44 protein-coding genes and 1 pseudogene (2 of these 45 cut by a window edge) are annotated in these 57,671 nt (G+C 73.2%); 34 read left to right on the forward strand and 11 right to left on the reverse strand.

Translation table 11 applies throughout. The features are described 5' to 3' along the window. The 6 genes from MNY62_RS06490 to MNY62_RS06520 form a co-directional block, all read left to right on the forward strand. Nucleotides 1–1,177, forward strand: the 3' portion of a protein-coding gene (locus MNY62_RS06490) for a sigma-54-dependent Fis family transcriptional regulator (RefSeq protein WP_242343298.1). Its footprint begins 749 nt before the window's first position; only the last 1,177 of its 1,926 coding nucleotides appear in the window; its start codon lies off the left edge, out of view; the stop codon is at nucleotides 1,175–1,177. Nucleotides 1,178–1,492: 315 nt separating this feature from the next. Next, a complete protein-coding gene (fdnG, locus tag MNY62_RS06500) occupies nucleotides 1,493–4,567 on the forward strand; it encodes a formate dehydrogenase-N subunit alpha (protein WP_279426303.1) in 3,075 nt (1,024 codons plus the stop codon). A 29-nt stretch (nucleotides 4,568–4,596) separates the two neighbouring features. After that, a complete protein-coding gene (locus MNY62_RS06505) occupies nucleotides 4,597–6,813 on the forward strand; it encodes a 4Fe-4S dicluster domain-containing protein (protein WP_242343301.1) in 2,217 nt (738 codons plus the stop codon). Between the two features lie 84 nt (nucleotides 6,814–6,897). Further along, complete coding sequence (locus MNY62_RS06510) at nucleotides 6,898–7,740, forward strand: formate dehydrogenase accessory protein FdhE (RefSeq protein ID WP_242343302.1); 843 nt, start codon at nucleotides 6,898–6,900, stop codon at nucleotides 7,738–7,740. A gap of 251 nt (nucleotides 7,741–7,991) precedes the next feature. After that, nucleotides 7,992–8,804, forward strand: coding sequence for a WecB/TagA/CpsF family glycosyltransferase (locus MNY62_RS06515; protein ID WP_242343303.1), 813 nt, complete (start codon nucleotides 7,992–7,994; stop codon nucleotides 8,802–8,804). 131 nt (nucleotides 8,805–8,935) lie between these two features. After that, nucleotides 8,936–10,129 (forward strand): PQQ-dependent sugar dehydrogenase, encoded by a 1,194-nt coding sequence (locus MNY62_RS06520; protein WP_242343304.1) that lies wholly within the window; start codon nucleotides 8,936–8,938, stop codon nucleotides 10,127–10,129. A gap of 15 nt (nucleotides 10,130–10,144) precedes the next feature. On the opposite strand, the gene MNY62_RS06525 is transcribed toward MNY62_RS06520, so the two are convergent. Continuing rightward, nucleotides 10,145–10,411, reverse strand: coding sequence for a hypothetical protein (locus MNY62_RS06525; protein WP_242343305.1), 267 nt, complete (start codon nucleotides 10,409–10,411; stop codon nucleotides 10,145–10,147). Between the two features lie 207 nt (nucleotides 10,412–10,618). Beyond that, nucleotides 10,619–13,066 (reverse strand): immune inhibitor A domain-containing protein, encoded by a 2,448-nt coding sequence (locus tag MNY62_RS06530; protein WP_242343306.1) that lies wholly within the window; start codon nucleotides 13,064–13,066, stop codon nucleotides 10,619–10,621. A gap of 239 nt (nucleotides 13,067–13,305) precedes the next feature. On the opposite strand from MNY62_RS06530, the gene draG reads away from it, so the two are divergent. Then, a complete protein-coding gene (gene draG / locus MNY62_RS06535; protein ID WP_242343307.1) occupies nucleotides 13,306–14,229 on the forward strand; it encodes an ADP-ribosyl-[dinitrogen reductase] hydrolase in 924 nt (307 codons plus the stop codon). On the opposite strand, the gene MNY62_RS06540 is transcribed toward draG, so the two are convergent. After that, a complete protein-coding gene (locus MNY62_RS06540) occupies nucleotides 14,222–15,010 on the reverse strand; it encodes an NAD(+)--dinitrogen-reductase ADP-D-ribosyltransferase (RefSeq protein WP_242343308.1) in 789 nt (262 codons plus the stop codon). The two genes, draG and MNY62_RS06540, sit on opposite strands and share 8 nt — an antisense overlap. A gap of 115 nt (nucleotides 15,011–15,125) precedes the next feature. On the opposite strand from MNY62_RS06540, the gene MNY62_RS06545 reads away from it, so the two are divergent. The 12 genes from MNY62_RS06545 (at nucleotide 15,126) to yedF (ending at nucleotide 28,078) form a co-directional block, all read left to right on the forward strand. Next, entirely contained in the window at nucleotides 15,126–16,697 is a 1,572-nt protein-coding gene (locus MNY62_RS06545) for a sigma 54-interacting transcriptional regulator (RefSeq protein WP_242343309.1), read from the forward strand. A 24-nt stretch (nucleotides 16,698–16,721) separates the two neighbouring features. Next, nucleotides 16,722–17,186, forward strand: a complete 465-nt coding sequence (locus MNY62_RS06550) for a GNAT family N-acetyltransferase (protein WP_242343310.1) — start codon at nucleotides 16,722–16,724, stop codon at nucleotides 17,184–17,186. Nucleotides 17,187–17,420: 234 nt separating this feature from the next. Beyond that, entirely contained in the window at nucleotides 17,421–18,287 is an 867-nt protein-coding gene (gene nifH / locus MNY62_RS06555; RefSeq protein WP_242343311.1) for a nitrogenase iron protein, read from the forward strand. Nucleotides 18,288–18,314: 27 nt separating this feature from the next. Further along, entirely contained in the window at nucleotides 18,315–19,760 is a 1,446-nt protein-coding gene (gene nifD, locus MNY62_RS06560) for a nitrogenase molybdenum-iron protein alpha chain (protein ID WP_242343312.1), read from the forward strand. A 93-nt stretch (nucleotides 19,761–19,853) separates the two neighbouring features. After that, entirely contained in the window at nucleotides 19,854–21,323 is a 1,470-nt protein-coding gene (nifK, locus tag MNY62_RS06565) for a nitrogenase molybdenum-iron protein subunit beta (protein ID WP_242343313.1), read from the forward strand. Nucleotides 21,324–21,366: 43 nt separating this feature from the next. Beyond that, nucleotides 21,367–24,120 (forward strand): bifunctional nitrogenase iron-molybdenum cofactor biosynthesis protein NifEN, encoded by a 2,754-nt coding sequence (locus tag MNY62_RS06570; protein WP_242343314.1) that lies wholly within the window; start codon nucleotides 21,367–21,369, stop codon nucleotides 24,118–24,120. A gap of 14 nt (nucleotides 24,121–24,134) precedes the next feature. Continuing rightward, complete coding sequence (gene nifX / locus MNY62_RS06575) at nucleotides 24,135–24,527, forward strand: nitrogen fixation protein NifX (RefSeq protein WP_242343315.1); 393 nt, start codon at nucleotides 24,135–24,137, stop codon at nucleotides 24,525–24,527. Between the two features lie 40 nt (nucleotides 24,528–24,567). Then, a complete protein-coding gene (gene fdxB, locus MNY62_RS06580) occupies nucleotides 24,568–24,831 on the forward strand; it encodes a ferredoxin III, nif-specific (RefSeq protein ID WP_242343316.1) in 264 nt (87 codons plus the stop codon). 8 nt (nucleotides 24,832–24,839) lie between these two features. Beyond that, complete coding sequence (nifB, locus tag MNY62_RS06585; protein ID WP_242343317.1) at nucleotides 24,840–26,330, forward strand: nitrogenase cofactor biosynthesis protein NifB; 1,491 nt, start codon at nucleotides 24,840–24,842, stop codon at nucleotides 26,328–26,330. Further along, nucleotides 26,327–26,668 (forward strand): nitrogenase-stabilizing/protective protein NifW, encoded by a 342-nt coding sequence (locus MNY62_RS06590; protein WP_242343318.1) that lies wholly within the window; start codon nucleotides 26,327–26,329, stop codon nucleotides 26,666–26,668. Before nifB ends, MNY62_RS06590 begins: the two co-directional genes overlap by 4 nt. Nucleotides 26,669–26,683: 15 nt before the next feature. Continuing rightward, nucleotides 26,684–27,637 carry a hypothetical protein gene (locus MNY62_RS06595; protein WP_242343319.1) on the forward strand — a complete coding sequence of 318 codons (954 nt, stop codon included), beginning with the start codon at nucleotides 26,684–26,686 and terminating at the stop codon, nucleotides 27,635–27,637. Nucleotides 27,638–27,721: 84 nt separating this feature from the next. Beyond that, nucleotides 27,722–28,078, forward strand: a complete 357-nt coding sequence (gene yedF / locus MNY62_RS06600; RefSeq protein WP_242343320.1) for a sulfurtransferase-like selenium metabolism protein YedF — start codon at nucleotides 27,722–27,724, stop codon at nucleotides 28,076–28,078. Between the two features lie 180 nt (nucleotides 28,079–28,258). Here the strand turns inward: yedF and MNY62_RS06605 are convergent, their stop codons facing one another. The 6 genes from MNY62_RS06605 to MNY62_RS06630 all read right to left on the reverse strand — a co-directional run bounded on the left by MNY62_RS06605 (nucleotide 28,259) and on the right by MNY62_RS06630 (nucleotide 34,189). Beyond that, nucleotides 28,259–29,110, reverse strand: a complete 852-nt coding sequence (locus MNY62_RS06605) for a putative selenate ABC transporter substrate-binding protein (RefSeq protein ID WP_242343321.1) — start codon at nucleotides 29,108–29,110, stop codon at nucleotides 28,259–28,261. Nucleotides 29,111–29,333: 223 nt separating this feature from the next. Next, on the reverse strand, nucleotides 29,334–31,052 hold the full coding sequence (locus MNY62_RS06610; protein WP_242343322.1) for a PhnE/PtxC family ABC transporter permease: 1,719 nt from the start codon (nucleotides 31,050–31,052) through the stop codon (nucleotides 29,334–29,336). Then, nucleotides 31,049–32,536, reverse strand: a complete 1,488-nt coding sequence (locus tag MNY62_RS06615) for a LysR substrate-binding domain-containing protein (protein ID WP_332842105.1) — start codon at nucleotides 32,534–32,536, stop codon at nucleotides 31,049–31,051. Before MNY62_RS06615 ends, MNY62_RS06610 begins: the two co-directional genes overlap by 4 nt. Nucleotides 32,537–32,653: 117 nt before the next feature. Beyond that, complete coding sequence (locus MNY62_RS06620) at nucleotides 32,654–33,583, reverse strand: aldo/keto reductase (protein ID WP_242343323.1); 930 nt, start codon at nucleotides 33,581–33,583, stop codon at nucleotides 32,654–32,656. Nucleotides 33,584–33,601: 18 nt separating this feature from the next. Continuing rightward, nucleotides 33,602–33,946, reverse strand: coding sequence for a hypothetical protein (locus tag MNY62_RS06625; protein ID WP_242343324.1), 345 nt, complete (start codon nucleotides 33,944–33,946; stop codon nucleotides 33,602–33,604). A 93-nt stretch (nucleotides 33,947–34,039) separates the two neighbouring features. After that, a complete protein-coding gene (locus MNY62_RS06630) occupies nucleotides 34,040–34,189 on the reverse strand; it encodes a hypothetical protein (protein WP_242343325.1) in 150 nt (49 codons plus the stop codon). Nucleotides 34,190–34,302: 113 nt separating this feature from the next. Here MNY62_RS06630 and MNY62_RS06635 point away from each other — a divergent pair, with 113 nt between their 5' ends. From MNY62_RS06635 to MNY62_RS06645, 3 genes are all read left to right on the forward strand, one after another. After that, nucleotides 34,303–36,894, forward strand: a complete 2,592-nt coding sequence (locus MNY62_RS06635; RefSeq protein ID WP_242343326.1) for an ATP-binding protein — start codon at nucleotides 34,303–34,305, stop codon at nucleotides 36,892–36,894. A gap of 581 nt (nucleotides 36,895–37,475) precedes the next feature. After that, nucleotides 37,476–37,934 (forward strand): hypothetical protein, encoded by a 459-nt coding sequence (locus MNY62_RS06640; protein WP_242343327.1) that lies wholly within the window; start codon nucleotides 37,476–37,478, stop codon nucleotides 37,932–37,934. Between the two features lie 240 nt (nucleotides 37,935–38,174). Next, nucleotides 38,175–39,269 (forward strand): hypothetical protein, encoded by a 1,095-nt coding sequence (locus MNY62_RS06645; protein WP_242343328.1) that lies wholly within the window; start codon nucleotides 38,175–38,177, stop codon nucleotides 39,267–39,269. Between the two features lie 299 nt (nucleotides 39,270–39,568). On the opposite strand, the pseudogene MNY62_RS25690 reads toward MNY62_RS06645, so the two are convergent. Next, nucleotides 39,569–39,909, reverse strand: a pseudogene (locus tag MNY62_RS25690) (recombinase family protein). Nucleotides 39,910–40,166: 257 nt separating this feature from the next. On the opposite strand from MNY62_RS25690, the gene MNY62_RS06650 reads away from it, so the two are divergent. Then, nucleotides 40,167–41,519: a trypsin-like peptidase domain-containing protein gene (locus tag MNY62_RS06650; RefSeq protein WP_242343329.1), complete on the forward strand. Its 1,353-nt coding sequence runs from the start codon at nucleotides 40,167–40,169 to the stop codon at nucleotides 41,517–41,519. Between the two features lie 103 nt (nucleotides 41,520–41,622). Further along, complete coding sequence (locus MNY62_RS06655; protein WP_242343330.1) at nucleotides 41,623–42,624, forward strand: hypothetical protein; 1,002 nt, start codon at nucleotides 41,623–41,625, stop codon at nucleotides 42,622–42,624. A gap of 42 nt (nucleotides 42,625–42,666) precedes the next feature. Here the strand turns inward: MNY62_RS06655 and MNY62_RS06660 are convergent, their stop codons facing one another. Then, nucleotides 42,667–43,395, reverse strand: coding sequence for a DUF72 domain-containing protein (locus MNY62_RS06660; protein WP_242343331.1), 729 nt, complete (start codon nucleotides 43,393–43,395; stop codon nucleotides 42,667–42,669). Nucleotides 43,396–43,665: 270 nt separating this feature from the next. Here MNY62_RS06660 and MNY62_RS06665 point away from each other — a divergent pair, with 270 nt between their 5' ends. The 10 genes from MNY62_RS06665 to MNY62_RS06710 all read left to right on the forward strand — a co-directional run. Next, on the forward strand, nucleotides 43,666–44,520 hold the full coding sequence (locus MNY62_RS06665; RefSeq protein ID WP_242343332.1) for a DUF2760 domain-containing protein: 855 nt from the start codon (nucleotides 43,666–43,668) through the stop codon (nucleotides 44,518–44,520). Then, entirely contained in the window at nucleotides 44,517–46,379 is a 1,863-nt protein-coding gene (locus tag MNY62_RS06670) for an Hsp70 family protein (protein WP_242343333.1), read from the forward strand. The genes MNY62_RS06665 and MNY62_RS06670 overlap by 4 nt, the downstream gene beginning before the upstream one ends. Before the next feature lie 4 nt (nucleotides 46,380–46,383). Beyond that, nucleotides 46,384–49,191: an Hsp70 family protein gene (locus MNY62_RS06675; RefSeq protein ID WP_242343334.1), complete on the forward strand. Its 2,808-nt coding sequence runs from the start codon at nucleotides 46,384–46,386 to the stop codon at nucleotides 49,189–49,191. Nucleotides 49,192–49,324: 133 nt separating this feature from the next. Further along, the gene (locus tag MNY62_RS06680) at nucleotides 49,325–51,499 is read left to right on the forward strand and encodes a bifunctional alpha,alpha-trehalose-phosphate synthase (UDP-forming)/trehalose-phosphatase (RefSeq protein ID WP_242343335.1); all 2,175 of its coding nucleotides are present in this window, start codon (nucleotides 49,325–49,327) and stop codon (nucleotides 51,497–51,499) included. Between the two features lie 26 nt (nucleotides 51,500–51,525). Then, complete coding sequence (locus MNY62_RS06685) at nucleotides 51,526–51,684, forward strand: hypothetical protein (protein WP_242343336.1); 159 nt, start codon at nucleotides 51,526–51,528, stop codon at nucleotides 51,682–51,684. A gap of 155 nt (nucleotides 51,685–51,839) precedes the next feature. Continuing rightward, the gene (locus MNY62_RS06690; RefSeq protein WP_242343337.1) at nucleotides 51,840–52,943 is read left to right on the forward strand and encodes a YihY/virulence factor BrkB family protein; all 1,104 of its coding nucleotides are present in this window, start codon (nucleotides 51,840–51,842) and stop codon (nucleotides 52,941–52,943) included. Between the two features lie 64 nt (nucleotides 52,944–53,007). Further along, nucleotides 53,008–53,964: a YbgA family protein gene (locus MNY62_RS06695; RefSeq protein WP_242343338.1), complete on the forward strand. Its 957-nt coding sequence runs from the start codon at nucleotides 53,008–53,010 to the stop codon at nucleotides 53,962–53,964. A 4-nt stretch (nucleotides 53,965–53,968) separates the two neighbouring features. Further along, entirely contained in the window at nucleotides 53,969–55,438 is a 1,470-nt protein-coding gene (locus MNY62_RS06700) for a cryptochrome/DNA photolyase family protein (protein WP_242343339.1), read from the forward strand. A gap of 72 nt (nucleotides 55,439–55,510) precedes the next feature. Beyond that, nucleotides 55,511–56,554 (forward strand): NAD(P)H-binding protein, encoded by a 1,044-nt coding sequence (locus tag MNY62_RS06705; protein ID WP_242343340.1) that lies wholly within the window; start codon nucleotides 55,511–55,513, stop codon nucleotides 56,552–56,554. Between the two features lie 4 nt (nucleotides 56,555–56,558). Further along, nucleotides 56,559–57,671, forward strand: the 5' portion of a protein-coding gene (locus MNY62_RS06710) for a sensor histidine kinase (protein ID WP_242343341.1). The gene runs 555 nt beyond the window's last position; the window shows 1,113 of its 1,668 coding nt (coding positions 1–1,113); the start codon lies at nucleotides 56,559–56,561; its stop codon lies beyond the right edge, outside the window.

Below are 57,671 nucleotides of genomic sequence, written 5' to 3' on the forward strand. Positions count from 1 at the left end.
GGACGAGGAGCTCACGGTGGAGTGGCCGGGGACGGGGGACGAGCGCCGCAGGGTGACCTGCTCCGTGGTCGCGCACGAGCGGCGGCCGGTGGGCGCGGTCCTGCACGTCCCCGCGCCCTCGGGGCCGCGCGCGGCGCGCGCGGCGGCGCGCCAGCGGCTCACGACGCGCTACGGCCTCGAGGCGATCCTCGGGGAGTCGCTCCGGCTGCGGACGGCGCTCGATCTCGCCGAGGTCGCGGCCCGGAACGATCTGCCGGTGGTCCTGCACGGCGAGTCCGGCACGGGGAAGGAGCTCTTCGCGCACGGGATCCACGCCGGCGGCGACCGGGCCGGCGCGCCGTTCGTGGTGCTGAACTGCGGCGCCATCCCGGCCGCGCTCGTCGAGGCGGAGCTGTTCGGCTACGAGCCCGGGACCTTCACCGGCGCGCAGCGGGAGGGCAAGGCGGGCAAGTTCGAGGAGGCCGACGGCGGGACGCTCTTCCTCGACGAGGTCAGCGAGCTCCCGCTCCAGGCGCAGACGGCGCTCCTGCGCGTGGTCCAGGAGGCCGAGGTGGTCCGCCTGGGCGGGAGCGCTCCCCGGCACGTGGACGTGCGGGTGGTGGCCGCGACGAACCGGCGGCTCTACGACCAGGTGGAGGCCGGCCGCTTCCGCCAGGACCTCTACTTCCGCCTGAACGTGCTCCACGTGGACATCCCGCCGCTGCGGGATCGGAGCGAGGACGTGCCGCTCCTCGCCCGCGCGTTCCTGCGCGAGGCGGAGGAGCGGATGGGCCGCGATGCGCTCGAGCTGTCGGACGCCGCGAAGGCGCTGCTCCTCGCCCACCCGTGGCCGGGGAACGTCCGCGAGCTCAAGAACGTGATCATGCGCGCGGCCGCGGTGGTCGTGGGGTCGCGCATCGAGCCCGCCGACCTGCGGCTCGCGCCGGCGCGCGGGGTCGCACCGCTCCGCGTGGACGCGGCGCCGCCGCGCCCGTACGTGGAGGTCCGCTCGTCCGAGCCGCCCGCCGATGCAGCGGCCGTGGCCGACGCCGCCGCCGAGCCGGAGGGGCCGGAGCGGGACGAGCTCGTCGCCGCGCTGGACGCGTGCGGCTGGAACATCGCGCGGACGGCGACGTCGCTCGGCGTCTCGCGGATGACGCTCTACCGCCGCCTGCGGAAGTTCGGCATCACCAGGTAGCCCCCCCCGTCCGCGATCACCGCCCGTCGATGCCGCATCGACGGTGTGTCACGCGCCGTCGCGTGACATGTCACACGCGCATCGTGACACCTGTGACGCTCGCGCTGGGATTTCCCGCGCAAGCCTGTCGCTCGCTCGGCCTCCGGAGCGCGGCGGCGCATCCGTTTCGCGTCTCTTCCCTGGCAGGTGTCTTGCTCTGGCGCCTTCGCGACGCACGAAGGCCAAAAAAGACCTGAGCAGTCAGGTACATGCGGCGGTCGTCGCGAAGGCTTCGAAGTGAGCGGCAGTCGACAGAAGTCACCGGAAAGGGAAGCGATGAGCATCAGCAGAAGAAACTGGCTCAAGTTGACGGCCGGCGGCGGCGCCGGCCTCGCGCTCGCCGAGCTCGGCTTCAGCGCGGCGAAGGTCCAGGCGGCGACGGGGCACCTGAAGCTCACGGGCGCGAAGCAGTTCACGACCGCCTGTAACTTCTGCTCCTGCGGCTGCGGCATGGTCTGCAACGTGGTGGACGGCAAGCTCGTCAACCTCGAGGGCGATCCGGACCACGTCATCAACCAGGGCGCGCTGTGCTCGAAGGGCGCGGCGATGCAGGCGACCCACGAGTCCGACCGGCGCGTGAAGGCGCCGATGTACCGGGCGCCGGGCTCGGACCGCTGGCAGGAGATCAGCTGGGACGAGGCGCTCGAGAAGCTCGCGCGCAAGGTGAAGGACGTCCGCGACTCGACCTGGATCGCCACCGAGAAGGACGGCGACGTCGAGTATCCGGTCAACCGCACCGACGCGATCGGCTTCCTCGGCGGCGCGCAGAACACCAACGAGGAGTGCTACCTCTGGAACAAGATGGGGAGGCTCTTCGGGACGAACTTCGTCGAGCACCAGGCCCGACTTTGACACAGCCCCACGGTCCCCAGTCTGGGGGCCACGTTCGGCCGTGGCGCGATGACGAACCACTGGGCGGATCTGCAGAACGCCAAGGTGTTCCTCATCGAGGGCAGCAACGCCGCCGAGAACCACGTGATGTCGATGAAGTGGATCCGGAAGGCGCAGGCGAAGGGCGCGAAGATCATCCACGTCGACCCGCGCTTCAACCGCACCTCGTCGATCGCGGACATCTACGCGCGCATCCGCCCCGGCGCTGACATCGCGTTCCTGGGCGCGGTCATCCACCACGTCCTCGAGAACGCGCTCTACGACGTCGAGTACGTGAAGCTGCACACGAACGCGCTCCTCCTCGCGAAGGACGAGTTCGGCCTCGACGACGGCGTCTTCACCGGCTACCACGAGGACAAGCACAAGTACGACACCGCCTCGTGGGCGTACGACCTCGACGCCGCGACGCAGAAGCCGAAGAAGGCGGCGAGCCTCGACGACCCGCGCTGCGTGTTCTCGAAGCTGAAGCGGCACTTCGCGCGCTACACGCCCGAGGTCGCCGAGGAGATCTCGGGCGTCCCGGCGGAGCAGATCAAGCTCATCGCCGAGACGTTCGCGAACAACCGGCCGGGCACGATCCTGTACGCGCTCGGGATGACGCAGCACACGGTCGGCATCCAGAACATCCGCTGCTACGGCATCCTCCAGCTGCTCCTCGGCAACATCGGCAAGGCCGGCGGCGGCGTGAACGCGCTGCGCGGCGAGCCGAACGTCCAGGGCGCCTGCGACATGTCCGTCCTGAACGGCTACATGTTCGGCTACATCAACGCCCCGAACCACAACCACCCGACGCTCGAGGCGTGGACGAAGGACAACGGCACGTTCCGCCGGAAGTTCACCGTCAACGGCCTCAAGGCGTGGTTCGGCGACAACGCCACCGCCGAGAACGACTTCGGCTGGAGGTGGCTCCCGAAGAAGAACGGCGCGAAGGACTACACCGTCTTCGGGATGATCGACGACGCGTACGCCGGGAAGCTGAAGCTCCTCTGGGCCGTCGGGCAGAACCCGATGGTCACGAACCCGAACCTGAACTACGTGCACGAGGCGCTGTCGAAGCTCGACATGCTCGTCGTGCAGGAGCTCTGGGACACGGAGACGGCGAGCTTCTGGCAGCGGCCGGGCGCCGACCCGAAGTCGATCCAGACCGAGGTGCTCCTCCTCCCCGCCGCGTACTTCATGGAGAAGGAGGGCACGATCAGCGGCTCCGGCCGCCTCGTGCAGTGGCGCTACGCGGCGGTGAAGCCGCCCGGCCAGGCGAAGGCGGACCTCGAGATCATCGACACGGTCTTCCGCAAGGTCCGGGGCCTCTACGCCGGCTCGACCGATCCGAAGGACGAGCCGCTCACGAAGGCGGTCTGGAACTACCCCGCCCAGAACACGGCCGAGGCGGTGCTCCAGGAGATCAGCGGCCGCGTGCTCGCCGAGGTGACGCTGCCCGACGGCAAGGTGCTGCAGCCCGGCGCCTTCGTCGCCGGCATCGGCCAGCTCCAGGCGGACGGCTCGACGTCCTCGGGCGCCTGGATCTACGCGGGCGTCTTCGGCGGCGGGAAGAACCTCTCGAAGCGCCGCGACGCGAAGACCGATCCCTCGGGCCTCGGGATGTTCCCCGGCTTCGCCTGGACCTGGCCCGGCAACATGAAGATCCTCTACAACCGCGCGTCCTGCGACGCGGACGGCAGGCCCTGGGCCGGCACGACCCCGCTCGTCTGGTGGGACGCGACCGAGAAGAAGTGGAAGGGCGTCGACACGCCGGACGTGCCGGACGCCACGAAGGGCCCGGACACGCCGGAGGGCCAGCGCGCGTTCCGCATGAACGGCGAGGGCATCGGCCGGCTCATGGCGGCGGTCTACAAGGATCCTGACGCGAAGGAGAAGGAGAAGGGGCTGCCGCGCGACGGCTCGTACGTGCCGAAGGACGGCCCGTTCCCCGAGTTCTACGAGCCCATCGAGAGCCCGGTCGCGAACGTGCTGCACCCGAAGGCGCAGCACAACCCGTGCGTGAAGTACCCGCGCGTCCCGGGCAAGCAGCCCGTCGGCACGGCGAAGGACTTCCCGTACGTCCTCATGACGTCCTCCATCGCGGAGCACTGGTGCGCCGGGTCCACGACCCGCAACGTGCCGTGGCTCAACGAGCTGCAGCCGGAGTGCGTCGTGGAGCTGCCGACCCAGCTCGCGGAGAAGCTGCGGGTGAAGGGCGGCGACAAGGTGCGGGTCTCGTCGGCGCGCGGTGAGATGCTCGTGAAGGCCGTCGTCACGAAGCGCATGCAGGTCATGAGGATCGCCGGCCAGGACGTGCCCGTCGTGTGGATGCCCTACAACTGGGGCTTCAAGGGGCTCTCCACCGGTCCGTCGACCAACGTGCTGACCATCGACGCCGTCGACCCGGGCGCCGGCACGCAGGAGACCAAGGCCTGCCTCGTCAACGTGGTGCGCGTGGAGGAGGCGGTGGCGCAGCGCTAGCCGGCTGCGACGCCTCGAAAGGAACGACCATGAGCAACGCCACGTTGATCGACACGACGAAGTGCATCGGGTGCCGCTCCTGCCAGGTCACCTGCAAGCAGTGGAACGACATGCCGGCGGAGCAGACGCAGCTCCAGCCTTCCGCAGGCATGCAGAACCCGCTCACGCTCTCGGCGAAGACCCTGTGCGTCATCACCGCGCACGAGGTCGACGCCCCGAGCGCGCCGGGCGGGATGCAGTACGTCTTCGCGAAGCGCCAGTGCATGCACTGTGACGAGCCGGCCTGCGCGTCGGCCTGCCCGGTGACGGCCATCCACAAGACGAAGGAAGGGCCGGTCGTCTACGACGAGTCGAAGTGCATCGGCTGCCGCTACTGCATGTGGGCCTGCCCGTGGAGCGTGCCCATGGCGGAGTGGGACTCGCTCGCGCCGAAGATCCACAAGTGCGACATGTGCCACGACCGGGCGCTCCAGCCCGCGCCGGCGCTCCGCAACGGCGAGGCGCTCACCGGCGAGGACCAGAAGCGCTTCGCGGCGGCCATCGCGCTGCCGGCCTGCGTGAAGCAGTGCCCGGCGGGCGCGCTGAAGTTCGGCGATCGCGAGGAGCTCCTCCGCGAGGCCCGCGAGCGGATGGCGGCGAGCCCGGGGAAGTACGTCGACCACGTCTACGGCGAGAGGGAGGCCGGCGGCACGAACATGCTGTACCTCGCGAGCGTGCCGTTCGCGGAGCTCGGGTTCCCGCAGGTCGGGACCGACGCCCTCCCGAGGCGGAGCGCGGTCGCGCTCGGTGCGGTGCCGCCCGCCGTCATCGGCGTGGGCGCCGCGCTCGGCGGGGCCTACGCGCTGCACAAGCGCCGCGAGGAGGTCGCGAAGGTGGAGCCGAGGTCGATCAAGAAGGCCGCGAGGCCGGACGCGCACGACCACCACGTCGAGTTCGCGCCCGTCACGTCGAAGCTCTGGACGCCCGCGAACATCCTGCTCGCGGCGCTCATGGCCTTCGGCGGCGTCTCCTTCGTGGCCCGGTTCGCCCTCGGCCTCGGCCGCTCGACGAACCTGTCCGACACCTGGGCGTGGGGCCTCTGGATCGTCTTCGACCTCGTCTGGATCGCGGTGGCGGCGGGCGCGTTCGCCACGGCCGGCCTCATCTACGTGTTCCAGCGGAAGGACCTCTACTCCATCGGCCGCTCCGCCGTGCTGATGGGGCTCCTCAGCTACTCGTTCGTCACGGTGACGCTGCTCGCCGACCTCGGCATGCCGTGGCACTTCTGGCAGCTCGCGCTGAACGCCCCCGAGCACTCGGCGATGTTCGAGGTCTCCTGGTGCGTCGGCCTCTACGTGACGGTCCTCCTCGCCGAGTTCCTGCCGGTGCCGTTCGAGCGCTGGGGCATGAAGGCGGCGATGGAGACCTGGAAGCGCTGGTCGCCCGTCTACGTGGTCTTCGCCATCTCGGCGTTCGTGTACCTGATGTCCCGTAACCTCGTGTACACGGGCCTCGCCGCGGCGACCTTCGGCTTCATGGCCTGGGCGTTCCGCGCGCAGCCGGGCAAGAAGGCCGAGCCCATCATGCTCGCCATCGCGGCGGTGACGTTCTCCACGATGCACCAGAGCTCGCTCGGGTCGCTGTTCCTCCTCATGCCCGACAAGCTCGCCAAGGGGTGGTGGTCGCCGGTGATGCCGGTCTACTTCTTCCTCTCCTCGGTCGCGGCGGGCGTGGCGCTCATGGTCATCGTCGAGATGTGGATCGCGAAGGGCTTCAAGCGCGCGCTCCGCATGGAACAGCTCGCGTCGCTCGGCAAGATCGCGTTCCTCGCGCTCGCGACTTACCTCGCGTTCCGGGTCGGGGACCTCGCGGTCCGCGGCCAGCTCGCGACGGCGCTCACCGGCGCGGAGGCGGGGCTGCTCCTCGCCGAGCTCCTCGTGGGCGGGCTCCTCCCGCTCGCGATCCTCGGCTCGGCGAAGCTGCGCGCGAACCCGCGGACGCTGTTCCTCGGCTCGCTCCTCGCCACCCTCGGCATCGTGTTCAATCGCATGAACGTGGTGGTGTTCGCGATGAACCTGAAGGGCGCGGCGCCGCAGATCGCGCCGCAGGGGTACTTCCCCAGCGTCGTCGAGTGGGGCATCTCCATCGGCCTCGTCGCGGCGACGATCTTCCTCTTCGGCCTCGTGGCCCGGCACCTGCCGGTCCTGCCGAAGCAGGAGGGGCCCGCGGCCGCCGAGGCGGCGCGCGGGGCGGACGCCGCGGCGTAGGCTCCGGCGCTCACGCGGCACGGATCAGAAAGGCCCCCGGTCGCTCGCGGCCGGGGGCCTCTTCACTTGCTAGGATCACGGACGATGACGAACGACGCAGCGACGAAGAAGTGGATCGAGAGCCACCCCTACCTCGAGGGCGTCGCGGCGTTCCAGGCGCTCGTCGAGGGCGCCGCGGCGAGCGCCGCGCCCCTCAAGCGCCGCCCGGCGTGGGACGCCTACGCGGCGGACCTCGCGGCGGGGGTGCCGCTCCTGCGCAGCGCGCGCGCCCAGCTGGACGTCGCGCCCGAGGGCGGCGCCGCGCTCCAGGCGGTCGCGGCGCGCGTCGCGGCGGCCGAGCTGCCCCCCGCCATCGCCGAGGGGGCGCGGGCGCTCGACGACGCGCTCCGCGACGACCCGCGCGCGGCCGAGGCGGCGATCGCGTGGCTGGTGTGCGGCGCGCCCGAGAAGGGCGAGCCGGAGGGCGGCGGCCTCGTGCGGTACCTCGGCTGGACCGCCCTGCAGCGCGTGCTCGCGCCGCTCGTCGCCGAGTTCGATCGCCTGCGCGACGAGGAGCGCTGGGGCCGCGGGGACTGCCCGACCTGTGGGTCGGCCCCGGCGATGGGCGCGCTCGTCGCGGTCGCGGAGGGGCGCGGCCGCAGGCTCGCCTGCGGCTCCTGCCGGACGCGCTGGGCGTTCAAGCGCGTCGCCTGCCCGTTCTGCGGGAACGACGACGCGAACGAGATGGGCGTCCTCGAGCTCGACCAGGAGCCGGGGCTGCGGCTCGACGTGTGCGAGCGGTGCAAGGGCTACGTGAAGACGTACACCGGCACGCGCGACCTCGACCTCGTGCTCTCCGACTGGCCCACCCTGCACCTCGACGTGCTCGCCCGCGAGCGCGGCTACGAGCGGCGCGGCGCGTCGCTCTACGAGCTCGAGGAGGGCTGAGTAAGGTCGGGGTCGAGGTCGGGGTCGGGGTCGGGGTCGGGGTCGGGGTCGAGGTCGGGGTCGGGGTCGGGGTCGAGGTCGGGGTCGAGGTCGGGGTCGAGGTCGGGGTCGAGGTCGGGGTCGGGTCGGGGTCGAGGTCGAGGTCGGGGTCGGGGTCGGGGTCGGGGTCGAGGTCGAGGTCGGGGTCGAGGTCGGCGCGCTCCCGTCCGGAAAAGTGGACTCGCGGCCCGCGACCGCGGGAGAAGAGGCGCGTGACGAACGCCCGCGCCCCCGCCACGCCTCGCCGCGTCCGCATCGGCTCCCTCGACATCGACGTGCTCGACCGCGAGGGAGCGCTCGACGCCATCGAGGCGCTCGTCGCCTCGGGGCGGGGCGGCGCGGTGTTCACGCCGAACGTCGACCACGTGGTGAAGGCGGAGCGCGACCCGCGGCTCCGCGCCGCCTACGCCGCGGCCGACCTCGCCCTCGCGGACGGCATGCCGCTCGTGTGGGCCTCGCGGCTCCTCGGCACGCCGCTCCCCGAGCGCGTCGCCGGCTCCGATCTCGTCCTCCCGCTCGCCGCGCGCGCGGCGCGCCGCGGCTGGCGGCTCTATCTCGTCGGCGGGGCGCCCGGTGACGCGGCGCGCGCGGCCGAGGTGCTCGCGCGCGCGCCCGGGGTGACGATCGCCGGGGTCGACGCGCCCATCCTCGATCCCTCGCCGGCGGGCGACGCGGCGGGCCTCGCCGCCGCCGAGCGGGTGCGCGCCGCGCGCCCCGATCTCGTCCTCGCCGCGTTCGGAGCGCCGAAGCAGGAGCTGTGGATCCATCGCCACCTCGACCTGCTCCGCCCCGCGGTCGTGATCGGCGTCGGCGCGAGTCTCGCGTTCGTCGCCGGGAGCGTCCCGCGCGCGCCGCGCTGGATGTCGCGGGCCGGCCTCGAGTGGCTCCACCGGCTCGCGCGCGAGCCGCGCCGGCTGTGGCGCCGCTACCTCGTCGAGGACGCGGCGTTCGTGCCCATCCTGCTCCGGAGCTGGCGCGACGCGCGACGCGCACGAGCGGGTGCGCGGAGACCGTCCGGCGGCTGAGCGTGGGACGGCGGCGCGCGCGTCGGCCCGCGAAAGGCGCGACGCCCGAACGGTCGGGCGCTCCCCACCGGGACGCGCTCGCGCCGCGAACGGGAGCGGCGCCGGTCGGCGCGCCGGGACACAACCTCGCGATGCGCCGCCACTGTGCGCTCAGCGCCGCTGCAGCCTTCGCCGTCCTCGCCGCAGGCTGCGGCGACTCCGTCGCGACGGGCGCCGGCCCGGCCGCTCCAGCCGCACCCGAGGCCCCCGCCTGCACGCTCGTCGAGGACGGCTGGGGTCCCGCGGGCACCACGCCGATCCGCGTCGAGAAGGTCGCGACCGGGCTCGAGGTGGCGTGGGCGATGGCGTTCCTGCCGGACGGCGACGCGCTCGTCACCGAGCGGCCGGGGCGCATCCGGCTCCTCCGCGGCGGCGTGCTCGAGGCGGCGCCGGTCGCGATCGTGCCCGTCGTGGCCGAGGGCGAGGGCGGGCTGCTCGGGATCGCCGCGGATCCGCGCTTCGCCGAGAACCGCCGCTTCTACACGTACCACACGGCGGACGATGGCGGACGGAGCGTGAACCGCGTCACGCGCTGGGTGCTCGCCGAGGATCGCGGCTCGGCGCGCGTGGATCGCGTGATCCTCGACGGCATCCCGGCCGCCGGGGTGCACGACGGCGGCCGCATCCGCTTCGGCCCCGACGGCCTGCTCTACGTCGGCACCGGCGACGCGCAGGAGCCGTCGCGCGCGCAGGACCTCGGCTCGCTGGCTGGAAAGCTCCTGCGCGTCACCACGGAAGGGGCGCCCGGCGACGGGAACCCGTTCCCTGGAAGCCCGGTCTTCCTCCTCGGCATCCGAAACACGCAGGCCTTCGACTTCCTCCACGCGGGGACGCTCGTCGTCGGCGATCACGGCCCGAGCGGCGACACCGGGCGCAGCGGGCACGACGAGGTGAACGTCGCGCGCGCGGGCGACAACCTCGGCTGGCCGGACGTGTACTCGTGCGACACGGCGAGCGGCATCACCTCGCCGGCGATCGTCTGGAGCCGCGCCGCGCCGCCGGGCGGGGGGAGCGTCTACCGCGGCGACGCGGTGCCGGCGTGGAAGGGGAGCTTCCTCGCCGGGATCCTCGGCGCGCGCCACCTGCACCGGATCCTGCTCGGCGAGGACGGTCGCGTGCGCGAGCACGAGGTCTACCTGCAGGGCGATCCGCCCGCGGGGCTCGGCCGCGTTCGCGACGTGCAGCAGGGACCTGACGGCGCAGTGTGGGTGACGACGAGCAACTGCGACGGCCGCGGCACCTGCCCGCCCGAGAAGGACGTGGTGGCGCGGGTCGTGGCGCGGTGAGGCGCGGTCCTCGTGCTAGCGGAGCCCGATGAGCTGGCCGAGCCGCTTCTGCGCGGTCGCGGCGTGGGGCGGGGGGATGCGGAGCCCGAAGGAGAGCGGCTCGTTCAGGCGCGCCCCGAGGTGCTTGAGGCCTGCCGGGAGGAGGTCGGCGGTGGAGGCCAGGTCGAGGTCGAGGCCGCCCGGGAGCGCCCGCGTCCGGCGGCGGCGCCGTGACGCGACGGCCACGGAGAGCGTCATGACGACAGCGGCGAAGAGCGTGAGGAGCGCGATCCCGACGTTCATGGTTCACCCGGCGCGGCCGCCTGTCCGGCCGCAGACCTCCGAAACTAGATCCCGGTCGCCAGGACGTGACCCCCCCTCGATAGGGCGTGGGGGTGTGAGGCGCTGCCGCAGGATGCGAGCAGGCGAGCCCCCGGAGGGTGAGAGGGCCGCTCCCCCGCCGAGGCGGGGGAGCGGCTCGACGCGCGAGCTGACCGAGCCGCTCGCGAGCTACTTTCGCCCGAGCCCCACGAGCGCGGCGGAGCCGTCCGTCGCCTCGCCGAGCACGCGGAACTGGAACCCGAAGGTCGGGAGGAGCGTGCTCGCCGCAGGGGTCTGGCGGCTCCAGTACGTGAGGCTGTCGTCGAAGCTCGGGACGGCGGTCAGTCCCGAGTAGTCCCGCGTGACGCCGAAGTACCCGAGCCTGTTGTCCACCGCGCGCTCGAGGCTGAACGCGGCGTCGGAGCTCTGCACGTGCGTGTTGAACGGGTAGCTCCCGACGCCCACGGACGTGACGCCGTCGAGCGTCACGACCCCGCCCGACGGACGCATGATCGGCTGATCGTGCGAGTCAACCACGAGGAGATATCCGTGGCCGGGGTGCGCGCCGGTCCAGTTGTTCGTCCAGCTCATGTCGCGGAACCAGAGCACGAGGCCCGGGCTGTACGCGTAGAGCCACGGCATGTTCGGGTTGCCGGTGCTGCCGTACGCATCGTACTGGGTGCAGTGCTGGAGCCCGGCGTCCGGGTTGCGGATCGGCGCCCCGGCGCGGCTCACCGAGAAGTCCGCGTTGTTGCGCCACTCGAGCATGTAGTAGCGGCCGAACGACTGCGTGCCGTCGCTGCGCCTCCAGCCGTTCGACGGCTGGTACAGCCACCCCGGCTGCGCGGTCTCGGCGCCGTCGGAGAGGACGGTGGCGCCGTCCGCGGCGACGGTCACGTCGTCCACGAAGAACCCGGCGTTGTTCGAGCCCCAGTCGGTCATGTAGCGGAACGCGATGATGAGGTGCTGGCCCGCATACGCCGAGAGGTCGGCCGTCTTCTGCTGCCAGCCGCCGCTCCGGCCGGTGAAGCCAGGGAGCTGCGCGACGATCTCGGGCATCGCCGAGCCGTCATGCGTGGAGGTGGTGCCGGCGAGGGGAAGCGAGGTCCACGTCGCGCCGCCGTCCGTGGAGACCTGCACGAAGCCGAAGTCCCAGCCCGGCTCGATGTCGTACCAGGTCCAGAACGAGAGGGACGCGCTCGTCTTGCCGGTGAGATCGACGGTCCGGGAGAGGACGTTGTCGAGGAGGTCGGCACGGCCGCCCCAGAACGCGAGCGTCCCGGAGTGCGGCGTGGTGAGGACCACGCGGTTCGCCGGGAGATCGACGCGGAGCGCGCTCAGGGTGCCCGGTCCGCCCCAGTAGCTCGCCTGGTCGAGGCGGGCGACGACCGGATCCTTGCCGAGCGCCGCGACGTTCACCCGGCCCACGGTGTCGCCGAGGAAGCCGAGGGAGTAGCGCGCCCAGATGCTCATGTTCGAGGGCTCGGTCTGCGCCGGCACGCCGGCCCAGGACCCCTGGGACATGATGCTCCAGTTGGCGATGGAGTCCCCGCGGCCGCTGTACGCGGTGTCGTACTCGTCCGGCAGGCCGAGGTCGTGGCCAAACTCGTGCGCGAACACGCCCACGCCGCCGTCCTCGGGCATGATGGTGTAGTTGCTGATCACGAGGCCGCCCGGGCACCGCGCGGTCGGCCCGGTGACCGGCGCCGGCGGCATCACGTCCCAGCTGTGCGCCCAGATCGCGTCCTCGCCCTGCGCGCCGCCGCCCGCCGACTCGTCCACGCCCGCGTGGATGATGAGGACGTGATCGAGGACGCAGTTCCCGTCCGCGTCGTACTCCTCCCACGGCACGGCGCCCTGCGCGTTGACGACCCCCACCGCGTCGCGGATGAGGTCCCAGGTGTTCCCGGGCGCGAGGTCGTTGCCGTCCGCGTCGTTGTCACCGTAGTACGCCTCGGGCTTGCCGACCGTGAACCAGCCGTAGGCGTCGCCGGAGATCGTGTACTGGCCGAACGACTGCGCGAGGTAATAGTCGCGCATCGACGGCCGCCGCTGGCCGGTGTACGCGCCGTGGGTGATCTCCCAGCCGCCGTCGTTGAAGAGCATCTGCTCGTAGTGCTCGCGCGTGAACTGCGGGACCCACAGGTCGTAGTCGTTGTCCGGCTCGGGGATCTGGTCGTGGAGAGGCCCGGCCGCGGTGCGCTCGCCCTGGGTGGTCTGCCACGTGAACGGCTGGCTCGAGAAGTCGACGAGGAGGAGGAGGAGCTTGTCGTTCGCCACGAGCGGCTTGAACCCCGGGGTCGACGCGGGCACGTCGACCGTGTTGCCGAGCTTGCGGCCCCGGATCGCGCCCGTCGTCTCGCCGAGCGCGGCCTCGTTCGCCTCGAGCCGCTTCCGCGCGAGGCGGTTCCCCTCGTGCTCGAGGTTCGCGAGCCGCCGCCCGACGTACGCCTTCACCGCTGCGTCGACCTGGTCCTCCGTGGCGTTCGCCGGGATCACGCCGCGCCGGATGAGGCTCTGCGCGATCTTGTCCACGTTCGGCGGCATCCCCGACGCCGCGCCTTCGGCGCGCGCCGGGGTCGCGGCGAGCAGCGCCGCGACGGCGATGGTCCCCACTACGACTCTCTTCGGAATCATGAAGCCCCCGTTCACTGGAATGTCCCGCAGCCGTCCGCTGGTGCGTCCCGTCCCATGCTCAGCGTGAAGGCGTGCCATGTTCGGGGGAGTAGGCGCATGCTGTAAAGGTACCCACCTGGACGTACGCCCTCCGGCCGAGCTGGCGCAGAAGTGACGCTGCGACGCGGTGCGGCGAGTCGCGGATCGCGCAGGCGAATTCCACGATCACCTCGGGTACGGTTCTCGCAAAGCCCTCCCGGGTGCCTCCGCTCTTGGTGAACCTGCCCGACGTCCGCGACCGGGCCCGCGCCGCGTTCCTCGGGGCGGCGGTCGGCGACGCGCTCGGCGCGACCGTCGAGTTCATGACCCCCGGCGAGATCCGCGCCGCGCTCGGGGTGCATCGGGAGATCACCGGAGGCGGCTGGCTCCGCCTGAAGCCCGGCGCCGTCACCGACGACACGGAGATGTCGCTGTGCCTCGCGCGCGCGATGGACGCCGCGGGGGGCTGGTCCACCTCCGACGCCGCCTCGTCCCTCGCGGCGTGGCTCCGCGCCGGGCCGGTGGACGTCGGGTCGACGTGCCGGCGCGGGATCCGGCGCTTCATGCTGGACGGGACGCTCGCGGGTCCTCCGAGCGCCGGCGACGCAGGGAACGGCGCGGCGGCGCGGATGGTGCCCATCGCCCTCGTCACGCTCGGCGACGGGGAGGCGCTCCGCCGCGTCGCGCTCGAGCAGGCCCGGCTCACGCACCACCACCCGCTCTCCGACGCGGCCTGCCTGCTCGTGGGCGAGCTCGTCCAGCTCGGCTGCATGGGCCTCTCGCTGCGCCGCCTGCGCGCCGCCGCGGACGCGCTCGTGGCCGCCGAGCCCCGCTTCCGCTTCTCGCCCTACCGGGGGCTCGCGACCGGCTACGTCGTCGACACGCTCCAGACGGCGCTCCACTTCTTCTTCACGACCCGCTCGTTCGAGGAGTGCCTGGTCGCCGTCGTGAACCAGGGCGGCGACGCCGACACGACCGCCGCGATCGCCGGCGCGATCGCCGGTGCGTACCACGGGCCCGAGGCGATCCCGCGGCGCTGGCTGCGGCGGCTCGAGCGCGGGATCGCGGAGGAGCTCGCGGGGCTGGCGGAGCGGCTCGTCGCGCTGTCGCCGCTCGGACGCGGGGCGTCGCCGAGACTCAGGTGAGGATGCGCACGACCCGCGCCTCGCCGCCCACCGCGAGCCACTCGCGCTCGCCGCGCAGGATCGCGCGCGGGAACACGTCCGGCGCGAGGAACACCCGCGGCAGCGCGACGCGCACCTCCCAAACCGTCGAGCCGAACTCCCAGGCCCGCTCGCGATCGTCGGTGAACGAGCAGAGGCTGTTGAGCCGCACGATCCACTCGCGCCGGCCGACCTCCGCGATCACCTCGTGGTCACCGGGATCGTTCACGCCGCGCCAGAGGGTCACGCAGCGCTCGCCCGGACGGCGCCGCGCGAGCTCGTACTGCGTGAAGGTGTAGACGAGGTCGAGCTGATCGAGGATCGCGCTCGTGCAGGCGCTGCCGCGCGTGCGGTCCTGGGCGTAGCGCGCGTACTCGGGCCCGTCGACGCCGCGGATCGGCGCGCGGTGGAAGCAGGGCGGGATCCCCATGCGGCTCTCGACCCAGCCCTTCAGCACCGCGCCCTCGATGCTCGACGCGTCGACGCCCCAGCCGCGCAGGAAGCGCAGATAGGAGTTCTTGAGGCTCCGCCGCGCCGGGGCGGTCGCCTGCTCCGCCCAGTGGTGGAGCTGAAAGCGCACCGAGAGCCAGTCGTCGAACATGAGCGCGCGCGCGACCGGGTCCTCGAGCCCGTCGAGCGCGCGGAAGAGGAACGCGTTCGACGCCCGCACGCCCTGGATCTCCAGAGGCACCGGGTGCTCGTTGAACTGGCAGCTCGCGATCACCCAGGGAGGCAGGTTGCAGCGGTTGAGCGAGATCGTCATGGTCGGCGCGCCGGGAGCCCGCGGGATCCGGCCGTGTTTCGCGCGTCCTGCAAGAACCGGTGCCGGCCTCGCGCTCGGCGGGGAGCTGGCACCGCGCTTGCGAGAGCGGACCGGCATGCCCGGCCGCGAGGCGCGCGAGGTCCAGGCCCTGCACGACGCCGCGCGCGTCCTCTGGCTCGCGACGGATCTCCGCGAGGCCCTGGACGCGACGCTGGCGGTGCTGCAGCTCGAGCTCGGGATGGAGAACGGGACCCTCTCGCTCTTCGACCCCGTGACGGGCGAGGTGTTCATCGAGGCTGCGCCGGAGATGCGCGACCGCGAGCGGATCCTCGGGCGGCTGCGGCCGGGCGAGGGGATCATCGGGCGGATCTTCGCGACGGGCATGCCCATCGCCGTGCCCGACATCGGCGAGGAGCCGCTGTTCCTGAACCGGACCGGCACCTGGCGCGATCTGGCGCAGGAGCCGCGGGCCTTCCTCGGCGTCCCCGTCCGCCACGGTCGGACGACGCTCGGGGTGCTCACCATCGACCGGCGCCATCGCGCCGGCCCCATCTCCTTCGAGCGCGACCTCCGCTTCCTCGAGATCCTCGCGGGCATGATCGGGGCGCGCGTCCGGCTGCAGGAGCTCGAGAACCCGCGCCGGCGCGCGGTGCTGGAGGAGGAGGCGGGCGCGCCCGAGGCGCGGCTCCCGGGGATGATCGGGGTGGGGCGCCGGATGCGCGAGGTGCTCGAGCGCGTCGAGCGCGTCGCGCGGAGCCGCGCGACCGTGCTCGTGCGCGGCGAGAGCGGCACCGGCAAGGAGCTCGTCGCGCGGGCGCTCCACGAGGCGAGCCCGCGCACGGGCAGGCCCTTCGTGGCGCTCAACTGCGCGGCGCTTCCGGAGGCGCTCCTCGAGAGCGAGCTCTTCGGGCACGAGAAGGGCGCCTTCACCGGGGCCGCCGCCGGCGCGAAGGGGCGGTTCGAGCTCGCCGACGGCGGGACCTTGTTCCTCGACGAGATCGGCGAGCTGTCCCTCTCCGCCCAGGCGAAGCTCCTCCGCGCCATCCAGGAGCGGCAGTTCGAGCGGGTGGGCGGGCGGCGCGCGGTGACCGTCGACGTCCGCATCGTCGCCGCGACGAATCGCGATCTCGACGCCGCGGTCCAGGCCGGCGAGTTCCGGCTCGACCTCTTCCATCGCATCTCCGTCGTGACGGTGGTCCTCCCGCCGCTCCGCGAGCGGCGGGAGGATCTCCCGGCGCTCGCGGAGCACCTCGTCCGCGAGCTGGCGGAGGAGAACGGCCGCGAGGTGCGGCTCGGCGCGGACGCGCTCGACGCGCTCCTCGGGCACGACTGGCCCGGCAACGTCCGGCAGCTCCGGAACGTCCTCGAGGCGGCGATCGTCTCGACCGAGGCGGTGGTGCTGCGCGCCGCCCACCTCGGGATCGGGACGCCGTCGACGCAGGAGACGGGGCCCAGCGAGGCGGGCGCATGCGCCCGCCTCGCGGTGGCGGGGGTGGCCGGCGCGGAGGCGCTGCTCGCCGGGGTGGGCGCGGGCGACGTCGCCCCCGCCGGCGAGGAGCGCGAGGTGCGGCTCGCGCTCGCGCGCGCGGGGTTCGTGAAGGCCAAGGCGGCGCGCCTCCTCGGCATGACGGTCCGGCAGCTCGACTGGCGCGTCCGCAAGTACGGCATCGCCGTCGAGCGGTTCTGAACGGCGCGCCTCGGGGAGGTGGACGTGGAAGACGTCGCGATCCGGGGCGCTGCCCCGGCGGATGCGGAGCGGCTCGTGCGGCTCCTCGGGATCCTGTTCTCGATCGAGGCGGACTTCCGACCCGATCCCGATCGGCAACGGCGCGGGCTCGCGCTCATGCTCGCGGAACCGGAGCGCAGGGCCGTGCTCGTCGCCGAGCGCGCCGGCGAGGTGGTCGGGATGGTCACCGCCCAGCTCGTCGTCTCGACCGCGGAGGGCGGGCCCGCGGCGCTCGTGGAGGACATGGTCGTGGACGCGGGGGAGCGCGGGCGCGGGGTCGGGCGCCGGCTGCTCGAGGCGATCGAGGGCTGGGCGGCCGCGCGCGGCGCGTCGCGCCTGCAGCTCCTCGCCGACCGGGACAACGCCCCGGCGCTCGGCTTCTACGCGCGCGCGGGCTGGCAGCCGACGCGGCTCGTGTGCCTGCGGCGCCCGGCGCGCGAAGACCGCTAGCTCGACTCCGACGCTGTCCGGTTTCGCACGCGCTGTCGGGTTTCACGCAGCGGGTAACGTCCGATCTCGAACACGCGCTGCGCCTCGGGGGCCGCGCGGCGCGAGCGGCTTGCGCGCGGCGCGGCGGATCGGCGCCCGCGCGCGCAGGATTCGCGCGGGGCGCGGCGGTACGGCCCTTGCTCTCCCTCCCTGCGAACACGGCGCGGGACGCTCCCCGCGAGGAGGCGAGACGACATGCGGCAGATCGCGATCTACGGGAAGGGCGGCATCGGCAAGTCCACGACGACGCAGAACACCGTCGCGGGGCTCGCCTCGCTCGGGAAGAAGGTGATGATCGTCGGCTGCGACCCCAAGGCCGACTCCACGCGCCTCATCCTGCACGCGAAGGCGCAGGCGACCGTGATGGACCTCGTCCGCGAGCGCGGCACGGTGGAGGACCTCGAGCTCGGCGACGTGCTGAAGACGGGCTACGGCGACGTGAAGTGCGTCGAGTCCGGCGGCCCGGAGCCGGGAGTCGGCTGCGCCGGCCGCGGGGTCATCACCGCCATCAACTTCCTCGAGGAGAACGGCGCGTACACGCCCGACCTCGACTTCGTCTTCTACGACGTGCTCGGCGACGTCGTCTGCGGCGGCTTCGCGATGCCCATCCGCGAGAACAAGGCGGAGGAGATCTACATCGTCTGCTCCGGCGAGATGATGGCGATGTACGCGGCGAACAACATCGCCCGCGGCATCCTCAAGTACGCCGCCACCGGCAAGGTCCGCCTGGCCGGCCTCATCTGCAACTCGCGCAACACCGATCGCGAGGCGGATCTCATCGAGGCGCTCGCGAGGCGGCTCGGGACGCAGATGATCCACTTCGTCCCGCGTCACAACCAGGTGCAGCGCGCCGAGCTGCGCCGCATGACCGTCATCGAGTACTCGCCGGAGCACGTGCAGGCCGAGGAGTACCGCGCGCTCGCGAAGAAGATCGCCGAGAACAAGATGCTGGTGGTCCCGACGCCGCTCCAGATGGAGGAGCTGGAGGAGTTGCTCATGGAGTTCGGGATCATCGCCGACGAGGACGAGACGAAGGTGGGCGTCGCCGAGGCGGCGGCGTAGCGCGGCGGAACGGGAAGGAGCCCTCGGATGTCTGGAACCGTGAAGAAGGTGGACGGGATCACGAAGGAGTCCACGCAGGCGATGATCGACCGGACGCTCGAGGCGTATCCGGAGAAGGGGAGGAAGAAGCGCGCGCCGCACCTCGCGCCGAACGATCCGGCGTCCGGCAGCGCCTGCGTGAGGTCGAACCGGAAGACGGTCCCCGGCGTCATGAGCGCCCGTGGCTGCGCCTACGCGGGCGCGAAGGGCGTGGTGTGGGGGCCGATCCGCGACATGGTCCACGTCTCCCACGGACCGGTCGGCTGCGGCTGGTACTCGTGGGGCACGCGCCGCAACCTCATGAGCGGCGTGAACGGCGTCTCGAGCTTCGCGATGCAGTTCACGTCCGACTTCCAGGAGAAGGACATCGTCTACGGCGGCGACAAGAAGCTCGCCGTGCTCCTGCGGGAGGCGAAGGAGCTCTTCCCGCTCGCCAAGGGCATCTCGGTCCTGTCGGAGTGTCCGGTCGGCCTCATCGGCGACGACATCAACGCCGTCGCCAAGCAGATGTCGAAGGAGCTCGACCTCCCCATCATCCCCTGCAACTGCGAGGGCTTCCGGGGCGTCTCCCAGTCGCTCGGGCACCACATCTCCAACGACACGATCCGCGACTACGTCATCGAGACGCGCGAGTTCTCCGAGCCGGAGACGCCTTACGACATCGCGCTCATCGGCGAGTACAACATCGGCGGAGACGCGTGGTCGACGAAGCCGCTCCTGGAGGAGTGCGGCTTCAACGTGAAGGCCACCTGGACGGGCGACGGCCAGATGGAGCACATCGCGGCGACGCACAAGGTGAAGCTCAACGTCATCCACTGCTACCGCTCCATGAACTACATGTGCAAGGTCATGGAGGAGAAGTACGGCGTGCCCTGGATCGAGCTGAACTTCTTCGGTCCGACGAAGATCAAGGAGAGCCTGCGAAAGCTCGCCGAGCGGTTCGACGACCGGATCAAGGAGAACGTGGAGAAGGTCATCGCCAGGTACGAGCCCAGGATGCAGGAGGTGATCGAGGAGGTCCGGCCTCGCCTCGAGGGCAAGAAGGTCATGCTGTACGTCGGCGGCCTGCGCCCGCGCCACACCGTGGGCGCCTACGAGGACCTCGGCATGACCGTCGTCGGCTCCGGCTACGAGTTCGCCCACTCCGACGACTACGACCGGACCGCCCCCGAGATGCCCGACGCGACGGTCATCTACGACGACGCCTCGGAGTACGAGCTCGAGCAGTTCGTCCACGACCTGAAGCCGGACCTCGTCGCCTCCGGCATCAAGGAGAAGTACCTCTTCCAGAAGATGGGGTTGCCGTTCCGGCAGATGCACAGCTGGGACTACTCGGGGCCGTACCACGGGTACAAGGGGTTCCCGATCTTCGCGCGGGACATCGACATGGCGATCAACAGCCCGACGTGGAGGCTGGTGAAGTCGCCGTTCTAGTCGAGGGGCGGGGGCTCCCCCGCCATTTCAAAGAATTCGATCTGCCGTCCCTCCGGGACGGAACGCTCCCTGCTCGTCCGAAGGAATCGACAAATGGCGAACAACCTTGGACTGACCGTCAAGCCCGTCTGCGACATCACGCCCGAGGAGGAGAGGCGGGTCCGCGCCTGGATCGACACGCCCGAATACAAGGAGAAGAACTTCGCGCGCCAGGCGCTCGTGGTGAACCCCGCCCACGCGTGCCAGCCGCTCGGCGCCGAGCTGTGCGCCCACGGCTTCGAGGGGACGCTGCCGTTCGTGCACGGGTCGCAGGGCTGCGCGTCCTACTACCGCTCGACGCTGAACCGCCACTTCCGCGAGCCCGCGCCGGCCGTCTGCAGCGCCATGTCCGAGGACGGCGCGGTGTTCGGCGGCCAGAACAACCTGCACGAGGGGCTCGAGAACGCCTGCGCGCTCTACAAGCCGAAGATGGTCGCCGTCTTCACCTCCTGCATGCCGGAGATCATCGGCGACGACCTCTCCGCGTTCATCAAGAACGCGCGGCAGAAGGGGCTCCTGCCGAAGGACGTCCCGTCCCCCTACGCCAACACTCCCAGCTTCAACGGCTCCCACGTCCACGGCTACGACGCCATGCTCGCGGCCATCCTGGAGACGCTCACCGAGGGGAGGAAGGTCGAGGGGCGCTGCACCGGCAAGCTCAACTTCATCGCCGGCTTCGACGCGAACACCGGCAATTACCGGGAGTACAAGCGGATCTTCGAGGCGTTCGGGATCCCGTACACGTTCCTGGCCGACATCTCCGAGTCGTTCGACTCGCCGCTCGACGGCACCTACCGCCTCTACCCGGGCGGCACCCCGCTCGAGGAGGCGGCCGACTCCATCAACGGCAAGGCGACGCTCTCCGTCGCGCCCTACGCCACGACCCGGACGTTCACGTGGGTGAAGGAGAGCTACTCCGGAGAGCACGTCTCCATGCCGATGCCGATGGGCATCGGCAAGACGGACGCGTTCCTCCTGAAGCTCTCGGAGCTGTTCGACAAGCCAGTGCCGGCCGCGCTCAAGGCGGAGCGCGGCCGGGCGGTCGACGCGATGACCGACTCCCACCAGTACATCCACGGGAAGCGGTTCGCGGTCTACGGCGACTCCGACTACCTCGTCGGCTACGTCTCCTTCCTGCTCGAGATGGGCGCGAAGCCCGTCCACGTCCTCTGCTCGAAGGGCTCGAAGAAGCTGGAGAAGGAGCTCGACGGGCTGCTCGGGGCCTCGCCCTACGGCAAGGAAGGGAAGGTCTACATGAACAAGGACCTCTGGCACCTCCGGTCCCTGCTCGTGACGGATCCGGTGGACGCGCTCATCGGCGACACGCACGGCAAGTTCGCCGCGCGCGACGCGAAGGTCCCGCTCTTCCGCTTCGGGTTCCCGATCTTCGACCGCGTCAACAGGCACCGCTACCCGCTCGTCGGCTACCAGGGCGTCATCAACATGGTCACCGAGATCTGCAACAAGTTCATCGATCTCAAGGATGACACGAGCGACGACCGCTCCTTCGAGATGATGCGGTAGCCGCCGCGCACGCCCCCGACCAACGAACCCGAGCGAGGCGGCCATGCCGCGGCCCGACTACTACGACGCGCCCGACTGCGAGACGAGCGAGCAGGGCGCCCCGAAGTTCTGCAAGAAGTCCGAGCCTGGGGAAGGCACCGAGCGGAGCTGCGCGTTCGACGGCGCGCGGGTCGTGCTCATGCCGGTGACGGACGCGATCCACCTCGTGCACGGTCCGATCGCCTGCGCCGGCAACTCCTGGGACAACCGCGGCGCGCGCTCCTCCGGCTCGCAGCTCTACCGGCGCGGTTTCACGACGGAGCTGCTCGAGAACGACGTCGTCTTCGGCGGCGAGAAGAAGCTCCGCCGCGCGATCGTCGACCTCGCGGCGCGCTACCCGGAGGCGAAGGCGGTCTTCGTCTACGCGACCTGCGTCACCGCCATGACCGGCGACGACGTGGAGGCGGTCTGCCGGGCGGCGTCGGCGGAGGTCCCCATCCCCGTGATCCCGGTGAACACGCCCGGGTTCATCGGGGACAAGAACATCGGGAACCGGCTCGCGGGCGAGATCCTGCTCGACCACGTGATCGGCACGGCCGAGCCGGCGACGACCACGCCGTACGACGTGAACCTCATCGGCGAGTACAACATCGCCGGCGATCTCTGGGGGATGCTGCCGCTCTTCGAGCGGCTCGGGATCCGCATCCTCTCCTGCATCTCGGGCGACGCTCGCTTCGACGACCTCCGCCACGCGCACCGCGCCCGGCTGAACGTCATCATCTGCTCGAAGAGCCTCACGAACCTCGCGCGGAAGATGAAGAAGCGCTGGGGCATCCCGTACCTGGAGGAGTCGTTCTACGGGATGACCGACACGGCGCGGGCGCTGCGCCACATCGCGCGGGAGCTCGATCTCGCGCGCGGCGACGGCGCGAGCGGCATGGCCGACGCGGCCGAGGCGCTCGTCGCGGAGGAGGAGGGGCGCTGCCGGGCGCGGATCGCGCCCCACCGCGCCCGGCTCGCCGGCAAGCGCGCGGTGCTCTTCACGGGCGGCGTGAAGACCTGGTCGATGGTGAACGCCCTGCGCGAGCTCGGCGTCGAGATCCTCGCGGCGGGGACGCAGAACTCCACGCTCGAGGACTTCCACCGCATGAAGGCGCTCATGCACCGCGAGGCCCGCATCATCGAGGACACCTCGACCGCCGGGCTCCTCGCGGTCATGCGCGAGAAGCTGCCGGACCTCGTGGTCGCGGGCGGGAAGACGAAGTACCTCGCCCTCAAGACCCGGACGCCGTTCCTCGACATCAACCACGGCCGGGCGCACCCGTACGCGGGCTACGAGGGGATGGTCACGTTCGCCCGGCAGCTCGATCTCACGGTGAACAACCCGATCTGGCCCGCGCTCTCCGGGGCCGCGCCCTGGGAGCGGACCCCGGCCGAGCTCGACGCGGAGCGCGCGGCGGCGCGGGGCCACGCGGCGGCGCTCGCGGCCGAGGACCTCTCCGCGTCGCGCGTCGCGGTGCCCGCGAAGGCCGCGACGGTGAACCCGCAGAAGAACTCCCCCGCGCTCGGCGCGACGCTCGCGTACCTCGGCGTCGATCGCATGCTCGGGCTCCTCCACGGCGCGCAGGGCTGCTCCACGTTCATCCGGCTGCAGCTCTCGCGGCACTTCAAGGAGTCGATCGCCCTCAACTCGACCGCGATGAGCGAGGACACCACGATCTTCGGGGGCTGGAGCAACCTCCAGGCCGGGCTCGCGCGCGTCATCGAGAAGTTCCGGCCGGGCGTCGTCGGCGTCATGACCTCGGGGCTGACCGAGACGATGGGGGACGACGTTCGGAGCGCGATCGCCGAGTTCCGCAGGGAGCGCCCGGAGCACGAGCGCGTGCCGATCGTCTGGGCGTCCACCCCGGACTACTGCGGCTCGCTGCAGGAGGGGTACGCGGCGGCGGTGGAGGCGCTCGTCGCGACGCTCGCGGAGGGCGGCGCGCCGATCCCGGGGCAGGTGACGCTGCTCCCCGGCGCCCACCTCACGCCCGCCGACGTCGAGGAGCTGAAGGGGGTCATCGAGGCGTTCGGGCTCTCCGTCGTCGCAGTCCCGGACCTCGCGAGCGCCCTCGACGGCCACATCGACGACGAGGTCTCGGCGCTCTCGACGGGCGGCGTCGGGGTGGACGCCATCCGCTCGGCGGGGCGGAGCGTCGCGAGCATCTACGTCGGCGACTCGCTCGCCCCGGCCGCGCGCCGCCTGGAGGAGGCTTTCGGGGTCCCGGCGCACGGCTTCACGTCGGCCACGGGGATCGGCGAGGTGGATCGGCTCGTCGCGACGCTCTCGGCGATCTCCGGCCGGCCCGTCCCCTCCGCCCTCCGCCGCGCGAGGAGCCGCCTCATGGACGCGATGGTGGACAGCCACTACGCGTTCGGCGGGAAGCGCGTGGCGCTCGCGCTCGAGGCGGATCACCTGAAGGGCCTCACCCGCTTCCTGCACGGGATGGGCTGCGAGATCGGCGCCGCGCTCTCGGCGACCCGGACCCGCGGCCTCGACGCGCTGCCCTGTCCGGCCGTGTCCGTCGGCGACCTCGAGGATCTGGAGGCGGCCGCGAGGGGGGCGGACCTCGTGGTCGCGAGCTCCAACGGCCGCCAGGCGGTCGCGAAGCTCCGCGTGAAGGCCCACCTGCGCACGGGGGTGCCGGTGTTCGACCGGCTCGGCGCGCAGCAGAAGGTCTGGGTCGGCTACCGCGGCACGATGAACCTCGTGTTCGAGGTGGCGAACCTGTTCCAGGCGAGCGCGACCGAGGCGCAGCGGCTCGCGCACAACTGACGGCGGAGGTCACGATGCGGATCGCATTCACGAGCACGACGGGCGAGCGGATCGACGAGCACTTCGGGCGGGCGGGCCACTTCTACGTGTGGGAGGTCGGGCCCGAGGCTGCCCGCTTCCTCGAGCGCGTGAGCGCGCTCACGAGCGCGGACGACGAGGAGGACCGCATCGCCGCGCGCGCGAGCGCGCTCGCCGGCTGCGCCATCGTCTACACCGCGCATATCGGCGGCCCCGCCGCGGCGAAGCTCGTCTCCCGCCGCATCCACCCGATGAAGACGAGCGGCGACGCCCCCGTCGCGGAGGTGGTCGGGCGGCTGCAGGAGGTCCTGCGCGATCGGCCGCCGCCGTGGCTCCGGAAGGCGATGGCGGCCGGGCCGGCCGCCGCGACCAAGGCGAAGGACGAATGAACGCGCAGGGAATGGCGCATCGCACGGAGAGGAGACGGTCATGGCGTTCATCACGGGGCTGACGCGCGGGAAGCGGGAGTGGACCCCGCGCTTCGTGAGGTCCATCGACCCCGAGCTCTGCATCGGCTGCGGTCGGTGCATCAAGATCTGCGCGCACGGCGTGCTCGCACCGGCGGAGGTCGACGAGGAGGAGTCCGCCAAGATGTTCGCCGCGGTCGGGAACGCCGACGACTGCATCGGCTGCGAGGCCTGCGGCCGGACCTGCAAGAAGGGCGCGTTCTCGTTCGAGCCCCTGGCGGCGTGAGGGACGCCATGCGCCTCCCCGTCCTCGCCGGCCCCGCCGCCCCGCCCCCGGCGGCGAACTGCACGTTCGGCCGGGGCTGCGGCGACGCCCCGCCGGCGCTCCCCGCGGACGTCGCCGCGCTCGTCGCGGATCACCCCTGCTACAGCGAGGAGGCGCACCACCACTTCGCGCGCATCCACGTCGCGGTGGCGCCCGCGTGCAACGTGCAGTGCCACTACTGCAACCGCAAGTACGACTGCGCGAACGAGAGCCGGCCGGGGGTCGTGTCGGAGCGGCTCCGGCCCGAGGACGCGGTCCGAAAGGTGCTCGCGGTCGCCGCGGAGCTCCCCGAGCTGTCGGTGGTCGGGATCGCGGGGCCGGGCGACGCGCTCGCCAACGCGGACGCGACCTTCGCGACGCTCGAGGGCGTTCACCGCGCCGCGCCGGATCTCCGGCTCTGCGTCTCGACGAACGGCCTCGCGCTGCCGGAGCACGCGGAGCGGCTCGCCCGCGCCGGGGTGCGCCACGTGACCGTCACCGTGAACATGATCGACCCCGCCGTGGGCGAGCGGATCTACCCGTGGATCCTCCGGGGCGGGCGGAGGCTGCGGGGCCCCGAGGCGTCGCGGGTCCTCTCCGCGCAGCAGCTCGAGGGGATCGCGGCGCTCGCCGCACGCGGCGTGCTCGTCAAGGTGAACTCGGTCGTCATCCCCGGCGTGAACGAGGCGCACCTCCCCGACGTCGCCCGCGCCGTCCGTCGCGCGGGCGCGTTCCTCGTGAACCTCGTCCCGCTCCTCTCCGCGCCCGAGCACGGCACGCACTACGGCCGGACCGGGCAGCGCGGCCCGACCGCGGAGGAGCTCGAGCGCGTCCAGGCGGCCTGCGAGCTCGACGCCCGGCTCATGCGCCACTGCCGGCAGTGCCGCGCCGACGCGGTCGGGCGCCTCTCCGAGGATCGCTTCGCCGCGTTCACCCTCGCGTCCCTCCCGCCCGGTCCAGCCCCCGACGCGCGAGAGGCGCGCGCGGCCCGGCGCGAAGCCGTGGCGCGCGTCCGCGCGCGCGCGGCGCGGGAGCGCGACGCCGCGCTCAGCCGCGTCGCCTCGGTCCCGGCGGCTCTCTCGGCGCGGATCGCCGTCGCCACGCGGGCAGGCGGCCAGGTGGACGAGCACTTCGGCCACGCGCGCGAGCTGCTCGTCTACGACGTGAGCCGCGCCGGCGCGCGGCTCGTCGGCCGGCGCGCCGTGGACCGCTACTGCGTCGGCGGGGAGGGCGAGGAGGATGCGCTCGCGACGACGCTGCGCGCCCTCGAGGGCTGCCGCGCGGTGCTCGTCGCGAAGATCGGGCGCTGCCCCACGGCCCAGCTCGCCGCCGCGGGAATCGAGGCCGTGACGGAGCAGGCGTTCCAGCCCATCGAGGCGGCGGCGCTCGCCTGGTTCGAGGGCTTCGCGGCGCGGGCCGCGCGGGGCGAGGTCGCCGCCCCGCCGCCGGTCCCGGCGGCGCCGCGCGCGGAGGTCGCGTGACCCCGCGGTCGCGAGACGGGGCCGCCGCCCGCACCGGGCGCCCGGCCCTGCCGGAGCTCCAGGACCTCGAGGCGGCGGAGGACTTCTTCGCGGCGCTCGGCGTGCCGTTCGACCCGCGCGTGCTGGCCGTGAGCAGGCTTCACGTCCTGCGACGCTTCGGGCTCGCGATGGAGGCGTCCCTGCGCGAGCGTCCGGGCGCGAGCGAGGGGGAGCGTCGGGCCGAGCTGCGCGCCGCGCTCCGGGAAGCGCACGCGCTCTTCGCGCGGACCACGCCGCTCGAGTCCGGGGACTTCGGCGTGCAGCGGACGGCTCGGCCCGTGAAGCTCGGGCGCGGATGAGCTAAGAAGCGCGGCGTGCCCGCACCGCTCGCCGTCGACCTCGTCGCCGCCGCCGACTGGAGCGTGAGCGCGCGGAAGCGCTGGATGGCCATCGCGCTGCGCGGCCGGGACGGCCGCTGGCGAGCGGGAGGGGCGCGGCGGGTGGGGCGGGCGGAGACGCTCGTCGCGCGGCTCGCGCGCCGGGCGGGGACGGAGCGGAGCGCGCTCCTCGGCCTCGACCTCCCGATCGGCGTCCCCGCGGCGTACGCCGCGCGCCTCGGGCTGAGCGGCTTCCTCGAGTGGGCACGGGGCCTGGGCGCGCCGCCCTACGAGGCGTTCTTCTCTCCCGCCGCGACCGCCGGCGAGGTCACGCTTCACAGACCGTTCTATCCCGAACGCGCGCGCCGCAAGGGAGAGGCCCGCCAGGCGGCGCTCTGCGCCGCGCTCGGGGTGCCCGGCTTCGACGCGCTCCGCCGCGCCTGCGACCGCGCCCGGCCCGGCCGCCGCGCGGCGGAGGCCCTCTTCTGGACCGTGGGCGGGAAGCAGGTCGGGAAGGCCGCGCTCGCCGGCTGGCGCGACGTCGTCCTGCCCGCGCTCCGCGGCGGCCACGCAACGCTCTGGCCGTTCCAGGGCGAGCTCGCGACGCTGCTCCGGCCCGGCGCGGTGGTGCTCGTGGAGATCTACCCGGCGGACGCGTACCGCCGCCTGAGCGCGGCGCCGGTGTCGAAGCGGGACCCACGCTCGCGCCGCGAGGCGTGCGCCACGCTGGGGCGCTGGCTCGCGGACTCGGGGGTCTCCGCGTCGCGCCAGCTCTCGAGCCAGCTCGCGGACGGGTTCGGTCCGCGCCCGGACGGCGAGGACCCGTTCGACGCGGTGGTCGCGCTGCTCGGCATGCTCGACGTCGCGCTCGGCCGGAGCGCGCTCTTCGAGCCGGAGGAGCAGGAGGTGCGCGCGGTGGAGGGATGGATCCTCGGGCTCGGCCCGGGCTGAGCGGCTCGCGCGCCGAGAGGCGCGGCGCGACGGCGCGTCGCTCGCGCGCGCACTTTCCGGTAGAAGGATCGCCCGGAGGCGACCATGGCGGAACGGAGAGACGACGCGGGCACGGTGTTCGTGCTGAACGCGGAGACGATGGGGCGCGGCGACGACGCGCTCGGCGCGAAGCTCGTGGGCAGCTTCCTGCGCACGCTCGCCTCGACCGACCCGAAGCCGGACGCCATCGTGTTCTACAACGCGGCGGTGCAGCTCCTCGGGGAGGGGTCGCCCCACCTCGAGCCGCTCCGCGCGCTCGACGACGCCGGAGTGGACCTTCTCGCCTGCGTGACCTGCCTCGAGTTCTACGACCTCGTGGGCAGGATCGCGGTAGGGCACGTGAGCAACATGCGCGAGATCGTGCAGCGGACGATGAAGGCGGGGAAGGTCGTCACGGTGTGAGGGGACGCGGGGGGCGTGGAGGGAGGGGTCGGCTGACCAGAGATCGGACCGGCGATGTCGACCCGACCCCGACCTCGACCCCGACCCCGACCCCGACCCGACCTCGACCCGACCTCGACCCCGACCTCGACCCCGACCTCGACCCCGACTGAAGCCGAGGCCGAGGCCAAGCCCGAACGCTCACTCCTTGATGAGCCCCGCCGCTCGCGCCGCCTTCTCGATCGCCGTGTAGTTCTCGGGCGCGGTCGGGATGAACTTCCTCGCGCGCTGCAGGTCGAGGATCTTCTTGTGCTCCGGGTTCGCCGGGTCGAGCGCGAGGAACGCGCCGCGGAGCTTCTCGACGACCTTCGGATCGAGGTCGCCCCGGACCGTCCAGTTGTAGTCGTGGTACTCGGGCGTGGTCCACAGCACGCGGATCTTGGAGGGATCGATCTTCTTCTCGTCGAGGAGGCGCTGCCAGATGGACTCGTTGAGCGCGCCGGCGTCCACCTTGCCGGCCTCGACCCACTTCGCCGTCACGTCGTGCGCGCCGGAGTAGGCGACCTTCGCGAAGTCCTTGTCCGGGTCGATGCCGTTCTGGAGGAGGAAGTAGCGGGGCATGAGGTGGCCGGAGGTGGAGCTCACCGACCCAAAGGCGAAGCTCGCGCCCTTCAGGTCCTGGAGCTTCTGCGCCTTCGACGCGGCCGGGACGATGAACTTGGAGTGGAAGCGGGCGTCCTCCTCGCGCTGCACGAGCGGGATCGCCGTGCCGGTGCGCAGGCGGGCCTGGACGAAGGTGAAGCCGCCATACCAGACGAGGTCGAGCTTGCCGGCGGCGAGCCCCTCGACGGTCGCGGCATAGTCGGTCACCGGGGTGAACTTCACCGGACGGCCGATCGCCTGCTCCAGGTACTTCCCGAGCGGCTCGAACTTGCGCAGGAGCTCGGTGGGGGACTCGTCGGGGATGGCGGAGACGCGGAGCGGCTCCTGCGCGGCGGCGGAGAGCGGGAGGAGCGGCAGGAAGAGGGCGAGGAGGCGGGTGAGGCGGTGCATGGAAGGCTCCCGGCACGCGGCGGACGGCGGCGGGCCGAACGAGGGTCTCGAGGCGCAGGACGTGGACGCGGGTGCTCGGAGGCGAACTCGCCTCCCGCCGGGCGGCCTCAACGGTCGAGGGGGACACGGCGCTCGATGGGCAGCACGGGGTCACCTCCTCTCGGCACGGGACGCAGGGGGCATCGCATGGCCGGGGCGCCCGCGCAAGCCACGGGCGGGGCCTTCACCAAGCGTCCACCACGGGCGGAACCCCCGCCTCCGGGTGCGCCTCGGCGCGCTCGGCGGGGCCCTCCACGAGGCGCTGACGGAGCGCGCCGGAGAGGAGATCGACCGCGGTGACGAGCACCACGATGACGGCGAGCAGCGTGAGCGTGCGGTGGTGGTGGAAGAGGTTCAACGAGACGTACAGGAGCCCTCCGAGCCCGCCCGCGCCCACGACGCCGAGCACCGCGGAGGCGCGGATGTTCACCTCCCACCGGTAGAGCGTGTAGGCGACGAGCTGCGGGAACGCCTGCGGCAGCACGGCGAGCGCGGACGCCGCGGCGTCGCTCGCGCCCGCCTCGCGCAGGGCCGCGAAGGGGGCGGTGGGGACCTCCTCGAGCGCCTCGGCGTAGAGGCGGCCGAGGACGCCGGCGGTGTGGACGCCGAGCGCGAGCGCGCCCGCGAACGGGCCGAGGCCGACCGCGAAGATGAGGACGAGCGCCCAGAGCAGCTCGGGCAGGGTCCGGCCGAGGTTGAGGATGCCGCGGGCGGTCCACGCGGCCAAGGCGAGCGCCGCGCCGCGGGCGGGAGAGGGGCGGGCGCCGCCGGCGAGCGCGTGGAGCCGGTGGGCCGCCGGGTACGCGAGCAGGATCCCGAGGAGCGCGCCGATCGCGGTGCCGAGCACGCTGACCGCGAAGGTGACGAGCGCGGCGGGCGCGAGCTGCCGCAGGAAGGCAGGGTCGAGGTCGGGTGGCCACAGCGAGCCCGCGAACCCGCCGACGCTCGCGAGCGCGGACGGGGAGAGGACGTCGCGCCAGGCCAGGTCGAGCACCCGCGCCGCTCCCCAGGCGGCGAGCGCCCAGGCGGCGAGGCCGAGCGCCCGCGCGCGGAGCGCGCCGAGCCCGAGCGGGAAGAGGCCGCGGCTCCGCTGGAGGCGGCGGCGGACGAGCTGGGAGAGGAGGTCGACGCCCGCGACGAGCGCGAAGAGCGCGATCACCATCGCCGCGACCTCGTCGTATGCGAACATCTTGAGCGAGAGCTCGAGCTGTACGCCGACGCCGCCCGCGCCGACGAGCCCGAGCACCGCCGACGCCCGGAGCGCGCAGTCGAACCGGTAGAGCGCGTAGGAGGCGACGAGCGGGAGCGAGGCAGGGAAGACGCCGAAGGCGAACGCGCCGAGCGGCGTCGCGCCCGCGCCGGAGAGCGCCGCGGCGGGTCCCCGGGGCGCCGACTCGAAGATCTCGGCGAACACCTTGCCGAGCACGCCGGCGTAGCCGACCCCGATCGCGAGCACGCCCGCGAGCGGCCCCATCCCGAACGCGCGGACGAACACGAGCGCCCAGACGAGCTCGGGCACGGAGCGCATGAGGTTGAGGAGGACGCGCGCCGCGAGCCACCCGGCGCGGCGCGCCGCGGAGGGCGGATCGCCCGGGGTGGCGAGGACGCGCGGCGAGGCCGCGAGGAACGCGAGCGGCGCGGCGAGCAGGAGCGCGAGCGAGATGCCGAGGAGCGCGATGGCGACCGTCTCGGCGAGCGGGCGCGCGAGGGAGGAGAGGAACGCGGCGGAGTGGGCGGGCGGCCAGAAGCCTCGCGCGAAGTCCGCCATCGCCCGGCGTGCCCCGGGCGCGAGGAGCGCGCCGAGATCGCCGCCCACGACGTGATAGGAGAGGCCGACGGCGGCCGCGAGGGCGAGGCCCGGCCAGGAGAGGAGCGCCGGGAGGGGCGGGCGCCGCGCCGTCACGCGCCCTCGGCGCCGCGCGTCACGGCGGCTCGGGCGACCTCGACGAAGCGCCGCGCGGCGGGAGAGGGGGTCGCGTCGCGCCGCCAGGCCACGAAGAGCCGGCGCGGGATGCGCACCCCGTCGATGCGGAGCGCGCGCAGGTGCCCGCGCTCGAGCTCGTCCCGGACGGCGAGCCTGGAGGTGAACGCGACGCCGACGCCCGAGAGGACCGCCGCCTTGAGGCCGACGAGCGTGCCGACCTCGAGCGCGACCGCCGCGGGATCGAGCGGCACGCCGAGGTTCGCGAGGTGGTCCTCCACCACGGCGCGGGTGCCGGAGCCGGCCTCGCGCTCGACGCGCGGCAGCCGGGCGGCGAGCGCGGGCGGGATCGGCTCGTCGGGGAGCCCCTCCTGCGCGGGCGAGGCGACGAGCACGATCTCGTCCTCGACGAGGTCCTCGAAGTGGAGCTCGGGGTGAGGGGAGCGCGCCCCCACGAACCCGACCTCGACGCGCCCGGCGAGGAGATCGGCGGTCACCTCCGCCGAGTCCTTCACCGCGAGGCTCACCCGCACCCCCGGGTACTCTCGCACGAACGCGCGCACGGCGCCGGGCAGCACGAACTCGCCGGGCGTGTTCGAGGCGCCGAGCGCGAGGACGCCGGCGGGCGCGACGGGGCCCGGGGTGCGCGGCGCCGCGAGGGAGGGGCTCGCCGCCGCGCCCTTGCGCGACGCGTACAGGCGCGAGAGGTCGTCGAGCGTCAGCGCCGCGACGGGCGCGTCGAACGCCACCGCGCCGTCGCGCAGGCCGACGACGCGGGTCACCACCGGGAGGAGCGGCTCGAGCCGGTGGGTGGAGACGACGAGCGTGCGTCCGGCGAAGGCGCGCCCGAGGAGCGCGGCGATCTCCACCGCGCGGGCGGGGTCGACCGACGCGACCGGCTCGTCCGCGATGACGATCTCGGGATCCTGGTAGAGCGCGCGCGCGATCGCGACCCGCTGCTGCTCGCCGCCGGAGAGCCGGTCCACCCGCTCGTGGAGCCGCTCGGCGATCCCGACCTGGGCGAGGACCGCCTCGACGCGCTCGGCCTCCGCGCGCGAGACGAGCGCGGCGAGCGCGCGCGCGAGGGACATGCTCCCGAGCCGCCCGGCGACGACGTTCTGCATGACGCTCGCCTGCGGGACGAGGTGGAGCTGCTGGTGGACCGTCCCGATCCTCGCGCGGACGGCGCGCAGCGCGCGCGGCCCGAGCCCCGCCACGTCGCGCCCGAAGACCTGGACGGCGCCGCACGACGGCGCGAGCGAGGTGGCGAGCAGCCGCAGGAGCGTGGACTTGCCGGCGCCGCTCGGGCCGACGATCGCGACGCGCTCGCCCTCGCGGATCGAGAGCGACAGGGGCAGGAGCGCGTCGCGCCGGCCGTAGCGCTTGCCGACGCCGGTGAGGGCGAGGGCCGGCGCCGGGGCGGACGTGCGCACGGGCGCGGGGGCGGGCGCGGGCGCTTCGCTCATGGGACGGCGAGGTGGGCGAGCATGGAACCGTCTCTTATCGGGCGCGCGCCGTCCGCCGCAAGCGCCGCGGACGCCAGACGGCCGACCGTGATTCGCGACACCGAAGGTGATCGCGAGTCACGAACCGTCGTTCGGGTCCCACCAGACCTCGCCCTTGCCGCGGATCGCCTCCGCCGCGCGGCCGCGCGTCGCCGCGAGCTCGCCGCCGCTCATCGGGCGGAACGCCTCCGCCGCCGCGAACGCGGCGTCCTGCTCGTTCGGGAACGACAGCCCGAGCAGCGCCACGTCCGGGTCGAGCGTCAGGGTGTAGCGCAGGCACTCCTCGACGGAGAGGCGCGGCAGGGTGGGCGCCGGCGCGTCGTCACCGCCCGAGGACACCTTGCCTCTCGGGCGCTGCGCGAGCGGGCGCCCGTAGCCCTCGGTGTCGCCCACGAGCTTCCCGGCGCCGAACGTCTTGAAGCAGATCGTCCCGACGCCGCGCGCCTTCGCGGCGGGCAGGATCTCGTCGACGTAGCGCGGGTGACAGTACGGTCCCACCGGGAACATGACGACGTCGCACTGCCCGGAGGCGAGCGCGTCGGCGAGCACGTCCGGGTGGTGCGACGAGATCCCCCGGAACCGCGCGCGCCCGCGGGCGACCTCCTCCGCGAGCTCCGCCATCGCGCCGCCGGGCGCCTTCGCCCGCCGCCACGCCTCGGGCTCCGAGCAGGAGTGCAGCACGAGCAGATCGACCGAGCCGAGGCCGAGCCTCCGCAGGCTCTCGGTGAGCTGCGGCGCGACGGGGCGGTCGAGGTGATCGATCTTGTCGACGAGGAAGACGCCCGCGCGCCGGCCGCGGAGCGCCTCGCCGACGATCTCCTCCGAGTAGCCGTCCTCGTACATGGGCGCGGTGTCGACGACGTTGAGCCCGGCGTCGAGCGCGCGCCGGAGCGTCTCGACGCAGCGCTCCTTCGGGACCGAGCGGTCGGCGAGATCGCCGGCGCCGAGCGCGGTCGCGAGGAAGCCCGTGCCGCCGAGGGCGCGCCGGGGCGTGAAGCGGTGGGCCATCGCGCTCCCTCCTGGATGCTACTTGGCCTTCCGGACGACCTCGATGCGGACCACCTGCAGCTCGTCGCCGGTCCGGTCGAGCGAGGCCCGGACCTCCTCGCCCCGCTTCAGATCGCTGAACTTCGCGGACGCTCCGTCGACGGTGATCTTCGCGTCCTTCGCGACCTTCACCTGCGTCGTGGCGTCGCCCGCGTCGAGCACGAGCTCGCGCTGCGCCTCGTCCACCCGCGCGATGCGCCCGTGCACCTCCTGCTGCCGCTGCGTGGCGGCGGCGCCCGGGGCGCTCGCCTGGGCGTTCGCGGTGCCGGTGAAGCCGGTGACGCCCAGCATCAGGGCGATGGCGACGACGAGTCTCACGTGCATGTGTGTCCCTCCGAGGAACTCACGATGCGCGTGGGTCCGACGGCGCGCACGCCGGGGAGCGGGAGGTGGAGCGGGCGCCGGGTCGCGCGGCGGTCAGCGCAGCATGCCGAAGAGCATCACCGCGAAGAAGACGGGGACCAGCAGCGCGACGATGCCGCCGACGACGAGCGCGGCGATGACCGCGGCGCGCGCGGGCGCGTTGCGGGGGAGTGATCCCTCCTTCGGGCGAAGGCGGAGCTTCACGGCGGCAGTCTAGTCGATCTCACCAGGGCCGAGCGATCGTCGCCCTGTCCCATGGCCCATTGCTTGTGCGCCGGTAGGTCGAGTGCTGAGATGCACCCGGTTAGGGGGTGCCGGTGTCCAAGTTGCTCGCGAGCCTGCGCGTTCGCCTGCTGTTCCTCGTCCTGGTCGCCGTCGTCCCCGCGCTCGGGATCCTCACCTACGCCGCGCGGGAGCACCGCCGCCTGCTGGAGGTGGGGGTCGAGCAGGAGTCGCACGCGATCGCGCGGCTCCTGGCCGAGCGCAACAGCCGGGTCATCGAGCGGGCGCGCGGCGTGCTCATGGGCATCTCCCGGCTGCCGAGCCTGCGCGCGGGGGACGGGGAGGCGTGCTCGCGGGATCTCGCGCCCATCGTCGCGGCGACGGTCGAGCTCGGAAACCTCGGCGCGGTCGCGCTCGACGGCGAGTACTTCTGCCGGGCCGCCGGCGGTCGGCGCGTGAACCTCCTCGACCGCGACAACGTCCGGGTGCCCCTCGAGACCGGCGAGTTCGCGGTGGGCGCGTACCGCGTGTCGCGCTCGCGCGGCGTGCCGAGCATCGGGTTCGGCCTGCCGGTGCGCGACGACGGAGGCCGGATCACCGCGGTCGCGATCGCGATGCTCGACGTGCAGGCGCTCCAGCGGGATCTCGACGCCATGGAGCTCCCGCAGGGCGGCGCCGCGGCGCTGCTCGACCGCGAGGGGACCATCCTCGCGCTCCGCCCGTACGACGCGAAGCTCGTCGGGACCAAGCTGCCGTCCGCGCTCCACGCCGGCGCCATGGACGACGTCGCGCGCCGCGCGGTGGGCCCCGACGGCGTCGAGCGGATCTACGGCTTCCACGACGTGTTCATGGGGCCCGGGCCGGCGGCGCTGCACGCCGCGGCGGGCGTCCCGATCGCCGACGCCTACGCCCCGGTGAACCGCATCCTCCTGCGCACCTTCCTCGCCTTCGGCGGGGTGGCGCTGCTCGCGCTCGTCGCCGCAGGGTTCGCCGCGGAGCGGCTGCTCGTCCGCAAGCTGCGCGCCCTCATGGCGGCGGCGCGACGGATCGCCGGCGGCGACTACTCGGCGCGCGTCGGTCTCGAGCCGGGGCGCGAGGAGCTCGGCCAGCTCATCGGCGCGTTCGACGAGATGGCCCACTCGCTCGAGTCGCTCTCGCGGCAGAACAGGCTCATCCTGGACTCGGTCGGCGAGGGGATCATCGGGATCGACCGCGCCGGGCTCATCGTCTTCGCGAACCCCGCGGCGGCGCGCGCGCTGGGGCGGAGCGTCGAGGAGCTCCTCGGCCAGGACGGGCACGGGCTCGTCCACCCGACCACCCTCGACGGCTCGCCCGTCCCCGCCGCGGAGTGCCGCATCCGCGCGGCGATGCGCGATGGGATCGTCCGGCACGGCGTCGACGAGGCGTTCCGGCGGCGCGACGGGAGCGCCTTCCCGGCGGAGTTCGTCGCCTCGCCGCTCGTGGACGGCGGCGCCATCGTCGGCCTCGTGCTCGCCTTCCGCGACGTGGGAGAGCGGCGCAGGCTCGAGGAGCAGCTCCGCCACTCGCAGAAGATGGAGGCGGTCGGGCAGCTCGCGGGCGGCGTCGCCCACGACTTCAACAACCTCCTGACCGCGATCATCTCGTTCGCGCGGCTCGTCCAGGAGTCTCTCCCACCCGAGCACGCGAGCCAGCCCGACGTGCGGGAGATCGTCGTCGCCGCGGAGCGCGCCGGCACGCTCACGCGGCAGCTGCTCGCGTTCAGCCGCCGCCAGCGGCTGGCGCCGCGCGTCGTCCACCTCGCCGAGGTCGTGCGCGGGATGGAGCCGATGCTGCGCAGGATCCTCGGCGAGACCGTCGCGCTCGAGGTGGACGTCCGCGCTCCGGGGACGGTGGTCGCGGACCCCGGCCAGCTCGAGCTCGCGGTGCTGAACCTCGCGGTCAACGCGCGCGACGCGATGCCGGAGGGAGGGCGGCTCCTCGTCGCGGTGGACGAGCGAGCCGCATCGGAGGCGATCGCCGAGGAGGCGGCGCTGCCGCCCGGGCCCGTCGCGCTGCTCTCGGTGCGGGACGCCGGCGTGGGCATGGACGAGGCGACCCAGGCGCGCGTGTTCGAGCCGTTCTTCACGACGAAGCCGCTGGGGAAGGGGACCGGCCTCGGCCTCTCGACCGTGTACGGGATCGTCTCGCAGAGCGGCGGCGCCATCCGCGTCCGCTCGACGCCCGGCCAGGGCTCCGAGTTTCGCATCCTCCTGCCGCTCCATGCGGAGGAGGCCGCGCCCGAGGCGGCGGCGCGGCTGGAGCGAGCGTGGGGGGGGCACGAGACGATCCTGCTCGTCGAGGACGACCCCGCGATCCGGGCGGTCGCACGGCGCGCCCTCGACGGCGCCGGCTACCGCGTCATCGACGCGGCCTCCGCGGAGGGGGGGCTCACCGCCGCCGAGGCCCTCCAGGGCCCGCTCCACCTGCTCGTATCCGACGTGATCCTCCCCGGCCGCAACGGCTGGGACCTCGCGCGCGAGCTCGAGCAGCGCCGCCCGGGGGTGCGCGTGCTGTTCGTCTCGGGTTACGCGCGTCACGCGTCGGGCGTCGCGCTCGTGCCCGCGGACGCGCCGTTCCTCGCGAAGCCGTTCGCGCCGGACGATCTGCTCCGCGCCGTGCGGAGCGCGCTCGACGCGCGGGAGAAGCCCTCCGCCGGGGCGGCTTAGGACGGAAGCGGTGAGCCAGGCGAGATGCTGCGGCTCGTGCAGCTCCTTCAGCGCAAGCGGAGATTCTGAGCGCGTGAAGCCGTACAGCGGCAGTCACCATCCCGGTCGTGGTAGCCGCGAGCCGCTCTTTGCGCGACCGACGGTTCCGTGGGGCGCCCAAAGACGATGAGGCGCTGTTCGATGGGCGCCCCCGCGACGGACGCGCCCACGTAGGCCCTGGAGCGCGTCGAGTAATGGAAGACGACGTCGCCGGGCTCGATCAGGTGATGAACGAATACGACCAGTATTCGTCGCCGGCTTCATCGGTCTGCGGGCACTTCAGATCCGCGCCGATGTCGTCCCGGTCGGTGATCTCACCCAGCACCGCTCGTCAGGTTTGGGGTCCCACCAGTAAGCCATGGCAGTAACGCTACCACCTACGTCAGGCGCCCTGGCCGAAAACCCCTACAGCGCGCCGAGGCCCGATGACGCGCGGATGCACCGTCCCGCTCACCATGGCTGGAATCGGTCGTTTTCGGACTTGCCGCGCCGGTTCACCGAGCGGCGTAGCCCGTCGGCCGCGCTCGAAGTATGCTCGCGTCATGGACGAGAAGCGCATGGCAAACAGCGCCGGCCCGATGACGCTCCCGACGCCGAACCACGCGCCGGTCGAGGTCGAGAACCACAAGGCTCATCTGGAGAACCGGCGGGAGTTGGTGAGGTCGGTGGTAATGGCGGGCGATTCGGCGTTGAAGATGATGTTGCTCATCAACGGCGGCGCGGCGGTCGCCGTCCTCGCATTTCTCGGGAAGGTCCTCTCGAAGGCGCCGATCGGCCTTAACCTGTCGGTCACCAACATCAAGGCCGGTTTGGTCAGGTTCATGCTTGGCGTGGCGTTCGTCGGCGTAGGCGCGTTGTCTCGCTTTGTCGCCATCTACGCGGCGATGAGCGGGTCGCCACGGATCGAAGTCGCCTGCTCGTATGCGGCGCTCCTGGCCGGCATGGGCTCGCTTTCCGCGTTCGTCCTCGGAGGCATGTGGGTCGTTGGCGCTGTTTGGTAGCGACCGACGCTGGCCCGAACGCTACGCCCCCCAGCCCTCTTCGCGCAGGGGCCCACCTCGACGGTGATCCTCGCGGCTCGTCGCCGGAATCGCGTAACCACATCCGAGCGCACGGTGATGGTTATACGTCTGCTGCGGAGGCTTCTTCGGCGCCGGAACAGGCGAAGACACGCGCGGTGTACTCGACGGCTGCGCGTTGGCCCTGTTGACGGTGTACGATGCGCCTGCTCAGGAGGAGCCATGCCCGACAAGCCAGGCGAAGCCATGCTGGTCGCAGCGGAAGTACCTCTGTACTTTCCGTTTGGTTCGGGACCAGAGGCTCAGCTTCAGTCGCGCCATGCCGCGATCGCGCTGCGGGAGCTACAGCGCGCTTCGGGACGACTCGTGTTCAACGTCGCGAACACGACGTGCGCACCCGAGATCTTTGTCAAGCAGTACCGGCACCCCAAGGCGCCCGGAGGCGATACGATCCAGAGGCGGGTGTTTGCGAAGCTGCTGATCGGCGCGAGCGTTCCCGTCGTTCCCGTCTATGCCAAGAAAATCCTGCCGGGTGGCGCGGAGTCGCCGTGCAGCTCCGCGGAGGCAGAGTTCTGGGGTCGCCGGGTCGCCGTAGAAGACTTTGCTCATAACATTACGAACCTCGCCATTGTAACGAACTGGGCGATCCCGGGAAGCCTCGACTGCGCAGAGGGACATGTCGCGGCAGATGGTGCTGGGGTCGTTTCAACGCCACGTGTCAGCTGCGAGATGCCGCTCCAGAGCTATATCGTCGCCAGACGACTCCATTGGCCAGGTATCAGGCGTGTCAGCGTCGCCAGAGCGTGGCAATGGGCCAACCGGAACGACGGGTTCGTAAAGGGCTTTGGAGGGGGACGCGTAGGTCGGGCGCTTCACGCACTCTCGTACGTTCTTGCGTACGATGGTCGGTCGGAAGCCGTCGGTCTGCTTTGGGCGATCCTTGGACTCGAGGCGCTCTTTGGATCTCGCGGCGGCCATCAGCTTCGAGATCGCGTCGAGGCGCTGTTGGGTAAGCCCGAGAAGAACAAGAGATTACTGTCAGAGGTCTACGACCTTCGATCTCGCCTCGTCCACGGCGATGAGGAAATACCCGCTGCTCACGCCAAGCATGAAGAGGAGGACAAGTTCGGCGACGCGATGGGGCGCGGCATGGACATCGGGCTCGCGGCTCTGATCGCCAGCTTCCATGAACTTGTGAGGCGGAACTGGGCGGGCATTGCGTTCGAGACGATGCCGCGACCGTTCGAATCGGATGAACGCGCCCCCGGCTCGACCATGCCCAAGAAACAGCGAGCGCGCGCTCGCTCGTCGCTGTGATCTTCGGAGGGGGAAGACTGCAAGCCCGAAGCTAGACGCGATGCCGGGGCCCAAGGGGCACCGAGCGCCCTTCGTCTCCCCCACGTCTCCCCGCGCTTGGTCGAGAACGGTGGAGGACTGTTGACTCGCGTGGACTCGCGGATTGTCACTGGACCGCTGGTACACAGGGCTTTCGAGCGAATTGGTGTGCGCCGTCAGCCTGTTAGCGTATTCCCCGTCGCGGGGTTCAAATCCCTTTTCCCGCTCCATCTAACCCCGGGCTCCGGCCGGGGGTTTCTCTTTTCCGGCTCCCGTCGTTGTCACCCCCTTGCCACGGCTACGGGGCCGGCACCGCCGTCCCGACCATTGCGACCGGGGTCGGCTGGCTGAGGAGGGCGATGGCCGCCTCCTTGGCGCCGTCCTGATGGAGACATCGTACGGTGTAGCCGGTCGAGTGCCCAGACGACGATGGCTCCCACGCGTCCAGCGCGCGCGTCCTCCATCATCCGGTCGTACAGGGGCCGGCCTTCGCCGCAGACTCGAACTCCCAGTACTCGACCGGATCGAAGCCGCGCGCCTCCGCGAGACAGCGGACGTCGGCTGCCTGCGACTCGGGGTTCTGTTCTTGGGTGCTGACGCGGAGGTAGAGGGCGGCGCGCATGGAAGTACGGTAACGCACGCTGGCGGACGGTAACGCTCCCGCCCGGACCGGATCGAGGTATCGTTACGCGCGGTTCCTAGCCGCTGGGGGGTGCGATGAGCGGAGTGATCAAGAACTCGGCGTTCTTCTGCGCTGCCCTCGCGATCTTCTTGGCAGGTTGCGTCACCCCGTCACCGCCTCCACCGGACCGGCCCCTTCCGCAGGATCCCCTGAGTCGTGCACTTCGGGCTGAGGGGCCCACTACGATGGAAATGTGCATGGTCGCGCCCGGCGCGTGCCAGCGCCGCGCGTTCGCGGGTGACCGTGAGGCTGCGAAGTTCCTCTGGCTCATGCCAGCGAGAGGTTACGACGATCCCTTGACTAAACTTCGATGGCAAATGCACGCGGCCCGACTCGGGGACGAGCTCTCGCTGGACTCGGTGTTGCGGGAATTCATGCCGGAAGGGGCATTCCGGAACGACGGCAAGTTGAAGGAGTTCATTGAGCTAGGAGTTCAATACAATCGGCCAACCGGGTGTGCGGCGAAGGCCGCCTACATCCAAGATCTGGACCCTGCTACGGCCGCACAGCTGTATGAGCGCGCAGCGATGCAGGACCACTGTCTCGCGCAGGCGATGCTCGCCGCTTCCTTCCTTGACGGAGTGTTCACGGAGATCAACGAGGCCAAGGCCTACTTCTGGTGGCTGGTCTCGTTGCGCCCGCCTCGGCCGAAGACTGCTCCGCGGCTGCCGTACATAGTCGCGAGACTGCGGGAGCAAGGCTTCTCCTTCTACGATGCTGGGTATGGAGACTTCTTCTGTCCCACCGCGAATCCACGCCTCGCCGCGTTGCAGACGGGCGTCTTCGCTCAGGAGGTTCAAGACGCGCTGCTGGATTGGCGCCCCGGGAAGAGTCCGCCTGAGCCGATCGACCGATTCAAGGACGTGCGAGGCGTGGCAATGGGTGACGCTCACCCAGCGATGAAGGTGGAAGACGCAAGCGCGACGGCTCCCGTGCCAGCATTGAGCAAGCTGACTCTCTCGGCGGTGATGAAGCTGTCGCGCGAAGCGCCTCGCGAGGATCTGTATGACCGGCTCAACAAGTCGGTGTACGTGGTGTACGCCGCGCCGTCGAAGCGTGCCATTCGGACGAGAGAGAGCATCGGGCAAGGGTCGGCAGTCGCCGTAGCCCGCGATACCGTGCTCACGAACTGTCACATTGTTCGGAACAGGCCCGAGGTCTTCGTCCTCGTCGGAGGACAACCGAGGAAGGCGAGGGTCACGGGTGCCCGCGTGGACGCAGACGCGTGCGTGTTGCGGATCGAGGACTCGACCCTCGCTCCTGTCGCGGGGGTGCGGTCCGCGAGTGAAGTGCGCGTTGGCGAAGAGGTGCTCGCCATCGGATCACCGAGCGGATTCACGAACACGCTGAGTGCTGGGATCGTGAGTCAGCACCGCGCACGCGGCGGGACCTCCTACATCCAGACGACCGCACAGATCTCGCCGGGTTCCTCGGGCGGTGGCCTCTTCGACAAGTTTGGGAACCTCATCGGGATCACCACGTTCAAGATAGGGGACGCGGAGGGGTTGAACTTCGCCGTTGCGGTGGACGAGTTCGTCGTCATCAAGTAGCCGCGCCCGACGGAGCCAACGCGCGCGCACGGAGCCGACGACGCGGAGGACTTCCGGCCACGGGACAGGTCACAACGATGCCGCTGGACGGTACGATGTGCCGATGCCACTAGCTACATCCCAGAGCGACGCGTCGCTCTCGGTGCGCCCGGGCGAGAAGTACGCAGCGATTGCACTCGACGCGGCGTCGCGCCTGCAGGGGCCTGTTAATCTGGGGAACGGCGTTTTTGCGCTCCCGAACGCGAACGTAGTCCTTCCCGAGCACTGGACCGAGTGGCTTGGTTCGATCCGCGCGGATGCGATCCGAACGGCGCCCGTGCTGCTGCTAGCGAAGGCGGCGTCGGACGCAGTCGGCGTGCTAGATCACGAGAACGTTGCGCTGCAGAGGCGACTCGACGCGTTGTACTGGTGCCTGCTCGCGTCGGGCCCTCTTCGTGTCGAAGGTGGCGTTCGGTTCACCGGCGCAAGGGGGCCGGGCGGGATCGACGTCCGGCAGGTGAGCGAGACGCGAAGCGTCGTTTCGCTCCAAGGGCTGCTTCATCCACCACTGACCGAGCCGCACCTGCGGCGCGCCGCGGTCATGTCGCTGAGCCTTTCGGAACTACTCGCGGCGCCGGGAATGCGGCGGATCAAGATGGCGGTACGAACGTTCATGCTCGCGTTCGAGGAGGAGAACATCGGGGAGCGTATTCACCAGTTTGTTCGGTGCATCGATGGGATCGTGTGCGCGCGCGGTCGCGAGCAATTCAAGGAGAGGTCGAAGCTGTTCGTTGGCGAGCAAGCATCGTCAGTTTGCAGTGAGCTATATCTGATGCGGAACAACGCCGAGCATTTCAGCGATCCCGCGAAGGGCCTCGACCCGCTGCCTCTTCGCGAAGACCTAGTTAGAGCATTTCGTCGGGCCCACGAAGCGGAGGCCCTCGCGCGCTACTGCATGTGCCGACTGGTCGAGACGCGAGCGTGGTCCCACCTGACCGACGACGACCGCGTGGATGAATTTTGGCGGATTAGCGTCGAGCAGCGAGCCGCCGCGTGGGGGCCGCCCCTCGACCTGGCTGCTGCTGTTGCGCAATTCAACCCTGCCTACGTGCCGGATGAGACGTGAAAGGACTCGGCGTCCTCGCGGACGCGGGGAAGGCGCAAACGATCACGGTCCGTGAGGCGCGGGGTACGGCTCGGCGGGCGCGACGAGCGCGGCGAGCCGGAGCGCGTACTCGGGGCCGCGTGCCGCGTCCTCGTGCTTGAAGAACACGAACGCCTCGTCCCAGCGCTGCGCGAGCAGGCGCTCCGCCCAGCGGGCGAGGTCGGCGCCCTCGTAGCCCGTGCGGCGCAGGCGCAGGTAGCCGAACGACGCGGTCGCCTCGAACGGCGTGGTCGCCTCGTCGGTGTCGGCGATGCACAGCGCCGCGCCGGCGTCGGCGAGCGTCAAAAGGACGTCCTCGGCCTGCCAGCTCTCGTGCCGGAACTCGAACGCAATACGCGCGCCGGCCGGGACGACCTCCAGGAGATCGCGCAGGCGCGCGACGTCCCGCTTCAGCGTCGGCGGGAGCTGGAACAGGGCCGGGCCGAGCGCAGGTCCGAGCTCCACCGCCGCGCGGAAGAAGCGCGCCACCTCCTCGCCCACGCCCTCGATCCGCTTCTGGTGCGTGATGCGCTGCGAGGCCTTGAGCGCGAACACGAACCCGGCGGGCACCTGCGCGCGCCCGAGCGCGAGCGTGCGCGCGAGCGGCATCCGGTAGAAGGTGGCGTTCACCTCGACCGTCTCGAGCCGCGAGGCGTAGTGCGCGAGGAACCCGCGCGCGGGGAGATCGCCCGGGTAGAAGCGGCCCTTCCAGGCCGGGTAGCTCCACCCGCTCGTTCCGGAATGCACGCGCATCGCTCTCGGATACGCATGGCTGCGACGCGCGGCCGCCCTCGCGCCGGGGCGGCTCCGTCGGCGCAGCGGCCCGGCGTCCAGGCGTCCGGGCGCTCGATCGGCGCGGCGGACGGGGCGGCGGGCGCCCCCTCGTCGGGTCCCCCCCGAAACGCTCGACACAGGGTCCGAGGCAGTGCAGCTTTCTTCGGATCTCCGCCTTCCGCGGTCCATGGCTCGCGCTCAGACGGCACGGGCTCGCGGTCGCGTCACCACCTCCCCGGAGCAACACACGTGCAGGGTCCCGATCTCTCGCCCATCCAGCGCCTCGTCCTCGCCTTCTACGCATTCTTCGCAATCCTCTTCCAGGCCGACGTGGCGGCCGCGTTCTATCGCGTGCGCGAGGCGCGCCGCGCCGGCGCGCCGCTGCCCGAGCCGGCGCCGGGGACGCCGCCGCGGGTGACGGAGCTGCCCAGCGCGCCGCCGCCCGCGCCCGTCGCGCCAGCGCCGGCGGCAGCGCCGGGGCCTGCCGCGGGTGCGCCGCCACAGGTGAAGGCCGTCCCCCCGCCCGCGAAGCCTGCCGAGGCACCGAAGCCGGTCGAGCCGGCGAAGGCCGTCGAGGCCCCGAAGCCGGTCGAGGCTGCGAAGCCGGCGGAGGGCGCCAAGGCGGCGCCCGAGGCTGCGAAGCCCGCCGCCGCCGCGGTGGTGAAGGCCATCCCCGAGCCGCCGCGCCCCGCCGCCGCTCCCGCGCCGGTCGCGCCCGCCGCGCCCGATCCCCGCGGCGCGCTCCAGCTCCTCGCGGTGCTCCAGCGAGAGGGCCGGCTCGTCGACTTCATCGAGGAGGACCTCGCCGGGTTCCCGGACGCCTCGATCGGCGCCGCGGCGCGCACCGTTCACGCCGGGTGCAAGCGCGCGATCGAGGAGTACTTCCGCCTCGAGCCGGTGTTCCGCGAGCAGGAGGGCGCGCGCGTCACCGTCGCGCCCGGGTTCGATCCCTCCGCGATCCGGCTGACGGGCAACGTCGTCGGCGCCCCGCCGTTCAAGGGCGCGCTCCGCCACCACGGCTGGCGCGCGCGCGAGGTGCGGCTCCCGCCCGCGAAGGACGGAGGCGATCCGACGCTGGTCGCCCCCGCCGAGGTCGAGCTGTGACCCTCGCGGTCGGCATCGACCTCGGCACGACCCACACCGCGCTCGCGCACCGGCCGATCGAGGGCGACGGCCCCGTCGAGGTGTTCGAGATCCCGCAGCTCGTCCGGCCAGGCGACGTCCGTCCGCGCGCGCTCCTCCCGTCGTTCCTGTACCTGCCCCACGCCCAGGAGCTGCCCGAGGGAGCGACGCGGCTGCCCTGGACGCCCGAGCCGCCGGCGGCCGTCGTGGGCGAGCTCGCCCGCAGCCTCGGGGCACAGACGCCGATCCGGCTCGTGTCGTCCGCCAAGAGCTGGCTGTCGCACGCGGGCGTCGATCGGCGCGCCGCGACGCTGCCGGCGGGCGCGCCGCCGGAGGTGCCGCGCGTGTCCCCGCTCGACGCGTCGGCGCGCTATCTCGCCCACCTGCGCGAGGCGTGGGATCACGCGGTGGCGCAGGGAGACCCGGCCCGCGCGCTCGCCGCGCAGCGCGTGACGCTCACCGTGCCCGCGTCGTTCGACGCCGTCGCGCGCGAGCTGACCGTGGAGGCGGCGCGCCAGGCAGGGCTCGCGGACGTGGTGCTCCTCGAGGAGCCGCAGGCCGCGCTCTACGCCTGGGTCGAGGCGATGGGCGACCGCTGGCGCAAGGCGGTTCACCCGGGCGACCTCGTCCTCGTCGTGGACATCGGCGGCGGCACGACCGACTTCAGCCTCATCGCGGTGGTCGATCGCGGCGGGGACCTCGGGCTCGAGCGCGTGGCGGTCGGCGACCACATCCTGCTCGGCGGCGACAACATGGACCTCGCCCTCGCGCACGCGCTCTCGGAGAAGCTCGCGCGCGAGGGGCGCAAGCTCGACCGCTGGCAGCTCGTCGCGCTCACGCACGGCGCGCGGCAGGCGAAGGAGGCGCTCTTCGGCGACCCCGCGCTCGAGGCGGCGCCGGTCGCCGTCCCAGGTCGCGGCTCGTCGCTCGTGGGGGGCGCGCTCCGGACCGAGCTCACGCGCGCGGAGCTCATCGGCGTCCTCGTGGACGGGTTCTTCCCGCGGGTGGACGCCTCGTCTCGCCCGGTCGCGGCGCGGCGCGTGGGCCTCACCACCCTCGGGCTCCCCTACGCCGCGGACCCCGCGGTGACCCGGCACCTCGCGGCGTTCCTCACGCGCCACCGCGCCGGCCTCGCAGGCGCGAGCGCCCCGGTGCCGCTCGCCGGCGAGGCGTTCCTGCACCCCACCGCGATCCTCTTCAACGGCGGCGTGATGAAGGCGGAGCCGCTCGTCGGCCGGCTCCTCGAGGTCGTGGGCGGCTGGCTCGCGGGGGAGGACGCGCCGCCACCCCGGGTCCTGCCGGCGGCGGACCCCGATCTCGCGGTCGCGAAGGGCGCGGCGACCTACGGCCGCGTGCGCGCCGGCCACGGCATCCGCATCCGCGGCGGCACCGCCCGGGCCTACTACGTCGGCGTGGAGGCGGCGATGCCCGCCGTGCCCGGCCACGCGCCGCCGATCCGCGCGCTGTGCCTCGCCCCGATGGGCATGGAGGAGGGGACGACCGCCGATCTGCCGGGCGAGGAGATGGGGCTCGTCGTCGGCGAGCCGGTCCAGTTCCGCCTGTTCGGCTCCTCGAACCGCCGCGAGGACCGGCCCGGCGACGCGGTCGAGGACGAGACGGAGCTGGAGGAGGGGCCGCCGGTCGAGACGACGCTGCCGCCCGACGGGCGCGCGCCGGGAGAGGTCGTGCCGGTCCGGCTCCGCGCCCACGTGACCGAGATCGGCACGCTCGAGCTCGAGTGCGTGGATCGCGGCGGCAAGGCCTGGCGGCTCGAGTGGAACCTTCGGCAGGCGGCGGAGGGCGCCGGCGGGGCGGAGGCGGAGGCGGTCGCGCCGGCGTGAGGCGATGGCGGAGGCGCGCTACCTCGTCGGCGTCGACCTCGGCACGGTGAACTCCGCGCTCGCCGCGGTGGACCTCGCGCGCGAGGGCGATCTCGCCGACGCCGTCGAGCCGTTCGCCATCCCGCAGCTCGTCGCGCCGGGCGAGGTCCGGGAGCGCCGCCTCCTGCCGTCGTGCGCCTACCTGCCCGGGCCCGAGCTCGCGCCCGAGGAGACGCGGCTCCCGTGGGGCGAGCGGCCGGTGGTGGTGGGCGAGCTCGCGCGCGAGCAGGGCGCGCGGGTGCCGGGCCGGCTCGTCACCTCCGCGAAGAGCTGGCTCGCGAACCCCCGGGCCGATCGGACCGCGCCCATCCTCCCGTGGGGAGCTCCGGAGGGCGTGCCGCGCCTCTCCCCGGTGCGGGCCTCGGCGCTCTACCTCGGGCACCTGCGCGACGCGTGGGACGACCGCCACCCGGACGCGCCTCTCGCGGCGCAGGAGCTCGTCCTCGCCGTGCCGGCCTCCTTCGACGAGGTCGCGCGCGAGCTGACCCTCGCCGCCGCGCGGGAGGCGGGGCTTCCGCGCGTCGTGCTCGTCGAGGAGCCGTCGGCGGCCTTCCACGACTGGGCCAGCCGGCACCGGGCCGCGCTCGCGGCCGCGGGCGCGGGCGAGATCGCGGACGAGGTGCGCCCCATCGCCCGCGGCGGGATCGTCCTCGTGGTGGACGTCGGCGGCGGCACGACCGACCTCACGCTCGTGCGCGCGGAGCTCCGCGACGGGCGCCCGGCGTTCACTCGCCTCGCGGTGGGCGACCACCTCCTCCTCGGCGGCGACAACGTGGATCTCGCGCTCGCGCGCGCGGTGGAGGCGCGCCTCGGCGAGCGGCTCGACGCGAGCCGGTTCGCGTCGCTCGTGCACGCCTGCCGGCTCGTGAAGGAGCGGCTCATGGCGGAGGGCGGCCCGGAGTCGCTCCCGGTCGCGGTCGTCGGCCGCGGCAGCCGGCTCGTCGCGAGCGCCGTGTCCGCGGAGGTGAGCCGCGAGGAGGTGCGGCGCGTCTTCCTCGACGGGTTCCTGCCGCGGACGGGCGCGGACGAGCGGCCGCGCCGCGCGCCGCGCACCGCGGGCCTCGCCGAGCTCGGGCTGCCGTACGAGCCGGAGCCGGCCATCCCCCGGCACGTCGCCGCCTTCCTCGCGGCGCACGCCGCGGAGGCGGGCGCGAAGGGGGGGCTCGCCCGGCCCGACGCGATCCTCGTGAACGGCGGCGTCTTCACGCCGCGCGAGGTGCGCGACCGGCTCGCCGCGATCGTCTCGTCCTGGTTCCCGGGCGCGCCACCGGTGACGGTGCTCGCGAGCCCCGCGCTCGATCTCGCGGTCGCCCGCGGCGCCGCGTACGCGGCGCTCGTCCGGCGCGGCATCGGCCTGCGCATCGGCGGCGGCAGCCCGCGCGCGTTCTACGTCGGGATCGCCGCGCCGGAGGGCGAGCGCGCGCTGTGCGTCGTGCCGCGCCACCTGGAGGAGGGCTCGCGCGTCTCCGTCCCCCGGCCGTTCGCGCTCGCCCTGGGGCGCCCGGTGCGCTTCCCGCTGTTCGCCTCCGCGCGCGCGCGGCTCGAGCGGCCGGGCGACGTGGTCGACGTCACGGACGACCTCGTCCCGCTGCCGCCCGTCGAGACGGTGCTCCGCGGCGAGGGGACCGTCGCGGGCGAGGTGCCGGTGAGGCTCGAGGCTGCGCTCACCGAGATCGGCACGCTCGAGCTCTGGTGCGCCGCGACCGATCGCGACGCGCGCTGGAAGCTCGAGTTCTCGCTGCGCGGGCTTCGAGAGGCCGAGGGCGAGCGGCCGGGCGGCGCGCGGGCGGCGAGGAGCGAGGTGGGGCAGGCGCCGCGCAACCTCGACGAGGCGCGCGCCCAGGTCGAGCTCTTCTACGGGAAGCGGGCGGCGGTCGAGAAGAAGGAGGTGAAGGGGCTGCCGCGCGCGCTCGAGAAGCTGCTCGGCCCGCGAGAGGGCTGGTCGACGCCGCTCGTCCGCGAGCTCTGGGCGGCGCTGCACGCAGGGCGGGCGCGACGGCGGCGGAGCGCCGACCACGAGCGGATCTGGCTGCAGCTCACCGGCTACTGCCTGCGCCCCGGGTTCGGCGCGCCGCTCGATCCCTGGCGCGCGGGCGAGACGTGGAGCGTGTTCGGGGAGGGGTTGCAGTACCAGGCCGACCCGCGCGCCTGGGCGGCGTGGTGGGTCATGTGGCGGCGCATCGCGGGCGGCCTCGACGCGGCGGCGCAGCGGCGACTCTTCGACGCGCTCGCGCCGTTCATCCGGCCGCGCGACCCGCGCAAGCCGCCGCCGAAGGTGCCGGGCGTGAAGCCGGAGGCGGCCGACGAGATGATCCGGCTCCTGGGCGCGCTCGAGCGGGTGGAGCCGGGCCGCAAGGTGGAGGCGGGGGAGTGGCTCCTCGCGCGCGTCGAGGCGGAGAGTCCGGGGCCGCACCTCCTCTGGTCGATCGGCCGGCTGGGCGCGCGCGTGCCGTTCCACGCGAGCGCCCACCTCGCCGTGCCCGCCGAGGCGGCCGCGGCCTGGATCACCCGGCTCCTCGCGCTCTCCGTCTCCCGGCGCGAGCTCGTCTTCCCGCTCGCGCAGCTCGCCCGGCGGAGCGGCGATCGCGTCCGCGACGTCGGGGAGGAGCTCCGCGCTCGCGTGCTCGCGGCGCTCGCCGAGGGCGGAGCGCCGGCGGAGACCGTGCGCGCGGTGCGCGAGGTCGCGGAGGCCACCGAGGAGGAGGAGCAGCGCATCTTCGGCGAGAGCCTTCCGGCGGGGCTGCGGCTCGTCGAGGAGGACCCGGCCGCGTGAGCGCGCGCGACGCGGCGCTGCGTCCCGCGCGCGCGTCCCCCCGTGGCGGGACCTCGCGACGCCGGGCGGGCGGGGACGGAACGCCTTAGGTTTTCACCCAGGCGCGCTCTCGTCGCGCCGCCTCGTCCGCCGGATGCCTCGCCTCCTCATCGTCTCCAACCGCCTGCCCGTGACCGTCAAGGCCGAGGACGGGGCGGTGTCCGTCACTCCCAGCACGGGCGGCCTCGCCACCGGCATGAGCAGCCCGCACGAGCGGCTCGGCGGGCTCTGGATCGGGTGGCCCGGGGACCTCACGGGGCTCGGGGCGGACGGGCGCGCGGAGGTGGAGCGGCGGCTCTCCGAGCTCCGGCTCGCCCCGGTGTCGCTCTCCCCCGACGAGGTCGCGCGCTACTACGAGGGCTACTCGAACGGCGTCCTCTGGCCGCTCTTCCACTACTCGGTGGCCCGCCTCCCGCAGGAGGTGCGCGACTTCGACGTCTACGAGGCGGTGAACGCGCGGTTCGCCGACGCCGTCGCCGCGCACCACCGGCCGGGTGACCTGGTCTGGATCCACGACTACCAGCTCATGCTCGTCCCGCAGCTCCTGCGCGAGCGGATCCCGGACGCGCGAATCGGGTTCTTCCTCCACATCCCGTTCCCCTCGTCGGAGATCTTCCGCGTGCTCCCGCAGCGCGAGCGCATCCTCGAGGGGCTGCTCGGCGCGGACCTCGTGGGCTTCCACACCGCCACGTACCTGCGCCACTTCGCGTCGTCGGTGCTGCGCCTGCTCGGCGCCACGAGCGAGGTGGACCGGATCTCCTGGCGCGACCGCGAGGTGCGGCTCGGGGTCTTCCCGATGGGCATCGACGCGGCGCAGCTGGCGGAGCTCGCGGAGACGCCGGAGGTGCGGGCGGTGGCGCACGCGCACCGGGCGCCGGGGGAGCAGCTCCTCGTCGGCGTCGACCGGCTCGACTACTCGAAGGGGATCCCGCGCCGCCTGCTCGCGTTCCAGGCGATGCTGCGCGCGCACCCCGAGCTGCGCGAGCGCGTTCGGCTCGTGCAGGTCGCCGTCCCCTCGCGGGAGAACGTCGAGGCGTACCGCGAGTACCGCGAGGAGGTGGACGCGCTCGTCGGGCGCATCCACGGCGAGTTCGCGACGCCGTCCTGGTCCCCCATCCACTACCTGTACCGGGGGCTCTCGCAGGCCGAGATCGTCGCGCTCTACCGCGCGGCGGACGCGGTGCTCGTGACGCCGCTGCGCGACGGGATGAACCTCGTCGCGAAGGAGTTCGTCGCCTCGCGGCCCGACGGCGACGGCGTGCTCGTCCTCTCGGAGCTCGCCGGCGCCGCCGCCGAGCTCGCCGAGGCGCTGCTCGTGAACCCCTACGACCTCCAGCAGACGGCGGCCGCGTTCCACCGCGCGCTCACCATGCCCGAGGACGAGCGCAGGACGCGCATGGCGGCCCTGCGCCAGCGGGTGTTCGGCTACGACGTCCACGCGTGGGCGCGCGCGTTCCTGGCGCGCCTCGAGCGGGTCGGCGCGCCGGGCGAGGCGCTCGCGCTCTCGCCGCGGACGGCGATCCGGGCGGTCGTGGAGCGGGCCGGGGCGGCCCCGCGGCTCGCCCTGCTCCTCGACTACGACGGCACCCTCGTCCCGTTCGCGCCGACGCCGGAGCTCGCCGCCCCGGACGTCGCGCTGCTCGACCTGCTCCGGCGGCTGGCGGCGCGGCCGCGGACCCAGGTGGACGTCGTGAGCGGCCGCACGCGCGGCACGCTCCAGCGCTGGCTCGGCGCGCTCCCGATCGGCCTCCACGCCGAGCACGGGTTCTGGTCGCGCGCGCCCGGCGGCGACTGGCAGGGCGCGGAGGTGCCGGCCGTCGCCTGGCGGGAGCCCGTGCTCGCGATCCTGCGGGAGTTCGCGGAGCGGACGCCCGGGTCCGTCGTGGAGGAGAAGACCGCGGGGGTCGCGTGGCACTACCGGACCGCCGACCCCGAATACGGCGCGGCCCAGGCGAAGGAGCTCATCCTTCACCTCCAGACGCTCCTCGCGAACGTGCCCGTCGAGATCCTCCCCGGAGACAAGGTGATCGAGGTGAGGCCCCTGGGGATCCACAAGGGCCGCGCGGTGGCGGCGGCGGTCGCCCGCGCCGGCCCGGATGCGCTCGTGGTCGGGCTCGGGGACGACCGGACCGACGAGGATCTGTTCGCGGCGTTGCCGCCGGGGAGCATCGCCGTCCACGTGGGCCCCGGGCCGAGCCGCGCGCCCCTGCGGATCACCGACTTCCGCGCGGCGCGGGCGCTGCTCGCGGACATCGCGGACACGCGCTGACTCGCCCGCGGGTATGATGCCCCCGCATGCTCCGCATCAGCTGGCCGCTCGCCCTGCTCCTCGCCGCCGTCATCGCGATCGTCGCGCGGAAGCCGCGGCTGTTCGTGCCGGTCGCGGTCGTGTTCCTCGTCTGGTTCGTGGTCGAGTCCGCGGCGGGGCGGCGCGGGCGCTCTCGCCGCCGCTGACGGCCCCCACCGAGGCTCCCCGCGGGTCTCGAGGGCGCGCTCGGGCGCATGCCTGCGCGCGTGGGGCCCGGGCGCCAGACCCGCCGAGCCGAAGGTCGGGGCGACGCACGGCATCGGATGAGCACATTTTCGGCGCATCCGAGAGGAGGTGTGCCGTGCGTCTGCCGGGCAAGGGGATGAGCTGGAAGGAGTTCGGGAGGGGGCTCAAGGACGAGCTCGTGAAGGACCAGGTGACCGACATCGCCGCGACGGTGACCTACTACGGCGTGCTGTCGCTCTTCCCGTTCGTGCTGTTCCTCGTCGCGCTCGCGAGCGTCGTGATCCAGCCCTCGGACGCCGAGCGCATGGTGCAGGAGCTCGGGCGCATCGCGCCCGGACCCGTCACGCAGATCATCGGCGACCGCATCCGGGAGCTCGGGTCCCAGCAGAACGTCACGCTGCTCGGGTTCGGCGCCATCGCCGCGATCTGGGCCGCGTCGGGCGGCGTCACGGCGCTCATGCGTGCGCTGAACACCGCCTACGACGTGAAGGAGGGACGTCCGTTCTGGAAGGTCCGCGGCATCGCCATCCTCATGACGCTCGTGTCGGGCGCGCTCGCGCTCGTCGCCGCCCTGGTGGCCGTCGCGGCGGCCCCGCTCGCGGAGTGGCTGGGCGGGCCGATCGGCACCGCCATCACCTGGCTCCGCCTGCCGGTGGCGGGCCTCCTCATGATGCTGCTCTGGGCCATGGCGTACTACGTGCTGCCCGACGTCGAGCAGAAGTTCCGGTTCATCACCCCGGGCTCGGTGTTCGGCGTCGTGGTCTGGGTGGTCGCCTCCTGGGGCTTCTCGAAGTACGTGACGAGCTTCGGCAGCTACGACAAGACCTACGGTCCGCTCGCCGGCGTCATCGTGCTCCTGCTCTGGATGTGGATCTCCTCGCTCGTGATGCTCGTCGGCGCCGAGGCGAACGCCCTCATCGAGCACAGATCGCCTGAGGGCAAGCGCCAGGGCGCGAAGCGGAAGTCGGACACCGGCACGACGCCCGCCGCGATCCTCCCGGGCAAGGAGCCCATCCCGACCGGCGCCGCCCCGGCGGCGGCCGCGGCGGCGGGAGTCGCCCCGACACCCGAGGGCGCGCTCGCCCGAGGCGGGGTGAGCGCGCCGGTGGGAGTGCACGCGCGCGGTGGCGCGCGAGAGGACCGCCCGCGCCTGCGGGGCGTCCTGGCGATCGCCACCGGCTTCATGGCGGGGGTGCTGCTGGCGCGCCGGCCCTCCTGACGAGGGCGCGCGCGCTGGCCCCGCGGGACGTGCGCCCCGCGCCCGCACCGCGTACGATCCGCGCGTGAAGAGGGCCCGGCTCCGCATCGGCGTCTCCTCCTGCCTCATCGGGCGGAAGGTCCGCTACGACGGCCAGCACAAGCGCGATGCCTTCCTCGTGGACGTCCTCGGCGACTTCGTCGAGTGGGTGCCGGTCTGCCCGGAGCTGGAGGTCGGCATGGGCGTGCCGCGGGAGCCGATCCGGCTCGTCGGGGCCGCCGGCGCGCCTCGCCTCGTGGCGGAGCGGAGCGGCACGGATCACACCGCCGCGATGCGGCGCTACGCCGAGGCGCGCGTCGCAGAGCTCGAGCGCCTCGATCTCGCCGGCTACGTCACGAAGAAGGACTCGCCCTCGTGCGGCATGGAGCGCGTGCGCGTCTACGCGGAGGCGGGCGGGCCACCGCGCCGCGACGGAGTCGGCGCGTTCGCGCGGGTGCTCCTCGAGCGGCTGCCGCTCCTGCCGGTGGAGGAGGAGGGGCGGCTCAACGACCCGGCGCTCCGCGAGAGCTTCATCGAGCGGATCTTCGCCTTCGTGCGCTGGAAGGCGGCGATCTCCGCGGGGATGAGGCGGGGCGAGCTCGTCGCCTTCCACACCGCCCACAAGCTCGCGCTCCTCGCCCACAGCCCCGCCGCCTACCGCCGGCTCGGCGCGCTCGTCGCGGGTCAGAAGAAGGGCCCGCAGGCCGCGATCGTCGAGGCCTACGGGCGCGCCTTCATGGAGGCCCTGCGGGTGCCCGCGACGCGGGGCCGGCACGTGAACGTGCTCCAGCACGTGCTCGGCTACTTCCGCGAGGCGCTCCCGCCGGACGACCGCAAGGAGCTCGAGGGCGTCGTCCACGACTACGCGCGCGGCCTCGTCCCGCTCGTCGTCCCGCAGACGCTCATCCGCCACCACGTGCGCCGCCAGGGCGTCGCGTACCTCGCCGGCCAGACGTACCTCGATCCCGATCCCAAGGAGCTCATGCTCCGGAACCGCGTCTGACCTCGTGGCCGTCCCCGCCGATCGCATCCGCGCCGCGAACGCCGCGCCGGTCCGGCGCGAGCGGGCGTTCGTCCTGTACTGGATGACCGCCGCCCGCCGCGTGCGCTTCAACCCGGCGCTCGAGCGCGCGGGGGAGCTCGCCCGCGAGCTCGGCAAGCCCCTGGCCGTCCTCGAGGCGCTCCGCGTGGGGTATTCGTACGCGAGCGACCGGCTGCACGCGTTCATCATCCAGGGCATGGCCGAGAACGCGGCCCGGCTCGGGGGGCGCGCGCTCCACCACGCCTACCTCGAGCGGTCGCCCGGGGAGGGGAAGGGGCTCCTCGAGGCGCTCGGCGCGCGCGCGTGCGCGGTCATCACCGACGACTTCCCGACCTTCTTCCTGCCGCGCATGCTCGCCGCCGCGGCGGCGCGGCTCGACGTGCGGCTCGAGGCGGTGGACGGGAGCTGCGTCGTCCCGTTCCGGCTCGCGGGCAAGGACTTCCCGACCGCCTACGCCTACCGGCGCCACCTCCAGCGCCTCCTGCCGGTCTGGCTCGACCGGCTCCCCGCGGCGGATCCGCTCGGGCGCGCCGCCCTCCCGCCCGCGCCCGCGCTGCCGCGCGCGATCGCCGCCCGCTGGCCTGCCGCGGACCCCGAGGAGCTCGCGCGGCCCGAGCGCGTCGTCGCGGCGCTGCCGATCGACCATCGCATCCCGCAGGCCCCCACGCGCGGCGGCGCCCGCGCCGCCGGGGCGAGGCTCGCGCGCTGGCTCGAGGAGGGGCTGCCCCGCTACGCCGAGGCGCGCAGCGATCCCGACGAGGAGGGCGTGACGAGCGGGCTCTCCCCCTGGCTCCACTCCGGCCACCTCGCGTCGTTCGAGGTGGTGCGCGCGGTGCTGCGGCATGAGGGCTGGACGCCGGCGCTCCTCGCGCCTGCCGCGGACGGCGCGCGCGCCGGGTGGTGGGGCCTCTCCCCGGCGGCGGAGGCGTTCCTCGATCAGCTCGTCACCTGGCGCGAGCTCGGCTTCGCCACCTGCGCCGCGCGCCCCGATCACCGCGAGTACGGCTCGCTCCCCGCGTGGGCGCGCGCGACCCTGGAGGCGCACGCGCGCGATCCGCGCCCCCGGCTCTACACGCCCGACGCCCTCGCCGCGGGCGCCACGCACGATCCGCTCTGGAACGCGGCGCAGCGCCAGCTCCGCACGGAGGGCGTCATCCACAACTCGCTGCGGATGCTCTGGGGAAAGAAGATCCTCGAGTGGTCGCCCACGCCGAGCGCTGGGCTCGAGGTCGCGCTCGACCTCAACGATCGCTGGGCGCTCGACGGCCGGGATCCGAACTCGGCGACCGGCGTCCTCTGGTGCTTCGGCCGGTACGACCGGCCCTGGGGGCCGGAGCGGCCGATCTTCGGGAGGGTCCGGTACATGTCGAGCGAGAGCAGCGCGAGGAAGTGGGCGGTACGCCGCTTCCTCGCCCGCCACGGGCCGCCCGGGTAGGACGTGCACGCGGCAGAACGGGTCCGCACACTTCCCGTGATGGTGGCCACGCGGGTAAGAGGGGCTCGCACGGTGCGCGGAGGGGAGGCCGGGCGAAGGCCGGTGCTCGTCACCGGCGCGACCGGCTTCGTCGGGCGGGCGCTCGTCCCGGCGCTCCTCGAGCGCGGCCTCGCCGTCCGCGCCACCACGCGGGTGCGCTCGGGCGACCTCGATCCGCGCGTCGAGTGGGTGCAGGCCGACGTGACGCGCCTCGCGGATCTGCCCGCCGCGCTCCAGGGTGTCGAGACGGCCTACTTCCTCGTGCACGGCATGGCGAGCGGGCGGGGGAACTACGTCGAGGCGGAGCGGCGCTCCGCCGCCGGGTTCGCGCGCGAGGCGGAGCGCGCGGGCGTCGGCCGGATCGTCTATCTCGGTGGCGTCGCGCCCCGCGGTCGCCCGTCGCGGCACCTGGCGAGCCGCCTCGCGGTGGGCGAGATCCTGCGCGCCGGCCCCGTGCGGACGCTCGAGCTGCGCGCCTCGATGATCGTGGGACCGGGCAGCGCCTCCTGGCGCATCGTGCGCGACCTCGCGATGCGCCTCCCGGCGATGGTGCTCCCGGCCTGGGCGCGGTCCCGCTCCTGCCCGATCGCCCTCGAGGACGCGATCCGGGCGCTCGTCGCGGCGCTCGACGTCCCCCTCGCGGAGAGCGCCTGGTACGACATCCCGGGCCCCGAGGTGCTGTCGGTGCGCGAGATCCTCGAGCAGGTCGCGGCGCTGCGCGGCCGGTCCCTGCCGGCGATCGAGGCGCCGCTCCCGCATCCGCGGATCTCGGCCCTCTGGCTCAAGCTCGTCTCGGACGCGCCGTGGGAGGTGGTGCGCGAGCTCGTGCAGGGGCTCTCCCACGACCTGCTCCCTCGCGACGACCGCTACTGGGCGCTCACGGGGCTCCCGCCGCGGACCCGGTTCGTGGAGGCCGCGCGGCGCGCGCTCGCGGAGGACGCGGGGCGGCGTCCCGGCGGCGTGCGCGGGCTCGTGCTGGGCGTCGAGGAGGCCCTCGTCGATCGCCTCGCGCCGCGGCAGCGCGGGGGCGCGGCGCCGGCTCCCGCCCCTCCCACCCCCCACCCGCGGCGAGGCTGACCTCGTGCCACGCCGCGGCTCGCCCTCGCCCGTCGCCGCGGCCGCCGCGGAGGAGCTGAAGGCGCGTCGCGAGGAGATCCTGCGCGCGTGGGAGGCCGCGGTGCGCGCGCTCCCGGGCGCGCGCAAGCTCGACCGCGCCGCCCTGCGAGACGACACCCCGTCGATCCTGGATCGCGTGGCCGCGGACCTCACCGGCGGCGCGCCGGCCGGGGATCCCCGCGGCCACGCCCGCCACCGCGTCGCGCAGGGCGTGGACGTCGAGACGGTGATCGCGGAGCTGTCCGTGCTCCGCGGCTGCGTCACGCGCGTCTGGGCGGAGGCCGGCGCGCTCGCCGTCGAGCCGCTCGCGGCGCTGGAGCGGGCGCTGCACGAGGCCGTCGTCGAGGCTGCGCGGACCGCTGCGGAGGCGCGGGAGCGCTTCTTCTCCACTCGCGCGCGGGAGCTCGCGCTGCTCTCGCGCGTGAGCGACGAGCTCGCCGCGGAGCCGGAGCTCTGCGCCCGGCTCGAGCGGGCGACGGAGCTCGCGGTGCCCGATTTCGCGGACTGGTGCGCCCTCGTGCTGCTCGCGCCGGGGGCGCGGCTCGAGCGCATCGCCGTGTACACGGCCGATCCCGATCGGCGCGCGCTCGCCCGCGAGGTGCTCGAGCGGTACCCGATCGACCTCGAGGCGCCCCGGGGGCTCGGGCGCGTGCTGCGGGAGGGCACGACGGAGCTCGTGGAGGACGCGGATCCCCAGTTCCCGGAGCGCGTCGCCGCCAGCGCGGAAGCTCGAGCGATGCTCGAGCGGCTCGGCATCCGCTCCTACCTCGCGGTGCCGCTGCGCGGCCCCGCGGGGGGCATGGGCGCGTTCGCCTTCGGGATGTCGACCTCGGGCCGGCGCTTCGACGAGCGCTCGGTACCGATCGCCGTCGAGCTGGCCCGGCGCGCGGCCCTCGCCATCGAGAACGCCCGCCTCCTCGAGGCGGCGCGCCGCGAGGCGCGCGCGCGAGAGCAGATCCTCGCCGTCGTCTCGCACGATCTCCGGACGCCGCTCTCCGCGATCAGCATGGGGGCCCACCGGCTGAAGGTCATCGCCGCCAGCGCGTCCGCGGAGGCGGTGCGATCGATCGCCGAGGTC

It is taken from the genome of Anaeromyxobacter terrae, assembly GCF_022690685.1.
In the GTDB taxonomy this organism is placed as follows: Bacteria; Myxococcota; Myxococcia; order Myxococcales; family Anaeromyxobacteraceae; genus Anaeromyxobacter; species Anaeromyxobacter terrae.

Coding starts and splice junctions, on each gene's coding strand:
- MNY62_RS06505 (WP_242343301.1), top strand. CDS start 4,597: ATGAGCAACGCCACGTTGATCGACACGACGAAGTGCATCGGGTGCCGC.
- MNY62_RS06510 (WP_242343302.1), top strand. CDS start 6,898: ATGACGAACGACGCAGCGACGAAGAAGTGGATCGAGAGCCACCCCTAC.
- MNY62_RS06520 (WP_242343304.1), top strand. CDS start 8,936: ATGCGCCGCCACTGTGCGCTCAGCGCCGCTGCAGCCTTCGCCGTCCTC.
- MNY62_RS06525 (WP_242343305.1), bottom strand. CDS start 10,411: ATGAACGTCGGGATCGCGCTCCTCACGCTCTTCGCCGCTGTCGTCATG.
- MNY62_RS06530 (WP_242343306.1), bottom strand. CDS start 13,066: ATGATTCCGAAGAGAGTCGTAGTGGGGACCATCGCCGTCGCGGCGCTG.
- MNY62_RS06540 (WP_242343308.1), bottom strand. CDS start 15,010: ATGACGATCTCGCTCAACCGCTGCAACCTGCCTCCCTGGGTGATCGCG.
- MNY62_RS06545 (WP_242343309.1), top strand. CDS start 15,126: ATGCCCGGCCGCGAGGCGCGCGAGGTCCAGGCCCTGCACGACGCCGCG.
- nifH (WP_242343311.1), top strand. CDS start 17,421: ATGCGGCAGATCGCGATCTACGGGAAGGGCGGCATCGGCAAGTCCACG.
- nifD (WP_242343312.1), top strand. CDS start 18,315: ATGTCTGGAACCGTGAAGAAGGTGGACGGGATCACGAAGGAGTCCACG.
- nifK (WP_242343313.1), top strand. CDS start 19,854: ATGGCGAACAACCTTGGACTGACCGTCAAGCCCGTCTGCGACATCACG.
- MNY62_RS06570 (WP_242343314.1), top strand. CDS start 21,367: ATGCCGCGGCCCGACTACTACGACGCGCCCGACTGCGAGACGAGCGAG.
- nifX (WP_242343315.1), top strand. CDS start 24,135: ATGCGGATCGCATTCACGAGCACGACGGGCGAGCGGATCGACGAGCAC.
- fdxB (WP_242343316.1), top strand. CDS start 24,568: ATGGCGTTCATCACGGGGCTGACGCGCGGGAAGCGGGAGTGGACCCCG.
- nifB (WP_242343317.1), top strand. CDS start 24,840: ATGCGCCTCCCCGTCCTCGCCGGCCCCGCCGCCCCGCCCCCGGCGGCG.
- yedF (WP_242343320.1), top strand. CDS start 27,722: ATGGCGGAACGGAGAGACGACGCGGGCACGGTGTTCGTGCTGAACGCG.
- MNY62_RS06605 (WP_242343321.1), bottom strand. CDS start 29,110: ATGCACCGCCTCACCCGCCTCCTCGCCCTCTTCCTGCCGCTCCTCCCG.
- MNY62_RS06615 (WP_332842105.1), bottom strand. CDS start 32,536: ATGAGCGAAGCGCCCGCGCCCGCCCCCGCGCCCGTGCGCACGTCCGCC.
- MNY62_RS06620 (WP_242343323.1), bottom strand. CDS start 33,583: ATGGCCCACCGCTTCACGCCCCGGCGCGCCCTCGGCGGCACGGGCTTC.
- MNY62_RS06625 (WP_242343324.1), bottom strand. CDS start 33,946: ATGCACGTGAGACTCGTCGTCGCCATCGCCCTGATGCTGGGCGTCACC.
- MNY62_RS06640 (WP_242343327.1), top strand. CDS start 37,476: ATGGACGAGAAGCGCATGGCAAACAGCGCCGGCCCGATGACGCTCCCG.
- MNY62_RS06645 (WP_242343328.1), top strand. CDS start 38,175: ATGCCCGACAAGCCAGGCGAAGCCATGCTGGTCGCAGCGGAAGTACCT.
- MNY62_RS06650 (WP_242343329.1), top strand. CDS start 40,167: ATGGTCGCGCCCGGCGCGTGCCAGCGCCGCGCGTTCGCGGGTGACCGT.
- MNY62_RS06655 (WP_242343330.1), top strand. CDS start 41,623: ATGCCACTAGCTACATCCCAGAGCGACGCGTCGCTCTCGGTGCGCCCG.
- MNY62_RS06660 (WP_242343331.1), bottom strand. CDS start 43,395: ATGCGCGTGCATTCCGGAACGAGCGGGTGGAGCTACCCGGCCTGGAAG.
- MNY62_RS06675 (WP_242343334.1), top strand. CDS start 46,384: ATGGCGGAGGCGCGCTACCTCGTCGGCGTCGACCTCGGCACGGTGAAC.
- MNY62_RS06680 (WP_242343335.1), top strand. CDS start 49,325: ATGCCTCGCCTCCTCATCGTCTCCAACCGCCTGCCCGTGACCGTCAAG.
- MNY62_RS06685 (WP_242343336.1), top strand. CDS start 51,526: ATGCTCCGCATCAGCTGGCCGCTCGCCCTGCTCCTCGCCGCCGTCATC.